General features: G+C 70.3%; 38 protein-coding genes. 14 read left to right on the top strand and 24 right to left on the bottom strand.

The window, feature by feature from the left end:
- Window positions 1-26 precede the first annotated feature (26 nt).
- Window positions 27-2,396, bottom strand: a complete 2,370-nt coding sequence (locus ACJ8AN_RS37090) for a recombinase family protein (RefSeq protein ID WP_407760324.1) — start codon at window positions 2,394-2,396, stop codon at window positions 27-29.
- Window positions 2,393-2,818 carry a DUF5372 family protein gene (locus ACJ8AN_RS37085; RefSeq protein WP_407760323.1) on the bottom strand — a complete coding sequence of 142 codons (426 nt, stop codon included), beginning with the start codon at window positions 2,816-2,818 and terminating at the stop codon, window positions 2,393-2,395. The genes ACJ8AN_RS37090 and ACJ8AN_RS37085 overlap by 4 nt, the downstream gene beginning before the upstream one ends.
- Before the next feature lie 89 nt (window positions 2,819-2,907).
- On the opposite strand from ACJ8AN_RS37085, the gene ACJ8AN_RS37080 reads away from it, so the two are divergent.
- Window positions 2,908-3,300: a DUF4230 domain-containing protein gene (locus tag ACJ8AN_RS37080; RefSeq protein WP_407760325.1), complete on the top strand. Its 393-nt coding sequence runs from the start codon at window positions 2,908-2,910 to the stop codon at window positions 3,298-3,300.
- 3 nt (window positions 3,301-3,303) lie between these two features.
- Here ACJ8AN_RS37080 and ACJ8AN_RS37075 read toward each other — a convergent pair whose 3' ends face one another.
- From ACJ8AN_RS37075 to ACJ8AN_RS37055, 5 genes are all read right to left on the bottom strand, one after another.
- Window positions 3,304-4,563, bottom strand: a complete 1,260-nt coding sequence (locus ACJ8AN_RS37075; protein ID WP_407760322.1) for a tetratricopeptide repeat protein — start codon at window positions 4,561-4,563, stop codon at window positions 3,304-3,306.
- 30 nt (window positions 4,564-4,593) lie between these two features.
- Window positions 4,594-5,208, bottom strand: a complete 615-nt coding sequence (locus ACJ8AN_RS37070; RefSeq protein ID WP_407760321.1) for a TIGR02265 family protein — start codon at window positions 5,206-5,208, stop codon at window positions 4,594-4,596.
- 19 nt (window positions 5,209-5,227) lie between these two features.
- Window positions 5,228-5,779, bottom strand: a complete 552-nt coding sequence (locus tag ACJ8AN_RS37065) for a TIGR02265 family protein (protein WP_407760320.1) — start codon at window positions 5,777-5,779, stop codon at window positions 5,228-5,230.
- 365 nt (window positions 5,780-6,144) lie between these two features.
- On the bottom strand, window positions 6,145-6,828 hold the full coding sequence (locus ACJ8AN_RS37060; RefSeq protein WP_407760319.1) for an HAD family hydrolase: 684 nt from the start codon (window positions 6,826-6,828) through the stop codon (window positions 6,145-6,147).
- Between the two features lie 82 nt (window positions 6,829-6,910).
- On the bottom strand, window positions 6,911-7,540 hold the full coding sequence (locus ACJ8AN_RS37055) for a TIGR02265 family protein (RefSeq protein ID WP_407760318.1): 630 nt from the start codon (window positions 7,538-7,540) through the stop codon (window positions 6,911-6,913).
- A 179-nt stretch (window positions 7,541-7,719) separates the two neighbouring features.
- Between ACJ8AN_RS37055 and ACJ8AN_RS37050 the strand changes: the two genes are divergently transcribed.
- The gene (locus tag ACJ8AN_RS37050) at window positions 7,720-8,688 is read left to right on the top strand and encodes a DUF5996 family protein (RefSeq protein WP_407760317.1); all 969 of its coding nucleotides are present in this window, start codon (window positions 7,720-7,722) and stop codon (window positions 8,686-8,688) included.
- A 10-nt stretch (window positions 8,689-8,698) separates the two neighbouring features.
- On the opposite strand, the gene ACJ8AN_RS37045 is transcribed toward ACJ8AN_RS37050, so the two are convergent.
- Together ACJ8AN_RS37045 and ACJ8AN_RS37040 are read right to left on the bottom strand one after the other, a co-directional pair.
- Window positions 8,699-9,118 carry a response regulator gene (locus ACJ8AN_RS37045; RefSeq protein ID WP_407760316.1) on the bottom strand — a complete coding sequence of 140 codons (420 nt, stop codon included), beginning with the start codon at window positions 9,116-9,118 and terminating at the stop codon, window positions 8,699-8,701.
- Window positions 9,079-10,785, bottom strand: a complete 1,707-nt coding sequence (locus tag ACJ8AN_RS37040; protein WP_407760315.1) for an ATP-binding protein — start codon at window positions 10,783-10,785, stop codon at window positions 9,079-9,081. Before ACJ8AN_RS37040 ends, ACJ8AN_RS37045 begins: the two co-directional genes overlap by 40 nt.
- A gap of 74 nt (window positions 10,786-10,859) precedes the next feature.
- Between ACJ8AN_RS37040 and ACJ8AN_RS37035 the strand changes: the two genes are divergently transcribed.
- Together ACJ8AN_RS37035 and ACJ8AN_RS37030 are read left to right on the top strand one after the other, a co-directional pair.
- Window positions 10,860-11,687 (top strand): DUF2270 domain-containing protein, encoded by an 828-nt coding sequence (locus ACJ8AN_RS37035; RefSeq protein ID WP_407760314.1) that lies wholly within the window; start codon window positions 10,860-10,862, stop codon window positions 11,685-11,687.
- Between the two features lie 65 nt (window positions 11,688-11,752).
- The gene (locus ACJ8AN_RS37030; RefSeq protein ID WP_407760313.1) at window positions 11,753-12,757 is read left to right on the top strand and encodes an isocitrate/isopropylmalate dehydrogenase family protein; all 1,005 of its coding nucleotides are present in this window, start codon (window positions 11,753-11,755) and stop codon (window positions 12,755-12,757) included.
- A gap of 19 nt (window positions 12,758-12,776) precedes the next feature.
- On the opposite strand, the gene ACJ8AN_RS37025 is transcribed toward ACJ8AN_RS37030, so the two are convergent.
- From ACJ8AN_RS37025 to ACJ8AN_RS37000, 6 genes are all read right to left on the bottom strand, one after another.
- Window positions 12,777-14,603 carry a cupredoxin gene (locus ACJ8AN_RS37025; protein WP_407760312.1) on the bottom strand — a complete coding sequence of 609 codons (1,827 nt, stop codon included), beginning with the start codon at window positions 14,601-14,603 and terminating at the stop codon, window positions 12,777-12,779.
- A 3-nt stretch (window positions 14,604-14,606) separates the two neighbouring features.
- Complete coding sequence (locus tag ACJ8AN_RS37020) at window positions 14,607-15,503, bottom strand: c-type cytochrome (protein WP_407760311.1); 897 nt, start codon at window positions 15,501-15,503, stop codon at window positions 14,607-14,609.
- Window positions 15,500-16,579 (bottom strand): SCO family protein, encoded by a 1,080-nt coding sequence (locus tag ACJ8AN_RS37015; protein ID WP_407760310.1) that lies wholly within the window; start codon window positions 16,577-16,579, stop codon window positions 15,500-15,502. Before ACJ8AN_RS37015 ends, ACJ8AN_RS37020 begins: the two co-directional genes overlap by 4 nt.
- A 105-nt stretch (window positions 16,580-16,684) precedes the next feature.
- Window positions 16,685-17,065 (bottom strand): translation initiation factor, encoded by a 381-nt coding sequence (locus tag ACJ8AN_RS37010; RefSeq protein WP_407760309.1) that lies wholly within the window; start codon window positions 17,063-17,065, stop codon window positions 16,685-16,687.
- A gap of 12 nt (window positions 17,066-17,077) precedes the next feature.
- On the bottom strand, window positions 17,078-18,415 hold the full coding sequence (locus ACJ8AN_RS37005) for a thioredoxin domain-containing protein (RefSeq protein WP_407760308.1): 1,338 nt from the start codon (window positions 18,413-18,415) through the stop codon (window positions 17,078-17,080).
- The gene (locus tag ACJ8AN_RS37000) at window positions 18,412-18,738 is read right to left on the bottom strand and encodes a cupin domain-containing protein (RefSeq protein ID WP_407760307.1); all 327 of its coding nucleotides are present in this window, start codon (window positions 18,736-18,738) and stop codon (window positions 18,412-18,414) included. Before ACJ8AN_RS37000 ends, ACJ8AN_RS37005 begins: the two co-directional genes overlap by 4 nt.
- Window positions 18,739-18,776: 38 nt before the next feature.
- Here ACJ8AN_RS37000 and ACJ8AN_RS36995 point away from each other — a divergent pair, with 38 nt between their 5' ends.
- Window positions 18,777-19,844 carry a YgfZ/GcvT domain-containing protein gene (locus tag ACJ8AN_RS36995; RefSeq protein WP_407760306.1) on the top strand — a complete coding sequence of 356 codons (1,068 nt, stop codon included), beginning with the start codon at window positions 18,777-18,779 and terminating at the stop codon, window positions 19,842-19,844.
- Window positions 19,845-20,042: 198 nt separating this feature from the next.
- On the opposite strand, the gene ACJ8AN_RS36990 is transcribed toward ACJ8AN_RS36995, so the two are convergent.
- Genes ACJ8AN_RS36990 through ACJ8AN_RS36975 form a run of 4 tightly spaced genes read right to left on the bottom strand, consistent with a single transcriptional unit; the run spans window position 20,043 to window position 24,051 of the window.
- Window positions 20,043-21,203 carry a homogentisate 1,2-dioxygenase gene (locus ACJ8AN_RS36990; protein ID WP_407760305.1) on the bottom strand — a complete coding sequence of 387 codons (1,161 nt, stop codon included), beginning with the start codon at window positions 21,201-21,203 and terminating at the stop codon, window positions 20,043-20,045.
- Between the two features lie 3 nt (window positions 21,204-21,206).
- The gene (locus ACJ8AN_RS36985; protein ID WP_407760304.1) at window positions 21,207-22,370 is read right to left on the bottom strand and encodes a 4-hydroxyphenylpyruvate dioxygenase family protein; all 1,164 of its coding nucleotides are present in this window, start codon (window positions 22,368-22,370) and stop codon (window positions 21,207-21,209) included.
- A gap of 59 nt (window positions 22,371-22,429) precedes the next feature.
- On the bottom strand, window positions 22,430-23,077 hold the full coding sequence (maiA, locus tag ACJ8AN_RS36980) for a maleylacetoacetate isomerase (RefSeq protein WP_407760303.1): 648 nt from the start codon (window positions 23,075-23,077) through the stop codon (window positions 22,430-22,432).
- Window positions 23,074-24,051 carry a fumarylacetoacetate hydrolase family protein gene (locus ACJ8AN_RS36975; protein WP_407760302.1) on the bottom strand — a complete coding sequence of 326 codons (978 nt, stop codon included), beginning with the start codon at window positions 24,049-24,051 and terminating at the stop codon, window positions 23,074-23,076. The genes maiA and ACJ8AN_RS36975 overlap by 4 nt, the downstream gene beginning before the upstream one ends.
- A 222-nt stretch (window positions 24,052-24,273) precedes the next feature.
- On the opposite strand from ACJ8AN_RS36975, the gene ACJ8AN_RS36970 reads away from it, so the two are divergent.
- A complete protein-coding gene (locus ACJ8AN_RS36970; RefSeq protein ID WP_407760301.1) occupies window positions 24,274-24,855 on the top strand; it encodes a TIGR02265 family protein in 582 nt (193 codons plus the stop codon).
- 3 nt (window positions 24,856-24,858) lie between these two features.
- On the opposite strand, the gene ACJ8AN_RS36965 is transcribed toward ACJ8AN_RS36970, so the two are convergent.
- A complete protein-coding gene (locus ACJ8AN_RS36965; RefSeq protein ID WP_407760300.1) occupies window positions 24,859-25,899 on the bottom strand; it encodes a 3-hydroxyacyl-ACP dehydratase FabZ family protein in 1,041 nt (346 codons plus the stop codon).
- A 209-nt stretch (window positions 25,900-26,108) separates the two neighbouring features.
- On the bottom strand, window positions 26,109-28,445 hold the full coding sequence (locus ACJ8AN_RS36960; protein WP_407760299.1) for an FG-GAP-like repeat-containing protein: 2,337 nt from the start codon (window positions 28,443-28,445) through the stop codon (window positions 26,109-26,111).
- Between the two features lie 326 nt (window positions 28,446-28,771).
- On the opposite strand from ACJ8AN_RS36960, the gene ACJ8AN_RS36955 reads away from it, so the two are divergent.
- From ACJ8AN_RS36955 to ACJ8AN_RS36925, 7 genes are all read left to right on the top strand, one after another.
- Window positions 28,772-29,503 (top strand): response regulator transcription factor, encoded by a 732-nt coding sequence (locus tag ACJ8AN_RS36955; RefSeq protein ID WP_407760298.1) that lies wholly within the window; start codon window positions 28,772-28,774, stop codon window positions 29,501-29,503.
- Entirely contained in the window at window positions 29,500-30,915 is a 1,416-nt protein-coding gene (locus tag ACJ8AN_RS36950; RefSeq protein ID WP_407760297.1) for a sensor histidine kinase, read from the top strand. The genes ACJ8AN_RS36955 and ACJ8AN_RS36950 overlap by 4 nt, the downstream gene beginning before the upstream one ends.
- Window positions 30,916-30,961: 46 nt before the next feature.
- Complete coding sequence (locus tag ACJ8AN_RS36945) at window positions 30,962-32,392, top strand: efflux RND transporter periplasmic adaptor subunit (protein WP_407760296.1); 1,431 nt, start codon at window positions 30,962-30,964, stop codon at window positions 32,390-32,392.
- An 18-nt stretch (window positions 32,393-32,410) separates the two neighbouring features.
- Window positions 32,411-33,157 (top strand): ABC transporter ATP-binding protein, encoded by a 747-nt coding sequence (locus ACJ8AN_RS36940; protein WP_407760295.1) that lies wholly within the window; start codon window positions 32,411-32,413, stop codon window positions 33,155-33,157.
- On the top strand, window positions 33,154-34,386 hold the full coding sequence (locus tag ACJ8AN_RS36935) for an ABC transporter permease (protein ID WP_407760294.1): 1,233 nt from the start codon (window positions 33,154-33,156) through the stop codon (window positions 34,384-34,386). The genes ACJ8AN_RS36940 and ACJ8AN_RS36935 overlap by 4 nt, the downstream gene beginning before the upstream one ends.
- Window positions 34,383-35,699: a TolC family protein gene (locus ACJ8AN_RS36930; protein WP_407760293.1), complete on the top strand. Its 1,317-nt coding sequence runs from the start codon at window positions 34,383-34,385 to the stop codon at window positions 35,697-35,699. Before ACJ8AN_RS36935 ends, ACJ8AN_RS36930 begins: the two co-directional genes overlap by 4 nt.
- Before the next feature lie 125 nt (window positions 35,700-35,824).
- Entirely contained in the window at window positions 35,825-36,709 is an 885-nt protein-coding gene (locus tag ACJ8AN_RS36925; protein ID WP_407760292.1) for a hypothetical protein, read from the top strand.
- Between the two features lie 111 nt (window positions 36,710-36,820).
- Here ACJ8AN_RS36925 and ACJ8AN_RS36920 read toward each other — a convergent pair whose 3' ends face one another.
- The 3 genes from ACJ8AN_RS36920 to ACJ8AN_RS36910 form a co-directional block, all read right to left on the bottom strand.
- Window positions 36,821-37,591, bottom strand: a complete 771-nt coding sequence (locus ACJ8AN_RS36920) for a 3-hydroxybutyrate dehydrogenase (protein ID WP_407760291.1) — start codon at window positions 37,589-37,591, stop codon at window positions 36,821-36,823.
- An 11-nt stretch (window positions 37,592-37,602) separates the two neighbouring features.
- Entirely contained in the window at window positions 37,603-39,012 is a 1,410-nt protein-coding gene (locus ACJ8AN_RS36915) for a hypothetical protein (RefSeq protein WP_407760290.1), read from the bottom strand.
- Between the two features lie 95 nt (window positions 39,013-39,107).
- A complete protein-coding gene (locus ACJ8AN_RS36910) occupies window positions 39,108-40,538 on the bottom strand; it encodes an esterase/lipase family protein (protein ID WP_407760289.1) in 1,431 nt (476 codons plus the stop codon).
- Window positions 40,539-40,905: 367 nt separating this feature from the next.
- Between ACJ8AN_RS36910 and ACJ8AN_RS36905 the strand changes: the two genes are divergently transcribed.
- Window positions 40,906-43,207 (top strand): PHB depolymerase family esterase (locus tag ACJ8AN_RS36905; RefSeq protein ID WP_407760288.1); only part of this gene is annotated, 2,302 nt, incomplete at its 3' end.

The following is a 43,207-nucleotide window of genomic DNA, read 5'->3' as shown; positions in this document are numbered from 1 at the left end:
CCGGAACCTGCATCAGGACACCTGTGTTAGCGGGAATGGAGGTGATGATGGTGGTGCTGCGTGGGACGGCGTGACGTCCGTTTTCGAGCAAGGGCGGCCTGGATGAGCTGCTCCACCTCGTGGGTCAGCTGGAAGCAGAAATTGCTCTTCGGTAGAGCACGCTCGGGCGTGAGGATGCCCTTCTTTATCCAGTACCGCACGGTGTCCCAGGTTACTCCGTACTTCTCGACGAGCCCGCGCGTGGAGTAGCGGCCGTCCGGCAGACGAGCCGGCGGGCGCGGATGGCCACTGTGACCGCGGTGATGCGGCGGCTTGCCCGGTGCGTAGCCCTGCTCGCGCGCCCTGGCCAGGAGCGCCTCCAATTCGGGCGTCATCTCGAACCAGAAGGTCTCCTTTTTCCATTTGTGTATGGGCGTGCGGCTGTGCACGGGCGTTATCAGGCCGCGGTTGACCCAGTAGTGGACCATGGGGGCCGTCACTCCGAAATGCGCGATCAGACCGCGGATGGAATAGAGCCCTTGCTCGTCGCGCTCGGGCGCCCGGATGCTGAATCCTCCAGCAGTTCGTCCAGCACGAATGCCCTGTCGCTTGCGAATGCCCGCCACCAGGCGGTTGGTGAAGGTATGCCGCAGGCCGCTCTTCAAGCCACGCCGGTCGAGCTCCTCTGCTATCTGCGAATCGCAGTAATGCTTCCTGGCGAGCTTGCGAATCTCGGCGATGACCTGGAGTGGCGTCCTTCTGGATTCGGAAAACGTGGGCCGAGGCGTCTGCAACTCGGTGATGGCTCCCGTCTTCCAGAGGATTCGGATGCGGGTGGCCCGCTTCGGCACGTCCACCGGCGAGAGCACTACCTCCTGGATGAGCAGCCGCAGTATCCGCTTCTTGTCCGAGTTGGTCGTGGTCGGCGCGTTCCACAGCCCGGGCAGGTCGCCCGCCAGCGCCAGTATCTTCTTCTTGTCCTTGTCCGAGAGCTCCAGTGGACTGGTGCTCCTGGCCTGCTCGTACTCATGCTCGACCCGCGCGAGCTCCTCGAGCTTCTGATTCCAGCGCGACTCCAGCGTGCGGGCCACCACGCGATTCTCCGGCTCCACGGCGTTGTACTGGCGCTCGGCGCGCTGGGCCTCGTAGCGCACCCGCTCCAGGCGCAGCTTCCACTGGCGGTTGACCTCCTCGGCCTGCCGCTCCACCTCCTTGAGGACGGCCAGCGACAGGTCCAATTCGGGCGGGGCGAAAGCTGTCAGCAGGGTCTCGACTATCTTGTCGTCAATGCGGCGTGCGACCGTGGACCAGCAGTTGCCCTCGCCGTAGATGCGCCGGCTGCACTGGTAGCTGGGGTCGTCGGCGACGGAGTAGACCGGGTGCATCCGCCGGCCACACTTGCCGCACAGCACCAGCCCCTGGAGCAGCGCCGGACCTCCGCGTGGCGCACCTCGGCCAAGCACATGCGCCCCTCTGACGGCATTGTCTTCGAGGCGCTTCAAGTTCTCCAGGTACTGCTCCCAGGAGATGTAGGCGGGGTGCGCATCGCGCAGGAACGCATGCCACTGCTCTGGCTCCTGGAGCGTCTCGTGCTTGCGTCGCACCGCGCCTTCGACGAGGACGCGCCGGTCGCGATTGCGGCCCCAGGCGTAGGCTCCGGCGTACACCGGATTGCGCAGGATGGACACGGCACGCGGGACGTCCAGCGCGTGCCAGCGAATTTCCGCCGGAGCGCCCCGGTGCGCATGGCGTGAGGGGAAGAGCAGTTTGTTTCGGGTGAAATAGCGCACGGCGCCGCTGACACTGCCTTCCAGGCGGAAGCGCTCGAAGAGGAGACGGATGGCCTTCTGCACCTGCTCGTCGGGGTCGAAGACGAGCGCACCGTCCTCGAAGACGTAGCCGGTGGGAGGGGGATAGACGAGCTCGCCCTTCTTCGCCTTGTGCAGGATGCCGCCTTGCAGGCGCAGGCGCATGGAGTGGCGCTCGGCATCACTCATGGTGCCCTTCATGCCCAGCACCAGCCGGTCATTGAAGTCGTTGGCGTCGTAGACACCATCGTCATCGATGATGAGCGTGTCGGAGAGCGCGCACAAATCCAGCAGCCGGTGCCAATCGGACGAGGAGCGCGCCAGGCGTGACACCTCCAGCGACAAGACGGCGCCTACCTTGCCGAGGCTGACCTCGGCCGTCAGCCGCTGGAAGCCCTTGCGCCGGGCGGAGCTGGCCCCGCTCTGACCCAGGTCCTCATCGATGACCTCCACCTGGGTGGCGTCCCAGCCGAGCTTCTTGGCCAGCTCCACCAAGGCGTACTGGCGTTCAGTCGATTCGCGGTGCTCGTGGACCTGCAACAGGGTGGACTGGCGGATGTACACCAGCGCGGGTCTGGCCAGGTGCTCTGACCGAATCTTGGTGGTCATCTCTTGCCTCGTGTTCGGCGGGAGCCTTGGTGAGGGCCTTGAGCAACACGTCGGCCAGCACGCCCAGCAGCTCGTGCCGGGCCGCCGCGGGGAGTGCGGCGTAGAGCGCGCCCGGCGATGACCGGCCGTGGGCGCTTCTCGTCTGACGCACTACCTTCCTGGTCATGGCGCGGAGACCTATGCCGCAAGTCATCGAGAAGGGCACTCAGCTCGCGGAGCGATTCAGGGTGCAGCTTCGGACATTTCCCTCGGAACTCGAGCGGTGGGGGCCTGGGCCGCAGGTCCGTCCAATCCTCGGGGACCTTCGCGAGACGGCCGTCGGGAAACAGCAGCACGACGCTGGGGCGGCCGAGGTAGCGCAGTCGCTGCTGCACGGGGAATGCGCGACCCACGAACGGATGAATCGGGTGGGTGATGACCACCAAATCTCGCGACGGCTGCGTCTTTAAGGGGGTGCGTCGTTGGGGGCTTTCCGGAGCCCCAGGCCGCCAACTCCCTCTGGAAGGACGTCATCAACTGGGCGGCCTATTCGATTCACACCCCGCGCGGTCGCGCCATCGTCTTCGCCGACGTGCGCCTCGGCTACGACTTCGGGCGGCTCGAGGGCTCCTCCCTGCGCATCCAGGGCTCGCACGTGGACGTGGCCCTCCCGCCGCTGGAGGTGAAGGTGGAGCTCAAGCCCGGCGAGACGGAAATCATCGGCTCCAACCTCGACAGCGCGCAGACGACGCTCCTGCTGGAGAAGGCCCGCGAGGCCTTCGAGCGCGAGGTGAAGGGCGATGCGCGCCTGAAGGAGCGGGCCCGGCGCTCGGCGGAGAACACGCTGCGCGTGCTGTTCCTCTCGGCGGGCTTCCGCGAGGTGAACGTGGTGGACGTGCTGCCGCCCCCGGCCACCGCGGGGTGAAGCTCAGACGCGCTCGAGCCCGCCGTCTCCGAGGCGGAACAGCCCCTCGATCCCATCCGGCGCGGGGCCCAGGCGGGCCAAGGACCCACACGCGGCCGCGTCCGACTCGCGGCACACCAGCGCGAACTCCCGCCGGCCCAGGTGGATGCGCAAGGGGCCTTCGCCCGCGTGCAGCACGAGCCGCCGCCGCTGCTCCTCCGTGAGCAGCCTCGCCGCGTCGTACCCATCGCCCCCGGCCACCGCCCACAGGCCGCTGAAGCTCTCGGCGAGCACCACCTGCCCCTCGTCCAACACCACCGGCCGCACCGGCGCGGGGAGCACCTCGAGGTTGCTCCAGGCCCTCGCGTCCACCGCCTCGGCGGAGAGCCCGAGCTGTCCGAGCGCTGCCTCGGGCACGTAGTGCACGAGCTCCGGATCCTCCAGGACGTAGAAGACCTCGAGCCCCGCGGGCCCCGGCCGGTGCAGCGCGCCCACCGCCTGCGCCTCGAAGCCGCCGGGCCGCAGCACCGGACGCACCCGCCGCTCCACCGCGCCCGCCTCCAGGGTGAGCCCGGACAGGCCCCGCAGCCGCTCCACCAGCCCCGCCACGTACGCGGACAGCTCCTGCGTCCCATCGCGGTAGGCCGCGTAGAGCGAGCCCACGTCCACCCGCCCCACCTCGCCCGAGGCCAGCTTCACCAGCAAATCCCTTCCCTGCCGCCGGCACACCACCCCGGCCCGGTGCAGCGCGGCCAGCAGCGCGGCGGTGAATTCCGGACGCAGCGCCTGCACCTGGGGCGGGGGCGCGGACGGAGGCGGAGGCGGCATGTCCACACCCTCCAGCTCCGCCTGAAGCAGCCGCGCCTCCGAGTCGAACGGGTCCTTCTGGAGGATGTCGGCCACGTACGCACGCGCCCGGGCGAGCTCCCCGCGCCGCAGGGCCAGCACCGCGAGCACCTTGAGGGCCTCGGGGTCTCCCGGGTTGAGGACGAGCGCCTCGTACAGCGCCGCCTCCGCGTCCCCGGTGCGCTCCAGGCCGAGCAGCGCGCGCGCCAGCCCCAGCCGCACCTGCACGTCCCGGGGGAAGTCGCGCCGCAGGGCCTCCAGCAGACGCAGGGCCTCGCGTTCCGCGCCCGCGTTCACCAGCGCGTGGGCCACGGCGAGCCGCAGCGTGGGGCCTGGCGTGTCCCGCGCCGCGTCGCTCAGCGCCTCCAGCTCCGCATCACTCAGGGGCTCGCCGGCCTCCACCTTGCGGCGGAGGGCTTCCAGGAAGGTTGGCTCCACGGGGCGCAGTGTAACCGCCCGGCGCGGGGCTCACTGCCAGGAGATGTCGTACTCGCCGTCGAGCACGTCCACTTGCCGACCGACCACCTTCACCCGGGCGGCGTCCATGCGCTCGAGCATGGCCGTCAGCATGCCCTCGTGGAAGGAGGCGGGCATGAAGTCGCGCTTCATGGTGAAGCGGCAGCACTGCGGCCCCAGCCACTTCACCCAGCGCTCCCCATTCACCGACACCTGGTACGTCGAGGGCAGGTTGTTCACCAGCCGCTTGGCCTCGCCGCGCACCAGCACCTGCATCGTCCGGCCGGCCTCGGACTCCAGGAAGTCCATGGCCACGCAGTGCCCCATGAGCCAGAGGGCCTGCTCGGCGTCTCCGTGGCGCTCGGCCAGCGCGGGCATCGCCGCGGACAGCATCTGCAGGTGCAGGCGGAGGGGGTAGTTGAAGAAGGGGAAGAAGCGGCCCTGCCCACACGTGGCGATGCAGCGCTGCTCCAGGGCCTCGTCCCCGAGCGCCCGCACGGCCCGCAGCGTGCTCTGCAGGAACAGCCCCCGGGCCATGTCCTCCGAGTCCGCCAGCGCCATGCGCTGCCCCCAGAACTGCCCACCATCCCGAGGCGTCACACTCCACGCCATGGCCGCGTCCATCATTCCCCTGACCCCCCTTGAATCATTGCCAGCAGAAATCACACTCACTGTCCAACCCCCCTGTCTGACGCCCGCTCACCGTCACCGCGCGCGCTCCCCACAGTTCCAGGGACGTCTGCATGACGCCCTCGTGGAAGGGGTGGGGCATGAAGTCCCGCTGAAGGGTGAAGCGGCCACTGCGCGGGCCCGTCCACCGCAGCGCATACTGGCCGAAACTCACCGCCAAGCGGTACGCCGTGGGCAGCGTGTACAGCAACTGACGGGGGCTGCGTTGTGACAGCGACAACATCACCTTGCCCGCGCCCACCCGGAGGAAACGGTCCGCCACCTTGCGCCCCAACTGCCGCAGCCCCTCCTCCGAGCCCCCATACTCCTCGGCCAGCACCGGCAGGGCGGTGAACACCATCTGACAGTGCTTCTGGACGGGGTAGCTGAAAAAGTCCAGGAACCGCGTCTCGCCGCTCTCCTCGACGCAGCGCTTCATGAGGGACTCGTCGCCCAGGGCCTGGAGGACCTCCAGCGTCCCGTTGAAGAGCATGCCGCGGATGGTGTCCTCCGAGGTCGCCAGACACATCCGTCGCTCCAACTCCTGCTCCCAGGCGTCTGCCTTTACCCACCTGGAGCGCGCGCTGCTACTCACGGCCATGTGTGCCCCCTTGGCAGGAATCAGCGACGGCTGAGAAAGGCCATCCTAAAGCTTTCAGGACGGCCTGTCAGCAGCACGCGGCCCTTTCGCGCGGATTTTCCGAGGGGAGAACACCGGCGGAGCGCCGCTCCATCCACCCGCGTTGTGGCTTTGCACCCGGGGCGAACGGGCACCCCTTGTTTGTGAAAGCTTTCAACGCTGCAAAGCTTTCCACGATTACGGTGAGGTGGGATTCGGACAGCCCCGCCACAGAATGACGCGGCGGGTAGGACAGAAGGCTCGACCCACGGGGCTCAGCGCACGCCGAAGAGGACGCGCTCGAGCGCCTCCGGGAGCGAGGCGTAGTCCCCGAGGATGTGGTGGGCCCCGGCCTCGCGCAGCACCTCTGCGGGGGTGAGGGTGGTGAGGCCCACCGCGAGCATGCCCGCGGCACGCGCGGCGCGGATGCCATTGACGGCGTCCTCGAAGACGACGCACGCGGCGGGGTCCACCTCGAGCGCCTTCGCGGCGGCGAGGAAGGCGTCCGGCGCCGGCTTGCCCCGCTTCACGTCCTCGGCGCCCACCACCTGGGAGAAGAAGGGGCGCAGGTGCAGCCCGTCGAGCACGAAGGCCCGGTTGGCGTGGGGCGCGGCCGAGGCCACCGCGAGCAGTACCCCGGCCCCGCGCAGGCGCTCGAGCAGCTCCCGCGTGCCGCGCACGGGCGCGAGGTGGGGTCCGAAGAGCTCGCGGTAGTGCGACTCCTTGAGCTCCGCCAGCCGCACCAGCTCCTCGGGCGGCACGGGCCGGCCGAGCAGCGCGGGAAATATCTCCTCGTTGCGCTGGCCGTTGAACTCCCGCTCCACGCGCTCCACGGACAGCGTCAGACCGAGGCTGCGCGCCATGGCCACCCAGGCCTGGACGTGGAAGCGCATGTTGTCGACGAGGGTGCCATCCAGGTCGAAGATGGCGGCCGCGAGTGGACGGGGCGAGAGACTCATTGCCCTCCCCTATCAGCGCCCGGTGGAGGGGGCCACTTCGCTCCAGCGGCGTCCGCTCGCCTGGAGGCCCGGCCCCGCCGGCTCACGCCTCCCAGGAGACGTCATAGTCGCTCTCGAGCGTGGAGAGCTGGTACCCGTGCACCCGCGCGCCCCGCGCCCTGGCCTTGCCCAGCACCCCCATCAACAGCCCCTCGTGGAAGGCGGAGGGCATGAACTCGTGGCGCATGCAGAGCTGGCCGCGCGTGGGCCCCGTCCACAGCACCGAGCGCTCCCCGAAGTTCACCGTGGCCCGGTACGCCGAGGGCAGGTTGGCCAACAACCGCTTCGCGTCTCCCCCGGCCAGCAGCTGGAGCATCAACCCCGACGCGGACGCCAGGAAGCTCTGCGCCGCCTTGGACCCCAGGGCCCGGAGCGCCTCGTTGAAGCCGCCGGAGCGCGCCTCCAACATCCGCGCCGCGGCGAACACCATCCGCAGGTGCGCGGTGACGGGGTAGATGAAGAAATCCACCAGCTTCTCCTCGCCGCTCGCGCGCAGGCAGCCGCGCACCGCCTCCTCCTCCCCGAGGACGCGCACCGCTTCCAGCGTGGCGCGCAGGAACATGCCCCGCGTCGTGTCCGACGGCGACGCCATGGCCAGGCGCCGCGCCAGGTCCTCGTTCGACCCCGATGGCGCCAGCGACCAGCCGCCCCCCTCTTCGCCCATGTGGTGCATGCGTACCCCCATCCTCGTTGAGGCACCGAGCATGCGGGCACTGTATCCACTCCGCCCTCCGCCGTCAGGCGAGGCAGCCCTCACCCATCCGAGGCAATTCCTACCCATCCCCGTCTGTCATTGAAGGTGAAGAAATACATCGCCATTGTGCTTTGCCGCTTCGCCGCGGGGAGGAAACCATGGACGCCTGGCCGGAAGTGCCGTGGGAGGCCTGGAAGGACACACTCGCCACCCTCCACCGCTACACGCAAATCATCGGCAAGGTACGGCTGGAGCTGGCGCCGATGCTGAACCACTGGTGGCAGGTGGCGCTGTACCTCACGGCACGCGGGCTCACCACCTCGCCCATCCCCCACGGGCAGGGCGTCCTCCAAATCGACTTCGACTTCATCGACCACGAGCTCCTCCTGCGCACCAGCGAGGGCCAGGAGCGGGTGCTCGCCCTCGAGGCCCGCCCCGTGGCCGAGTTCTACCGGGACGTCATGGCCACGCTGCGCTCGCTGGGCGTGGAAGTGGCCATCAACGAGACGCCCCAGGAGATTCCCGAGGACACCACCCCCTTCGGCGAGGACAGGCACCACGCCTCGTACGACCCCGAATACGCGCACCGCTGGTGGCTCGCGCTGGTGCAGGCGCATGGGGCGCTCGAGGCGTTCCGCGCCCGCTTCACCGGCAAGTGCAGCCCGGTGCATTTCTTCTGGGGCAGCTTCGATCTGGCGGTGACGCGCTTCTCGGGCCAGCCCGCGCCCGAGCGGCCCGGCGCGGACCGGGTGACGCGCGAGGCCTACTGCGAGGAGGTCATCAGCGCCGGCTTCTGGCCCGGGACGGAGCAGCTGGGAGGGCCGGCCTTCTACTGCTACGCCGCTCCGGAGCCCCCGGGCTTCGGCACCGCGGGCCTCCACCCGCGCGCCGCCTGGTACGACCCGGGCTTCAAGGAGTACCTCCTGAAGTACGACGACGTGCGCGCGGCCCCGAATCCGAGGCAGCTGCTGCTCGACTTCTTCCAGAGCACCTACGAGGCGGGCGCGACGCTCGGGGGCTGGGATAGGGCGCGGCTGGAGCGGCCGCTCATCACCTCCCACCGGGCCGCCGAGGACGCGAGCACCCGCAGCGCCACCCTGCCCGAGCAGCCCGCCCCGGCGCCGTGAGGCCCGCGGCTCAGTGATTCAGGGGGGTGGAGGAGTCGCTCCCGGCCGCGCCTCCGCCCCCCGCGCTCCCGCCCCCGCCCGACGAATGCAGCTCGGACTGGCCGAGGAAGTCGTCCAGCGCCCCCACGTCGATGGGCTTGCGGAACACGGCATCCACCAGCGCGAGGTTGGCGCGGTTCTGCCCGCGCACATCCATGCCCGTCACGATGGCCAGCAGGGCCTGCGGGGAGCGCTTGCGCAGCTCGCGCGCCACCTCCCAGCCCGACATGTCCGGCATCACCGCGTCCAGCAGGGCGGCATCGTAGCGGCGCTCGTCCCACATCTTCAGCGCCACGTCCCCGCTGTTGGCCATCTTCACGTCGTAGCCTTCCTCGCTGAGCACCTCCGCCATCATCCGCGCGTTGTCCGGGTCGTCATCCACCACCAGCACCCGGCGCGTCTGCTGGAAGCGCCTCGGGCTCGGCGGCCCCGGCCCGCGCCCGGCTGCTGCGCCGGCTCCTCCGAGGCGCGCGCCAGCGGCAGCCGCACCACGAAGGCCGCCCCGTCGCCCCCGGGCACGTTCTCCACCGTCAGCTCGCCGCCCCAGCGCTGCACCTGGCTGCGCGCCACCGCCAGCAGCAGCGAGAGCTGCGGCGCCCCCGCCAGGCGGTTGAGCGGATCGAACATGCGCGTCATGTCGTCCGTGTCGTACGGGGCGCCGTGGTCCTCCACCCGCAGCGACGCCCACCCGTCCCCCTCCGCCCGCGACTCCACCACCACCCGGCCGCCCTCGTCGCCCAGGCGCTCGCGCTCGGCCAGCAGCAGGTTCACCACCAGCTCGCGGAAGAAGCCCGGGTCCGCGCGCACCGCGCCCGGCTCCTCCAGGTGCAGCTCCACCGTCACCGGGTGCTCGCGCTGCTCCAGCTCCGCGCGCACCAGCTCCAACGCCTCGCGCACCGTCGCGTCCACGTGCACGTCGGCGATCTGCTCCTCGGTGCGCTGGACATTGAACTCCTGCAGCCGCGCCACCAGCTCGCCCACCTGCCCCACCGTCTTGTCCAGGGAGTCCAGGTGCTCGGGCTTGAACTCGCGCCGCAGGAGGGTGATGCGCAGCCGCAGCACGTTGAGGAAGTTGTTGAGCGCGTGCGCCGCCCCGCTCGCCAATTGCCCCAGCGCCTGCGTGCGCGTGCGCTGCAGCAGCCGCCCCTGCAACCGCCGCAGCTCGTCGTGGGCGATGGACAGCGCCTTCGTCTTGTTCGCCGCCTCGGTGCGGTCCGTGAAGGTCTGGATGGCACCGGCCAGCTCGCCGCCCTCTTCCCAGACGGGCGTGGCACTCAGCTCCAGCGTGGCCTCTCCGCCGCCGGGCCGCTCCACCACCACCATCACCCCGCGCACCGGCCCGCGCTCGTGCAGCGCCCGCATGAAGGGCAAATCATTCAGCTTGAAGGGCTCGCCGCCCGGGTGGCGCGCGTTCACCTGGGTGAGCACCGCCGACAGCGGCGACTGCGAGCGCGAGCCCACCACGGCCCGCATGGGCACGCCAATGAGGCGGCTCACCGGCGGCGTGGCGAAGGACACCGTGCCGTCCACCTCGGCCAGCAGAATCCCCACCTCCACGTGGTGCAGCACCGACTCCATCACCGCCGCCTCGCGGAAGCGCACCTCCTCCGTCTTCAGCACCCGCGCGAAGGAGGCCTGCGCCGAGGCGTGCGCCTCGCCCACCAGCTCCACGATGAAGGTGGCCACCTCCGGCTCCAGCCGGCCGTTGCGCCGCGCGTAGACGTAGAGGAGCACCTCCTCGAGCGCCTTGAACTCGCGCACCAGGTCCTCGGCGTCGAAGCGCTGGTCGTACCGCAGGGCCCCGTGCGAGCGCACCACCTCCGGCCAGAGGCGCAGGGCGTCCGTCCCCCGGTCCCTGAGCAGGCGGACGAGCTCGTTGATGAGCCGCCGCAGGGGAGCGCGCAGGTTGCGCCCGGGGATGTCCAGTTCATACGTCTCCGCCCGGATCCGCTTGGCCCACAGGCGCACCACCCGCTCCTCCTCCTCTTCCAGCAGCTGAAGCAGGGCGGCCACCGGGTCCACGGGCGGTGGGGTGTCTTGGAGGAAAGGGATGGCCATGGTTCCTCCGGCAGAGTGGGCACTGCGGGCCGGTCTGGCCACCCGCCCGCCTGGACGCCCTGGGGAGGGTGCGCATGGCCGTGGACGGCAACGAGCGGGACAAGAACGAGTACGAGGCGCCCACCATCTCGGACACCTCCATGGCCCAGCTGTTCCGCGGCGAGCTCAGCCGCTCGGACACCTGGCGCTCGCGCCTGGACAACACCACCAACTGGTCCCTCACCACCACCGCGGCCGTCGTCTCCTTCGGCTTCACCGCCAACGCCTCCCACGTCGTCTTCATCGTGGGCATCTGGATGGTGGTGTCCTTCCTGGGAATCGAAGCGCGCCGCTACCGCTACTACGACTTGTGGATGCGGCGGGTGCGGCTGCTGGAAGAGGGCTACTGGATTCCCATGCTGCGCCGCGAGCCGGTGGACCCGGACTCCCTGCGCGAGCTGGTGGGCCTCATGGAGCGGCCCCAGCTGCAGCTCTCGCTCTTCTCGGCCATCTCCACCCGCCTCAACCGCGCGTACGGGCCCATCCTGCTGGTGCTGACGCTCTCCTGGTTCGTCAAGCTGTACAGCCACCCGTCCGCCTCCGGCAGCCAACCGTCCGCCCCCAGCAGCTTCGGCGAGTTCGTGGACCGGGCGAGCGTGGGCCCCCTGCCCGGGGGCTTCGTCATGCTGTGCCTCTTCCTGCTGGTGCTGGTGTTCGCCTACCTCTTCGTGGCGTCCTTCTTCACCCGGGCCCCGCTCGGAGAGCTGCGCAGCCGGCCCGGGGGGCGCCGCGCCACGCTCTGGGAGTCCTTCTACCGGCCCTACGCCACCCTCGCCCCGCGCCGCCGCGGCCGCCGGACGTCCTCCTCGGGCCCCCGGGGGCCCCCCTCCACGCCTCCCATCCAGACTCCACCCATGCATTAGCCAGGCTGCGCCCGGAGCGTTTTCCTCCTTTCGGGGGCCTGTCTTTTGTGGTTGAAGCGCGAGCCATGGCGACTACGCGTACGGTCACGGTCATCAATGGCGACGGCATCGGCCCCGAAGTGATGGCGGCCACCATCCGCGTCCTCGAGGCGCTCAAGGCGCCCCTCGAGTTCGAGTTCAAGGACGCAGGCGCCGAGGTCATCGCCAAGTACGGCACCAACCTCCCCCACGAGACGGTGGAAGCGGTGCTGCGCAGCGGCGTGGCCCTCAAGGGCCCCACGGGCACGGTGGTGGGCGGTGGCATGGCGTCCGCCAACGTGGGCCTGCGCAAGCGCCTGGACCTGTACTCCTCGCTGCGCCCCGTCAAGAGCGTGCCCGGCGTGAAGACGCGCTACGAGAACGTGGACCTGATCGTGGTGCGCGAGAACACCGAGAGCCTCTACGCCGGCCTCGAGCACATCATCGTCCCGGGCGTGGTGGAGTCGCTCAAGATCATCACCGAGAAGGCCTCCACGCGCATTGCCCGCTTCGCCTTCGAGTACGCCAAGCGGCACGAGCGCAAGAAGGTGACGAGCGTCCACAAGGCCAACATCATGAAGCTGTCGGATGGCCTCTTCCTCGACTGCACCCGCAAGGTGGGCCGGGAGTACCCGGAGATTCAGTACGAGGAGGTCATCGTCGACAACATGTGCATGCAGCTGGTGAAGGACCCGACGCGCTACGACGTGCTGGTGATGGAGAACCTGTACGGGGACATCATCAGCGACCTGTGCGCGGGCCTGGTGGGCGGCCTGGGCCTGGTGCCGGGAGCCAACATCGGCGAGCGCACGGCGATGTTCGAGGCGGTGCACGGCACGGCGCCGGATATTGCTGGCAAGGGCCTGGCCAACCCCACCGCGCTGATGATGTCGGCGGTGATGATGCTGGACTGGATGGACATGCGGGACGAGGCGCGCAAGTTCGAGAACGCGCTGGGCAAGGTGCACGGCGAGGCCAAGGTGCGCACCGGCGACCTGGCCGGCAGCGCCACCACGCGAGAGTTCACCGACGCCGTCATCGCGGCGCTGTAGCCGCCTTCCGCGTCCTGGCTCAGGGGGCTCGCACCGGCAGCGGGGCGAGCCCGGGCTGGGGCGCGGAGAACACGTGCCAGGAGAGCCGCTCGCCTCCGGTGAAGTGGTTGGGCACGTGGCAGTGAACGAGGAAGTCCCCCGCCTTCTGGGGGAAGTCGCCGGGCCCGCCGAGGGAGAGGGTGAGTCCCCGCCCCGGACTCAGCAGCCGGGGCGTCTCGGCCGGAGTGCCCGGCGCCTCCCGGAGGAGTCCGCCCCGGAGCTCGCTCCCGCCGTGCAGGTGGTGCACGTGGAGCTCCGCGCTGCCCGCCTGCGCCACGCGCAGCTTCACCGGCTCGCCCAGGTACGAGCGCAGCGGCGGCGTCGCCAGCTCCCGGGTCCGCACGGCGCGAGGCTCGCCGTCCTCGTCCGAGGGCTCCTCCCGCTCGAAGCGCGGCTCGCTGCGGTAGTTGACGCCATGGGCGCCCGCCCGGAAGGGCCCCGCCATCTCGTCCAGCAGCGGCAGCGGGACGCCCTTCGCCGAGCGCACGTCCGCCACCTCCGGCGCACCCATGGCGTGGTAGAGCAGCACCAGCTCCCGGAAACCCTCGCCCGAGGGCGCCTCGATGAGGGCCTCCCAGCCCGTCCCGTGCCGCAGAGGCCCGCCCGTGGAGGCGTCGCGGTACACCGCTCCGGCCGGCTCCAGCACGAGCGCTCCGAAGAGCCCGCGCGCCTCTCGCCCCCCCCCCTCCTCCGAGTCGTGAAGGAGGTAGAGGCCCTCGGCCGACGCTGACTCGGGGAGGGAGAAGACGTAGGTGAGGCCCTGCCCCGGCGGCACGGAGGTGCCCGGGACGAAGCCCCGCGCCTGGCCCCGTGCGCTCACGGTGGCGGGCAGGCCCTCGATGCGCAGCGACGCGGACCCGGTGCCCAGGCGGTTGGTGAAGTGAACGCGGAGGCACTCGCCCAGGTTGGCCCGCAGCACGAGCGGCTGGATGGGCTCGTCGTGCAACCCACGCGCGGCACGCTCCGGCCAGGGCCTCCGCTCCTGCTCCCGGACGGCGGGCAGCTCCTCCTCGAGCACGTACATGAAGCCCTGGGGGACATGGTCTCCGTGGGCATTGAGCGGAAGGTCGACGGGAATGGCCGCCACCGCGTACGTCCGCACGGGCGCTCCGGGACGGCACCCTTCCAGTTCCTCCTGGAGGGGAGACTCGCGGGCGGAGGAGTGCCCTTCATCGGAGCCCCAGGCGAGGAGGAGCCCCAGGGGAAGGAGCACCGCGAGCACCGCGGTGGCCGCGCGCGCCGGGGCCACGGAGAACCTTGAACGGCGGCGTGACAGCACCCAGAGGGCCAGCGGGAAGACGGGAACCTGGAGCAGCAGCGCAGCTCGCGCGCCCGTCCCCGCCGTCGCCAGGAGCGAGCCGCTGTCCGGCCCGGAGTCGTTGGCGGACTCGTCCGCGCTCACCGCCGCACAGACGAAGCGGCCGTCGGCCTCCAGCGTGCGTGCCGTCGCGGAGGTGGGCCGGTCCTTCGTGGCTCCCGAGGAAGAGGCGGGCGGTGACAGGCGCTGGAAGACGGCTCGACCGGCGGCCACGGGGAGCAGCAGGACTCCGAAGCACAGGGACAGGGCGGCGGCCTTCTCCACCACCGTCCTGACTTCGCCCTCGCTCCGGGCTCCCGGGCGCGTGGCCCACAGCGCGAGAACCCAGAGGGGGAAGAGGAGCAGCGCGTCCCGGGCCAGACGGGGCGCCACCGTGCTCGCGCGCACCCCGAAGCCTCCCGAGAGCAGCTCCAGCAGGCACAGCTCCCAGCCCAGCAAGCCGAGTGTGAGGAGGACCGCGAGCCCCAGCCGTGCGCCCCATGCCCGCATGCTTCACCCTCCTCCCTGGAGGCCCACGAGGTAGCGGACGAGGTCCGCCATCTCCTGCTGCGTCACCGACTCGCCGTACAGGGGCATGACGCTGGGCCGCGCGCAGGGCACGCCCGCGACACACTCCGGGGCGATGAAGGCGTTCGGGTCGAGCAGGGACTCATAGGCGTACTGCGCCGCGCTCTTCCCCGCGACGCGGGTGGCGCCCACCCGGGAGAAGTCACCGAGGAACGGCGCGATGCGCGGGCCCTCCACTCGCGCCAGGCCGCCATGACAGGAAGCGCAGGCGAGCCGGCCATGGAAGAGGACCGAGCCCGCGCCCTCCCGGCCCGGAGGAAGCTCTTCCACGCGCAGGGGCCACCGGGACTGCGTCCGGGACACGCCGGGGGTGGGCGGCCGCCCGGTGGCGAGGAGGGTGGCGCGCTCCGAGCCACGCACCCACTCCAGCCGCACCGGCCCCGGAGTGGGCGGCACGTCGAAGCTCAACGTCACGGGCAGCATCCGGGCGGGCCCCACGGTGAACACGGCGGGGTCCGCCTCCACGGGAGTCCACTCCGTGCCTCGCGTGGCATCGGCGAGACGGAGCTCCCCGGGCGTGAAGTCCAACGGCGTGCCGCGCGGATTGAAGGCGGTGACCTCGACGACCAGACGGCGCTGTCCCGGCCCGGGTGCGCCCGCGGCACCAGGCAGGCGCGCCGCGTCTCCATGGTCCGTCGGCTCGTGCAACCAGACGGCCCGCTCCAGCCGCAACCGGAGCCCGCCCTGTTCCACCTCGCGGCGCGGCTGCTGGAGCCAGGCGCGGAGGACGAGCCCGCCTCCGGCGAGGGTGAGCAGCAGCGCGAGCCCCACGCGACTCCGCTTCCAGGAAGAACGGAGCAGGGTGGCGACTCCAGCGCTCACGGCCCATCCGCGCCCGGCGCCGAGGCGGGCACGGTGAGCCGCACGGTGCCCGCGCGCTCGAAACGCAGGGTGAGCACGAGGCTCGCGGGCGAGTCCCGGACGGAGAACAGCATGAGGTGCTTGCCTCCCGGCGCGAGCTCGACGCGGCCTCCCGCGGGGATGACGAAGCCCTCGGGCCTCGGGAGCATCCGCAGCACCTCGCCCTCGGCGACCACCTCGTGCAGCTCCACCCGCTCGGCGGCGGAGGACTCGGCGGCCACGAGCCGATCCTCCCGCCCGTCGGTATTCACCAGCGTGAGGTAGACGGCCCCGACCTTCGCGGGCGTCAGACGCGCGAGCGCCTTCTCCACGCGCATGCCGGGCACATCCGCGGAGGCGGGCACCACCGCGGGCACGGCCACGGCCTCACGCCCGTCCCCCACGTTCACCGGACCCTCCTCCGAGAGGAGCCGCTCGACCCGGGCCCGCAGCTGCGAGGCGGGAAGCGTGTAGGGGATGCGCTCGCGCAGCGCGCCCCGCTTGTCGATGAGGAAGTAGGCCCCGGTATGATCGACCGTGTAGGGGAGCTCTCCGGTGAAGCGGTGCTCGCGGTAGCGCGTGGCGTCCGGGTAGCGGCGGGACGCGGTGACGCGATAGCCGGACAGCACCGCCGCGAGTGCGTCTCCCTCCAGGCGCAGGCCCGTGAAACGGGGGCTGAAGGCATGCACGTACGTCTCGAGCCGCTCGGCGCTGTCGCGCTCGGGGTCCACGGAGACGAAGAGCACCTCCACGTCCCGGGCGGCGGCGCCCAGTTGCCGGTGGACCTCGCGCAGCTGCGCCAGGGTGGTGGGGCACACATCCGGGCAGGAGGTGTAGCCAAAGGAGAGGAGGACCACCTTGCCCCGCTGCTCGCTCAGCCGGAACGGCGCTCCCGAGGCCCGGGGCGCCTCCAGGGCCGGAGCGGGCTGTACGGGGACGACGGCGAAGCCCTCGGCCTCGTCTCTCCGGCAACCGGCGGCGAGCAGCAACACGGCCAGCACCGGGAGCAGCCGTCGCGCCACGCCACACGAGCCCGGCGCGCTTCTTCCTTCCGCCATGTCTCGAGCCTCTCCTGCCGCGCGGGTAGAGGCTGAGTTAAGGCGAGGGGGCCCGAGCGGCGAGGTGCCCCGGAGGACGAGGCACCTGTCGGGTTGTGGGCACCCCTATCCCACGGTGACGCGGCGCACGCCCCGGGCTTCCAGGAGGGCGGGCAGGCGCTCGCGCTGGTCCCCCTGCAGCACCAGGGTGTCGCCCTCCACGGTGCCGCCACAGCCGAGCGAGTTCTTGAGGGCCTTGAGCCACTTCTCCCGCTCGGCCTCCGGCAGCCCGAGCTGCTCCACCACCGTCACTTCCTTGCCGCCGCGGCCCTTGCGCTCCATGCGCACCACGGCGCGCGCGGGGCCCTTGGGCTCCTCGGCCTTCTTCACGGGCGCGGGAGCCGGCCCCGAGGGCAGCTCCTCGCGCTTGAGGCCGAGCGCGGCGAAGGGGTTGTTGAACGGTCCCGCCGCAGCGGGCGCCTCGGGCTTCTTGTCGCGCTTGCCCATGGCGTCCCGCCCTCAGTGCATCTCGTGCGCCTGAAGGTTCTCCGGCTGCGGCAGCACGCGGAAGGCCGCGGCGTCGGGGTCCCCGTCCGCCATGATGAGGGCGTAGAGGAAGGACGGGATGGGCATCGCCTCGCGGCCGTTGACGACCACCAGCGGCGTGCCGTGCAGGTCGTGCTGCTTGGCGTACATGACGTCCTCCACCAGCTTCTGGCTCGTCTCCGGCTTGGAGATGCAGGCCTCGAGCTGCGCGCGGGACACCGAGCCCGAGCCGAGGATGTTCAGCACCGCATCGCGGGTGGTGAGCGAGCGCTGGGCGTCGAAGAGCTTCTCGCGCAGCTCCCAGTAGTCCGGGGCGTCCTCGAGACAGATTTGAGCCTTGGCGGCCGTGCAGCGCGTGCCCGAGTGGTCCGAGGCCTGCGGGGGCATGAGCGGGTTGCACTCGCTGTCGAGCGGGAACTGGCGGGCCTCCAGGGCCAGCTTGCCCACGGGCAGGCGCTTCTTCATGAGCGAGAGCACCTCCACCAGGGCCTTGCAGTGCGGGCAGCGGCTGTCCGTCCACTCCACCATCTTCACCGGGGCGGTGGCCGGCCCGTAGAGGCGGCGCGCGGGCGCGGCGGCCGGCAGGGGCGAGTCCGCGCGGTAGCGGGCCAGCGCGTTGGCGACGGCCTGCTGCTCGTCCGGCTCCAGGTCGCGCAGGTACGCCTCGAGCGAGCCGGGGGCCGCGTCGGAGGACATGTGGGCGACCTTCTCGTCGGCGGCGGTGGCCTTGGGCGTCTCCGCGCCGAAGGCGAGCAGCGCCACGTACGCGGCCACGGCGAAGCCACCGGACCACTGGAGGGCCCGGCCCCACTCGCCCGTCTGGGGCATCAGCTCACCCGGCAGGCCCTTCCAGGCCACGGCGGCGAAGGCGAGCGTGAGGGCGTAGGTGGCCAGACACGTGGGGCACAGCGCTCCGACGCGCGCGCTGGCGGCGCCGAAGATGACCACGGCCACCACGCCGGCCGCGGCCGTCAGGCGCAGACCGTTGACGGCGGGCCGCACGGTGCGCCCGCCGCGCTTCCACGCCAGGTAGAGCGCCGAGAGCGCCACCGCGACCAGGCCCCACACCAGGCCGAGCCCGGCCACCGGCAGGCGCACCAGCTCGTGCACCGCGTTGGAGAAGGGCGAGTTCCACACCGTCTCGCAGTTGATGTGCTCGGAGACGCCGCACACGGTGGCGCCGCCGCTGCGCAGGGTGAGCAGCTGGCTCCACTGGAAGATGGCGAGCGCGCACTGGGCGAGGCCCAGGCCCAGCAGCGCCATGGCACCACGGACCGGTACGGGAGGGGGCGGATTGGCCTTCTTGCTCATGCGTGCTCCGGAGGGGGGGTCATCAGGACGAGGAGGCGGGCGTTGTCGGGGCCGTCATTGGTGACGCCGTGCTCGACGCCCGCGGGTGCGAAAAGGGCGGCGCCGGGACCATGAGAGGCCTCGTCCGCGCCGATGCGGAAACGGCACTGGCCCTCGAGGACGAGGTACACCTTGTCCGAGGTGGCGTGCCGGTGGGGCTTCTGCGACTGGCCGGGCGTGAGGCAGTACACGTCCAGGAAGAAGCGCTCGGACTTGAAGAGGTTGAGCTTCTGGAGCTTCTCGGCCGAGAAGCCGACGAAGTCCGACAGGTGTCTCACATCCATCGTGGCATTCACTCCAGGGCCTCTATATAGCGACGGTCATGGAACCGCTGTCTCTGCATTTTCTTCATGAGCAGGCAGGAGCCCACTTCCTGGACGTGAACGGCCGGGAGGGGGTGGCGGATTACGGGGACGTGGACGCCGAGTACCGGGCGGCCCGGGAAGCGGTGGCCCTCCATGATGCCACCTATCGCGAAGCGCTGCGGATAACCGGTGAGGACCGCGCGAGCTTCCTGCATGGCATGGTGACGCAGGAAATAAAGGGGCTGCCCGCCGGGGCGGCCACCTACGCGGCCATGATTACGGTGAAGGGGTCCATGGTGGCGGACGCCCGGGTGCTGCGCCGGGAGGCCGACCTGCTGCTGGACGTGGAGCCGGGGATGGGTGCCAAGGTCCGGGAGTTCCTGGAGAAATTCCTCATCTCCGAGGACGCGGAGCTCCACGACGCCACGGGCGAGCAGGGGGTGCTGCGGCTGCTGGGCCCCCGGACGGCCGAACTGCTGGGCGCCGCGCTGGGCAGCCCCTTCGCTCTCCTGCCCCAGGACGCCACCCGGGCCGCCACCCTGGCGGGCCAGGAGGTGCTGTTGGTAGGCGCCACCCGCTTGGAGCCGCATGGGGTGGACGTGCGAGTACCGCGGGCCGGGCTGGAGGCGGTGTGGAAGTCGCTGGAGGCGGCGGGGGCGGGGCTGGGGCTGAAGCGGCTCGGCTGGCGGGCGCTGGAGATGCTGCGGGTGGAGGCGGGCGAGCCGCGCTACGGCCAGGACATGGTGGACACCACCATCCCGCTGGAGGCGAACCTCGCGCACGCCATCTCGTACAACAAGGGCTGCTACATCGGGCAGGAGGTCATCGCGCGAGCCACCTTCCGGGGGCACATGAACCGCAAGCTGGCGGGCCTGCTACTCGGGGCCACCGAGGCGGCGCCCGGCACCGAGTTGAAGAAGGACGGCAAGAAGGTGGGCTGGGTGACCAGCGTGGTGCGCTCGCCTCGCAAGGGGCAGCACGTAGCGCTGGGCTACGTGCACCGCGATCACCTGGAGCCCGGCACGGTGCTGACGGTGGGCGAAGGCCCGGCCGAGGCGACCGTGGCGGCCCTCCCCCTCGCCTGAGCGAGGGGGTCCCATCCGGTTCCACACGTGTGGAAGTGAAACGGGAGGGGTCCCATCCGGTTCTACGCGCGTAGAAGTGAAACGGAGGGGGTCCATTCCGGTTCTACGCGCGTAGAAGTGAAACGGAGGGGGTCCATTCCGGTTCTACGCGCGTAGAAGTGAAGCGCGCCCCGGTCAGGCGCGACCCACCCCGTCAGCCTACGGAATGAAGCTCTTCTGGTAGTTCGGGTCCTCCACCGACACGGCCGCGGCGGTGGGGTACAGGGGCAGCGTGGTGTCGAGCATCACCGCCAGCTCGTTCGTCTCGCGGTGGCCGATGCTGCCCTCGTACGCGCCCGGGTGGGGCCCGTGCGCCACGCCCTTGGGGTGGAAGCTCACGCTGCCCGGCCCCACGCCGCGCCGGCTGGTGAAGTTGCCCCGGCAGTAGAAGAGGAACTCGTCGCAGTCCACCGACGAGTGCGGGTACGGGCACGGAATGGCCTCGGGGTGGAAGTCCACCACGCGCGGCACGAACGAGCAGATGAGCGCCCCGCGCGCCGCGAACGTCCCGTGCCACGTGGGCGGCAGGTGCACCAGGCCCGCGCGCGGCTGGAAGTTCAGGATGGGGAACACCCACGGGTACACCGTGCCGTCCCACCCCACCACGTCCAGCGGCGAGTGCTGGTACTCGAAGCCGTGGAAGCGGTCATCCCGCTTCACCACCAGGTCGCGAATCCCCTCGTCCTGCGGCCCGGTGAACTCCACCACCTTGAAGTCCCGGTGGCAGTAGGGCGCGTCCATGCGCAGCTGCCCCACGTCGTTGCGCCACTGACGGGGAACGTGCACCCCGCCCTTGCACTCCATGGACAGCCAGTACTGCGCCACGCCCGCGTCCGGGAGGATGCGGTGCACCAGCCCGCGCGGGATGAAGACGTAGTCCTCGGGGCCGAAGCGCAAATCCCCCAGCACCGAGCGCACCACGCCACTGCCCTGGTGCACGTAGAAGAGGTCGTCCGCGTCCGCGTTGCAGAAGTAGACGCTGTCCGCCTCGGTCGGGTGCAGCACGCCGAGCGTCACGTCCGCGTTGAACAGCAGGGGAACCCGGGCGTTGAGCGGCGCGCCGCCCTTGCGCGGCATCTCCTGCGTCTTGTAGTGCCGCTTGGCCAGCCGCTGCTCCGGCACGGCCTTCGGTGCCTCCCAGCCGCCCTTCGCCTCGCCCAGGCCCTGCGTGTGCGGAGCCTTCTGGTGGTAGGCGATGGTGTACGGGCCCTCGAAGCCGTCCCGCGTCAGGCACTCCTCGTACATCAGGGTGCCCTTCTCGTCCCGGAGCTGGATGTGGTGCTTGCGAGGCACCTTGCCCACGACGCGCCGCTCGAACATGACTTAAATCCGTCCTTCCGTCTTCTGCTGGCGCTCGATGCTCTCGAAGAGCGCGCGGAAGTTGCCGCCGCCGAAGCCCTGGTCCCCCTTGCGCTGGATGATTTCGTAGAAGAACGGGCCGGCGTGCGGGTCCTTGTAGAGCGACGCCGCGTCCTTCATGAAGATCTGGAGCATGTAGCTGTGCTCGGCGCCGCCATCCACCAGCACCTCCAGCTCGCGCAGGACGTTGATGTCCTCGTCGATCTTCTTGATGCCCAGCCGCTCGATGCGCTCGGGGAGCGCGTCGTAGTAGGTGCCGGGGGTGGGCATGAAGGAGATGCCCGCGTTCTCGCGCATCGCCTTCACCGAGGAGAGGATGTCCTTCACCACCAGCGCCAGGTGCTGCACGCCATCGCCCTTGTGGTCCTCGTTGAAGATGTTGATCTGCGAGGACTTGAAGAAGGGCTTGAGGGGCTCGTTGTTGGCGAACTTCACCCGGCTCACGGGATCCCAGATGACCTCGGAGCGCAGGCCCGAGCCGTGATCGCGCTTCTGCTTGGCGGCCACGTCCTCGGTGTGGAACTGGATCTCCCAGAACTTCTCGAAGCCCATCACGTGCTCCATCCACAGGAGCATGGGCCTCATGGTCTGGAAGTTGGACGTGATGTGGTCGATGTGCGTGAAGCCGTAGCGGTTGTGGCCGCCGCGGGGCTTCTCGTGCTGCACGAAGCCCGGGTAGAGCGGCTTGTAGCCGTCGCGCTGGATGAAGCGGAACGTGGTGTCACCGAAGGGCGTGGTGATGGAGAACTGGGCGAGCTTGCCGCCCTTCTCGTCGGTGAAGCGCTCGATGTCGGTGATGAAGGTGGCGCCGCGCTGCTCCAGCAGGCGGTAGGTCTTCTCGATGTCCTCCACCTGGTAGTTGAGCGTGCCCACCCCGTCCGGGTGCTTGCGCAGATAGCGCCAGGCACGGCCGCCCTCGCCCACCGGCTGGCTCACCACCAGCACCACGTTGCCCGCCTGGAAGACGGCGGACTTCTGCTTGCCCTTCTGAGCCAGCTCCGGGGACGAGACGCCCTGCTCCGCGAAGTCCAGCCCGTCCACGTAGAAGCGCCGGCTGCGCTCCAGGTCGTGCACGTACCAGTGAACGCTCTCCAACCCCTTGATGCCCAGCGACTCGAGCTTTGCCATGTGTGTCGACTCCTTGTGCTGCGATACCGCGAAAGTCCGTTGCTGCGTCGTAACGCGTTTCAGGCCGGTACGGCGTCGGGCTGCTGGTCCGGATGGGCCGCCAGGAAGGCCGGGAGGCTGGCGCACGCCGCCTCGATACGGGTGAGCAGCTCGAAGGGCTTCAGGTCTACCCCGAAACGCCGGGCCCCGTAGAGCTGGGGGACCAGGCAGATGTCCGCGAACGACACTGCGTGGCCCACGCAGTACGTGCCCGCCGTCTCCTGCGCGGCCGCCTGGAAGGCAATCAGGCCGCGTTCAATCCAATACGCGCACCACGCCTTGTCGTCGCCCTTGTACTCGCCCTTGATGCGCTGCAGCACGGCGAGGTTCTGCAGGGGCTGAATCCCCGAATTGACCATCTCGGACAACATCCGGGTGTGGGCGCGCAGGTAGGGCTCGGCCGGCAGCAGGGCGGGCGAGGGGTGGCGCTCCTCGAGGTACTCGAGGATGGCGAGCGACTGGGACAGCCGGCGCACCTGGCCGCCCTCGGTGAGCTCCAGCGTGGGCACGGTGCGCATGGGGTTGATGGCGCGGTAGGCGTCGCCGTGCTGCTCGCCCCCGTCCTTCACCAGGTGCACCGGCGCGTACTCGTACGCCAGGCCCTTGAGCTTGAGCGCGATGCGCACCCGCCACGAGCACGACGAGCGCCAGTAGCTGTAGAGCTTCACGGCTTGACCACCTTCTGGGAAATCCGCCCGAAGAGGCTCTGCCCCTCGGGGCCGAACATCTCGATGTCGATGGTGTCGCCCACCTTCATGAAGGGCGTCTTGGGGCCGCCCTCCTCGATGGTTTCAATCATCCGGCGCTCGGCGAGGCAGGAGATGCCGCGGGCGCGCTCCTCGTTGGACACGGTGCCGCTGCCGAGGATGGTGCCGGCGGTGAAGGCGCGCGTCTTGGAGATGTGCTGGATGAGGTCGAAGAAGGAGAAGTGCATCTCCGGGCCGGCGTCCGTGTCACCCACCACCTTGCCGTTGAGCGTGGAGCGCAGGCGCAGGTGCACGCGGCCGTCCTTCCACGCCGGGCCGAGCTCGTCCGGGGTGAGCGCGAAGGGGCTGAAGGCGCTGGAGGGCTTGCCCTGGAAGAAGCCGAAGCCCTTGGCCAGCTCGTTGGGGATGAGGTTGCGCAGGGTGACATCGTTGACGAGCATCACCAGCTTCACGTACCTGCCCGCGTCCTGGGCCTGGGTGCCCAGCGGCACGTCGCCGAGGATGACGGCCACCTCGGACTCGAAGTCCATGCCCCAGCCCTCGTCCACCATCACCAGGTCCTGCGTGGGCGCGAGGAAGGTACCCGAGCCGCCCTGGTACACGAGGGGGTCGCTCTTCATCGTCGGCGGGGGCTCGGCGTTGCGCGCCTTGCGCACGAGGATGACGTGGTTGAGGTAGGCGCTGCCGTCCACCCACTCGTAGGCGCGCGGCAGCGGCGAGAGCAGGGCGCTGACGTCCACGGGGCGGCTCTGCACGCGGCCGGCCTCGAGCTCCTCGGCCAGCGCGCGCAGCTTGGGCTCCAGCTCGTCCCACTTGTCGAGCGCGGCCTGCAGCGTGAGGGCCACGTTGGTGGCGAGCGCGTAGGCCGAGTTGTCCCGCTTGACCACGATGAGACGACCGTCGCGGGTACCGTCATTGAGGGTGGCGAGCTTCACGCGTCGGACTCCAGGCGGCCGAGGGGAGAACGGGGAGGCGGGCCGGCGCCTTGGACGGGGCTTTTCCGTGCCGGGACACGGGGTGTCAAGTGAAGCCTGCCGCCACGCGGCCCGCGGAGTTTCCCTCCCCCCAACCCCGCACCGCGTCATGGCGCGCCGCGCACGCCCGGTGAAGGTTGGGCGCGCCGTCCCTACCCGGGGTAAGCTGCGCGCCCAAGCCCCATGCCCTCCAACAAGAACGAGCTCGCCGCACGCATCGCAGTCACCCGGCCCAATGATGGGGTCCGGGGCCTCTTCTTCCGGGTGGTGTTCGACCTCGTGGAGAAGCGGGGAGGCCCCCAGGCCCTGCGCGAGCTGCGCACCGGGGGGCTGGCACGGGACATCCAGGATCTGCGCACCTACCCGGCCGCGGACTACCTCACCCTGCTCTACGGCGCGGCGGACGTGCTGGAGAAGGAGCTGGGCCCGGAGAACGCCGTCTTCAACGCCTGCGGCCGGGCGTGCGTGCAGCGCTTCTCCAGCGGACCGGGCCAGGTCGTCTTCGGGATTCTAGGCAAGGGAGACCCGCAGCGGCTCTTCGCCCAGACGCGCGTGGCCTTCAGCACCGTGGTGACGTACGGCAAGCGCGAGCACCGCCCCGCCGGCTCCCATGCGTGCATCATCTCCTACCGCGGAGACATGCAGCCGTCCGCCTACCACGTGGGCATCTTCGAGGGTGCGCTGGAGGCCCTCGGCTTCAAGGGCACCGTCACGGCGCAGGTGCTCGGCATCGACTCGGTGGACTACGAAATCGCCTGGGAGTGAGGCTCAGCCCACGCGGGTGAGCGTCAGCTCCATCACGCCCACCAGGCGCTCGCCCACCGAGGCCCAGCAGTAGAAGCGGTGATCGCTTCCCTCCACCCCGTGGAGGTGGGCGCCGAACGTCACCGTCTCCCCCGCGTAGGCGAGGCTCTCGGCGCGCACCTCGCCGTGCTTCACCAGGTAGCGCACGGACGCGTTGCCCACGAGCTCGCCCAGCAGCGTGCCCGCGAGCTGGGACAGCGCGCTCATCACCACCGCCACCGGCAGCACCGGGTGCATGGCGAAGTGGCCCTTGCACAGCTCCGCGCCCACGTTCAGCGTGGCCTTGAGGCACTCGCCATCCCGCACGGTGTCGCACAGCGGCGGCGGCTCGCGGTGGGGGTTCTGCCGCAGGGCCGCGAAGTCCCCTGACGTGCAACGCTCCTCGCGTCCGGCCCGGGGCTCGCTGCGCATGTCCTGGCGCGCGCCCTGGAAGAGCCGCATGAAGGCCGCCGCGGACAGCACGTTGTAGTCCACCTCCAGCGCGAAGAGCGGCTGGCCCTCCTCACTGGAGAGCAGCGTGTGCGCCGTCGCGGTGCGCCGCTCCTTGAAGTCCGCCTTCGCCGTGCCGCGCAGCAGCCCGGGGGCCCGGGGCAGCGGCCCCTCGTGCAGCCGCTCCAGCCGCGCGCGCCGGGCCAGGTAGTAGTGCTGCCCCTCCTTGGGGTTCACCAGCGACGCCGCGCACGAGCCGAGGATGGCCAGGTGCCGCCCCACCTCCGCGGCGTTGATGGGCGAGCACTCCCGCCCCGTCTCCTGCTCCACCGGCACGCCCGCCGTGACCTCGCCGTCACCCACCACCGTCACCGCGTGCAGCGCGAAGTAGGGGTCCCTCACGCAGATGCGCGCGTAGAGCTCCGGCCGTGGCAGCTCCTCGCCGAAACGCGCGCCCATGCCCCCGAAGGGTAGCCGGTCACCCCATAGGGTGGCCAGGGTGGGCGTCGCCAGGGCGGAGATGGAGGAGGGGGACTGCCTCGGGACGGCAAGGGGGGGTAGCAGTGCGTTGGCCATGCTTCTTCCCTCGTGTTGAGACACTGCGGGGGCAGGGTCTCTTACGACACAGAGAGGTGTCTGAACCGACACAGCGGGTGCATCCTAACCCACCCGCGTCCACTCAGGTAGGGGGGAACTTTGCCGTACGCACGAATCTCGTTGTGGCGAGGACACCCGGTCGGGAAAGCGGCTCGGCCCGCGGTTTCCCGACCTTGTGTCCTACGCGCTCAGGGCAGGGAGACGCCGAGGCTCACGCGAATCCCGAAATCACACGAGGCCGTGTTGCCGGACGCGTCCTTCGCGGTGCAGGTGACGCGGGTGAGGCCCGGCAGGAAGAGGCCGCCCGAGGGGTGTGAGCAGGTGACGGGCGCCGGGCCGCAGTTGTCCCGGGCCGACACGGCGTAGCGCACGACGACGCCCACGCCGCCGAGGTCCACCCGCGCATCGATGGAGAGCGGGCAGGAGAGGGTGGGCTTCGTGGCGTCCACCACGGTGACGATGCCCACGCATTGAGCGCTCGCCTCGCCGTCCGAGGCCGTCAGCGTGACGGCATGGCGGCCCGGGCCGAAGGACGCCTCGGGCGACTGGGAGACGGAGAGCGGCGACGGCCCGTTGTCCGGGTCATGGCTTCCGGCGTCCACGCTGGCGCGGCCCTGGCAGGAGGCATCCGCGTTGACGGTGACGTCGCGGCAGAGCGCCACCGGCGGCTGGTTGCTCTCGGGCACCTCGCAGGTGAGGTCCACCGTCGCGGAGGTGGTGTTGTTGTCCTCGACGCACTCGGTGTCGCGGCCCGAGCCCGTGCCGTCGTCGTCCACGGTGGCGAGCAGCGTGGCGGTGCCGGAGAAGGGCGAGGCCACGAAGAGCGAGACGGGAGCGCTGGCGCCCGGCGGCAGCGTGTCCGGGACGGTGGCCACGCCGAGCAGCGTGCCGCCCGAGGCCGGGTCCATGGAGAAGAAGGACACCTTCACCCCCGCGGCCACCGCGGCCTCGCCCTGGTTGCGCACGCGCGCGCCGAGCACGAGCGTGCCCGCCCCATCGCACGTGGCGGACAGCTCGGACACCACGAGGTCCGCGGCGGCATAGGGGCTGGTGCCCTCGCCGAAGTCGTTCGCCACGTTCGCGTGGAAGGTGTTGAGCTTCGGGTTGAGCCAGCCCGCCGCCGGGTGCGCGGGGATGGTGCCGTCGTCGTGGACGTTCGTCACCGAATAGGCGTGCTGGTTCCAGATGCGCCGCGTGCCGGCCCAGGCCTCGTTCCGGTCGTGGAACACGCGCACGCCGTGGCCGCCCGGGTACGCATGGTCATTGGAGACCACCACGAGCTCCGCGGCGTGGTCCCCGTCCACGTCCGCGATGACGGGGTTCTCGTGCGTGGTGGCCGAGCTGTTGGGCACCTCCCAGCGCACCGCGCCCGTGGCGGCGTCGTAGATGCGCAGCTTCAGCTCGTCGGCGAAGACGACCTCGAGCTTGCCGTCGTTCTCGAAGTCGAAGGTGGTGGAGCCCGTCCGGCCGGAGCTCTGGTCCTGGATGGGGCTCGACCACTTCACGCTCCCGTCGGCGCCGAGCACCGAGTACGCCCACTCGCCGGGCAGGCCGATCTCCAGCTGGCCGTCCCCGTCGAAGTCCGCGATGTTGGGCGGGCCACCGTGGCCTCCGCCGGGCACGTCGACGCTCCACACGAGCGAGCAATCGTCATCGAGCAGGCTCACCTTGCCCTGGCCCGACACCACGATTTCGCCGGCCGGGTCGGCGTCGAAGTTGGCCACGCCCGCGAAGCCGTGGGGAATCTCCGTGTTCGCGCACTTGAGCGTGCCATCGTGCCGGTAGACGGCGCGGTCGTTCACCACCTCCTGCAGGCCGTCCTGGTCGAGGTCCGCCGCGAAGGACACGGGGCCGGTGTACAGCGCGCCGCCCATGCCGTCAGCGCCCACCCACTCCAGCGCGCCCGTGCTGCTGTAGACGCGGTTGCCGTCGAGGATCTCCACCGTGCCATCCCCGTCCAGGTCCGCGAGCGAGGGGCCGCCCCACTCGTTGTAGTCGTACGCGTCCTCGGCCGAGCGGAACTTGAAGGTGCCATCGTTCTCCACGCAGAGGATGCCGCGGCCCGTCTCGGGGATGCCGCAGATCTCCACCTGGCCGTCCCCGTCGATGTCTCCGGCGGCGAGGCTCGCGGCGGGCTTCACCCGGGACGAGGGGTCCGTCGCGGCCCACAGCTCGTGCCCGTCATCGCCACTGACGGCCCGGAGCACTCCGTCCGAGCTGTAGTTGGCTCCCGCGAAGGTGCTGAAGACGACGTCCGGGACATGGTCCCCGTTCACGTCCACCACCACGGGCGTCATCATCACCTGGTGGTGCTCGGGCAACACCGCGCTGCCCGTCCACGCCCACTGCAGCTCCGGCTCGAGGGCGCCCGCGGGGGGAGGCAGCACCTCGCAGTGCTCGGAGAGGTGCTCCGTGCTCCGGACAGTCTTGTCCTCGGGTGCGGCCGTGGTGCCACACGCCGCCGCCGCGAGCACCCACCCCAGTGAGACGGCCAGCCGTCCATACCGCCCGTTTCTCGTCTTCATGTCCCGGCTCCTCCACGCGCGGGCCTCTCCAGACCCGCGGCCAACCCGAAGCCCCCCTGCCTGGTGGGGGCCCTGGTAGGAGATTGAGAGGAAAGCCGGGAATTGGATCTCCCGCCCCGAGCTACCGGCACGGCTGAAATATTTCGTCACACGGCCGAAGCGCGCCGGACATATGCGGGGGCCATCTTCTAGAGTGCGACCCGGGGGCAAGCGTCCGGCCGCTCATGGTGAAGCGCCAGGATATCGACCCCCTCCACTTGCCCCCGGGCCGTATCTTCATCGCTGTGACCCCAGCGGCGGTGGGGACGGCGAGAGGAGACACGCGAATGGAACCGACGACACCCTCCCCGACGGTCGAAGGCACCATCCAGGTGCTGCTGGTGGAGGACGACGAGCGCCTGGCGCGCCTCACCAGCCGCTACCTCCAGGAGCACGGCATCCTCGTCACCGTCGCCCGCACCGGCCCCGAGGGCCTGGCCGAGGCGAGCCGCCATGCCTACGACGTCATCCTCCTGGACCTCATGCTCCCGGGACGGGATGGGATGGAGGTGTGCCGCGAGCTGCGCATGCGCAGTGACATCCCCATCATCATGGTGACGGCCCGCGGCGAGGAGGCCGACCGGGTGCTCGGCCTGGAGACGGGCGCGGACGACTACCTGGCCAAGCCCTACTCCTCGCGCGAGCTGCTCGCGCGCATCCGCGCCCATGTGCGCCGGGCCCGCGGGCGCGCCGGGCCCTCCTCCCAGCCCATCCAGGCCGGCAAGCTGTCGATGGACCCTCGCAGCCTCCGGGCCACGTTGGACGGCAAGGAGCTGACGCTCACCACCTACGAGTTCGGCCTGTTGCGCGTGCTCGCCGAGCGGGCCGGGCGCGTGCTCAGCCGCGAGCAGTTGTTGGATCTCATCAAGGGCAACGCCGACGAGGTGTTCGACCGCTCCGTCGACGTGCACATCTTCCGCATCCGCCAGAAGATTGAAGAGGATCCCCGCAACCCGAAGCTGCTCAAGACGGTGCGCGGCGCGGGCTACATGCTCGCCACGGGCGGGGAGGAGATATGAGCCCCCGGCGTCCCCGGCTTCCCGGCCGGCTGCTGCTGCGCATCTACCTGGTGGGGCTGGCGCAGCTGCTGCTCATCTCCTTCGCGTTCAACCTGGCCCGGCGCTACGTCGCGGAGGGGCCCAAGCAGCGCTTCTTCGAGAGGAACGTGGGCTACTTCGTCTCCGAGTGGTCCCGCTTCCGGGACCAGCCGGAGGAGCTGCGGGGAGCCTTGGACCGGGCGGGCCAGCAGCTCCGGGTGCAGGTGACGATGCGCGCCGCCGATGGCCGGCTGCTCGCCTCCAATGTCTCGCCGCCCCGAGCGCCCCTGTCCGCCGAGGAGCTCCGCCAGCTCGAGGCGGAGCGCGTGGTGAGCAACCCCGAGCCGCCTCACACCCTGCGGGTGGCCATCCCGGAGACGGGCCCACTGCAGGCCTACGCCACCCTTCAGCTCCCCCCTCCCCCGGGGCCTCCGCCCGACTTCGGCATCATGCTCGCCGTGGTGCTCGGGTGCACGGCCATCACCTCCATCATCTTCGCCCGCTCCCTGGCCCTGCCCCTGCAGAAGCTGGCCACGGCGGCGCGGGCGTTCGGCTCGGGGACGCTGAGCGCGCGCACGGGCGTGCGCCGGCGCGACGAGCTGGGCCAGGTGGCCGAGGCCTTCGACGAGATGGCCGAGCGCCTCACCCACCTGCTGCGCTCGCAGAAGGAGCTGCTCGCCAACGTCTCGCACGAGCTGCGCACCCCGCTCTCGCGCATCCGCGTGGCCCTGGACCTCGCCAACGAAGGGGATGCCACGCTCGCGCGCGAGTCCCTGGCGGACATCGCCGAGGACCTGAGCGAGCTGGAGCGGCTGGTGTCGGACGTGCTCACCGCGGCCCGGTTGGACTTCGCCACGGAGCAGACGCCCGGTGCCACCCCGCCGCTGCGCCGGGAGCTCGTCGAGGCCGCCACGCTGGTGGACAAGGCCGCCGCGCGCTTCCGCTCGGCCCACCCACAGCACCGCCTGGAGGTGCGCATGGAGAGCGCGCTGCCCATGGTGGAGGCGGACCCGGTGCTGTTGCGGCGCGCGCTCGACAACCTGCTCGACAACGCGGGCAAGTACTCCGAGCCCCAGACGACGGTGCGGCTGCTCGCCCGCCCGCTCGAGCATGGCCTCCAGGTGGAGGTGCACGACGAGGGCATCGGCATCGACGCGAACGACCTGCCCCACCTCTTCACCCCCTTCTTCCGCAGTGACCGCAGCCGGGCGCGGAGGACGGGCGGAGTGGGGCTGGGGCTCGCGCTGGCGCGCCGCATCGTCGTGGCTCACGGCGGCACGCTCACGCTGGAGAGCCAGCCGGGCCAGGGCACCACGGCCCGTGTCATCCTGCCCTCCCTCCGTGAAGAGGAGCAGGCAGCCGAGAGGGCCGAGCGGGCCCGTCATATTTCGTAACGCGGCCGAGAATCACCGAAACATCACGGCGCATAGATCCAGGGCCATGAGGTCCACGACCGAATCGCCGCGCCACGAAGAGCAGTCCCCTCCCCTCGAGCCCACGCCCCTGCCGGTGGAGGAAACCCGGCGCCGGCGCCTGCCCGCCCGCTGGCCCCTGTGGCTGCTGGTGCTGGCCGTGGGGATCTCCGCGGGCGTGTGGCTGCTCAAGCCCAAGGCGAAGGACCCCGCGGCCAGCTTCGAGACGGCGGCGGTGCAGCGGCGCGACGTCGAGTCGCGCGTGACGGCGACGGGCACGGTGTCCGCCCTGGTGACGGTGCAGGTGGGCAGCCAGGTGTCGGGCCGCGTCCAGGAGATTCTGGTCGACTACAACTCGCCGGTGAAGAAGGGCCAGGTGATTGCCCGCATTGATCCGCAGCTGCTGCAGGCGGCGCTGGAGCGGGCCCAGGCCAACCTCACCGCCGCGAGGGCCAACGTGCAGAAAGCGCGCGTGGAGGCGGAGAACTCGCGCCGCCAGGCCGAGCGCTCCAAGACGCTGCGCGACCAGCAGTTCATCTCCCAGTCGGAGCTGGACACCGCCGAGTCCGGCGCCCAGTCGGCCGCGGCGCAGGTGACCTCGGCCGAGGCCGCGCTGGCCCAGGCGCAGGCGGCGCTCAACGAGGCGCAGGTGAACCTGCGCTACGCCACCATCGTGTCGCCCACCGACGGCATCGTCATCTCGCGCAGCGTGGACGTGGGCCAGACGGTGGCGGCCTCGCTGCAGGCGCCCACCCTGTTCACCATCGCCGAGGACCTGCGGAAGATGCAGGTGGACACCAGCGTGGCCGAGTCCGACGTGGGCCGGTTGGAGGATGGCATGCGCGCCACCTTCACCGTGGATGCCTGGCCCGGCGTCGCCTTCGAGGGCGTCATCCGGCAGATCCGCAACGCGGCCCAGACGGTGCAGAACGTCGTCACCTACGATGCCGTCATCGACGTGGCCAACCCGGACCTGAAGCTCAAGCCGGGCATGACGGCCAACGTCACCTTCATCACCGCGCACAGGGACAACGTGGTGACCGTGCCCAACGCGGCGCTGCGCTTCCGTCCCCCCGCTCCCCCCGAGGGCACGGGCTGGCTCGGCCAGGGTGGCTCGGGCGCTCAGGCAGCGCAGGCTGGCACGGGCGCTCCGCGGGGCACGAGCGCTCAGGGTGGCCCGGGAGCGTGGGAGAAGCCCGCGCCCGGCACCAAGAGGGTGTTCGTGCTGCGGGACGGCCGGCCCCACCCGGTGGGCGTGAAGCCCGGGGTGTCCGACGGCACGTACACGGAGGTGGAGGGCGACCTGCGCGAGGGCGATCAGATCATCACCGCCATGGCGGCGGGTGCGCAGGGCGGGCAGTCCTCGCAGGGCGCGAGCTCCGGCCAGCGGACGGGCGGCATGGGCGCAATGGGTGGTGGCGGCGGCAGGGGCGGCGTCCGTGCTCCGGGGCCGTTCTAGGTGAGCGGGAGGCACGTCATGAACGACCCTCGAGAGCAGCTGCCGCTCATCGCGCTACGGGGCGTGAGCAAAATCTATCGGACGGGCGACGTGGAGGTAGCGGCCCTGCGGGGCGTGGACTTCAGCGTGGAGTCGGGCGAGTTCGTGGCCATCATGGGCTCGAGCGGCTCGGGCAAGTCCACGCTGATGAACCTGCTCGGCTGCCTGGACCGGCCCACGGCGGGCCAGTACTTCCTGGACGGGCAGGACGTGTCGAGCCTGGACCGCAACGGCCTGGCCATCGTGCGCAACCGCACCCTGGGCTTCGTCTTCCAGAGCTTCAACCTGCTGGCGCGCACGAGCGCCCTGGAGAACGTGGAGCTGCCGCTGCTCTACGCTGGGATGCCCGCGCGCGAGCGGCGCAGGCGGGCGCGCGAGGCGCTCGAGCGGGTGGGCCTGGGCGCGCGCCTGGACCACCACCCGCGCCAGCTCTCCGGTGGCCAGCAGCAGCGTGTGGCCATCGCCCGGGCGCTGGTGGGCCAGCCCCGCGTCATCCTCGCCGACGAGCCCACGGGCAACCTGGACTCGCGCACCAGCGTGGAGGTGATGGCGCTCTTCCAGGAGCTGCGCCACGAGGGGATGACGCTCGTGCTGGTGACGCACGAGCCGGACATCGCCAACCATGCCGGGCGCGTGGTGGTGGTGAAGGACGGGCGCATCATCTCGGACCGGCGCCAGCAGCCGGTGCCCGCGGAAGTACCCCCGCTCGAGGAGGCCGTGTCATGAACGTGCTCGAGACGATGTGGCTGGCGGTGCACGCCCTGCTGCGCAGCAAGATGCGCTCCTTCCTCACCGCGCTGGGCATCATCATCGGCGTGGGCGCCGTCATCGCCATGGTGGCCATTGGCGATGGGGCCCGGGCCAGCGTGCAGAAGGTCTTCGACGCCATGGGCACCAACCTGCTCATCGTCATGCCCGGCTCCACCAACTCGGGCGGCGCACGGGGAGGCTTCGGCAGCCAGCCCACCCTCACCTGGGACGACCTGGAGGCCCTGCGCACGCAGCTGCCGAGCGTGCACGCCGTGGCCCCCGAGATGCGCACCAACACCCAGGTCTTCTCCGAGGACCAGAACTGGACCACGAGCGTGACGGGCACCACGCCCGACTTCTTCGACGTGCGCGGGTGGACCATCGCCACCGGCCGGCGCTTCACCGCGGCGGACGTGGAGGCCGGGGCCAAGGTGGCTGTCATCGGCCAGACGGTGGTGGAGAAGCTCTATGGCTCGGGGTTCGATCCCGTGGGCCAGGTCATCCGCATCAAGAAGACGCCCTTCACCATCGTCGGGATGACGGCGCGCAAGGGCCAGTCGCCCATGGGGCAGGACTACGACGACAGCATCCTCGTGCCCGCCACCACCTTCCAGCGCCAGCTCCAGTCGCAGAGCCTGGGCAAGTACATCACCGGCATCCTCTACGTGCAGGCGGATGCCACCGCCGGCACCCCGAAGGCCCAGCAGGACGTCATCGCCCTGCTGCGCGAGCGGCACCGGCTGGGCGAGGAGGCGCCCAACGACTTCGACGTGCGAGACCTGTCCGAGCTGGCCAACAGCCGCCAGCAGAGCACCGAGACGCTCAGCCTGTTGCTGGCCTCCATCGCCGCCGTGTCCCTGGTGGTGGGCGGCATCGGCATCATGAACATCATGCTGGTGAGCGTCACCGAGCGCACCCGGGAGATTGGCGTGCGCGTGGCGGTGGGCGCCCGGCCCCGGGACATCCTCCTCCAGTTCCTCATCGAGGCGCTGGTGCTGGCGCTGCTCGGAGGGCTCCTCGGCACGGGGTTGGGCGTGGGCGTGGCCCAGTTCCTCGCCGCCCAATTCCAATGGCCGCTGCTGTTGCGGCCGGATGTCATCTTCGTCGCGCTCGGCTTCAGCGCGCTGGTGGGCGTGGGCTTCGGCCTCTACCCCGCGCGCAAGGCGAGCCAGCTCGACCCCATCGATGCCCTGAGGTACGAATGATGCGCCTCCTCTTCCCGCTCCTCGGCCTGCTCGCCGCCTCGCCGGTATGGGCCCAGCAGCAACCGCGGCAGCGCGTCCTCACGCTCGCGGAGGCCCTGCGCACCGCGCGCGAGCGGCAGCCGCAGCTGCGCCAGGCCCAGGCCAGCACCTCCGCGGCCAACGCCCGCGCGGACCAGAACTTCGCCTCGCTGCTGCCCCAGGTGAGCGCCAGCGCCTCGTACCAGAAGTCGCTGCGCAGCGGCACCTCCACCACCACCCCGGGCACGACGACCCCCTCTGGCTTCATCAGCCGCGAGGGCCTCAACGTGGGCGCCTCGGTCAACCAGCTCCTCTGGGACTTCGGCCGCACCACGGGCCGGTGGCACTCGGCCCAGCAGTCCGCCGAGGCCCAGGAGGCCACCGAGGCCCAGACGTTGCTCAACGTGCTGTCCAATGTGCAGACGGCCTACTTCAACGCCCTGGCGCAGCAGGCGCTGGTGCGGGTGTCCCAGGAGACGCTGGAGAACGAGAAGGCGCACCTGGCCCAGGTGCAGGCCCAGGTGCAGGTGGGCACGCGGCCGGAAATCGACTTGCTGCAGCAGCGCACGGCGGTGGCCAACGCCCAGGTGCAGCTCATCCAGGCGCGCAACAACGCCGCCACCAGCAAGGCCCAGCTCAACCAGGCCATGGGCGTGGAGGGCACCACGCAGTTCGCCGTCCAGGAGGAGGCGGTGGCGCTCGTGCAGGGTGAGAACGAGCCCGTGGACACGCTGGTGGACGTGGCCTTCGAGGGCCGGCCGGACCTGCGCGCGAGCGAGCACCAGCTGCGCGCCCAGGAGCTGACCATCTCCGCCACGCGCGCCAACTACCTGCCGAGCTTCTCGGCTCAGGTGTCGGCGACGGACTCGGGCCCCAACCCGGCGAACCTGGACTGGGGCGTGACGGGGCAGGTGGGGCTGAGCTGGTCCATCTTCCAGGGCGGCCTCACCCGCGCCCAGGTGCGCGAGCAGCAGGCCAACCTCAACAACGTCCAGGCCCAGCGGGACGCACTGCGCCAGACGGTGCGCCTGGAGGTGGAACGCGCGCAGCTCGCCGTGACGGCCGCGCGGGAGAGCGAGTCCGCCGCCGAGGAAGCCCTCACCAATGCCCGCGAGCGGTTGCGCCTGGCCGAGGGCCGCTACCGTGCCGGCGTGGGCAACATCATCGAGCTGTCCGACGCGCAGCTGTCCGCCACCAACGCGGCCGTGCAGCGCGTGCAGGCCGCGTACAACCTGGCCACCGCGCGCACGGAATTGGCGCGCGCGCTCGGACGGGCGGCCGGCCCCACGGCGTGAGGCCCGGAGTCAATCTGTCGGGTTTTCGGGGTATGTCTATTCTGTGCGGGAAGTCCTGGTGGTAGGATATGCGCTTGTCCGCCCGGTCACCGGGCGGGCATGTCCCCCTTCCCCAGGAAACGCACATGAACAGCCCCATCCGTACGGCGGCCCTCGCGGCCACCGCTTTCGCCCTGCTCGCCGCGCCGGAGGCCTCGGCCACCAACTACTCGCTGTGGATCCACGGCAAGAACGGCGGCGGCACCCAGATTGGCAACTATGCCGACTTCTCCAACTGGGGCCCGAGCAGCGTCTCGGCCGGCGTGAACAAGAAGGCCGTCAACTGGAACGGCTCGCAGAGCATCGCCTCGCAGAACGGCTACATCCGCAACGCGCTCGACTGCTTCTGCACCGGCACCAACTGGTGCTACATCGCCGTGCACAGCGCCGGTGACATGCAGATCGGCTACACCCTGGCGCTCTACGGCAGCAGCGCGCGCAACATCAAGAACGCCACGCCCGGCGCCGGCGGCGTCTGTGGCGACGCGGGCGGCACCCAGACGGGCTGGAACATCAAGTGGGTGGACGTGGCCTCGGGCGCCGGCGGCGGCAGCGAGCTGGCCGACAACGGTGACTGGGCGGTGAGCGACCCCATCGTGACCGACCTGAAGACCGGCAACGCGCGCGCCAAGTACAACCACAACGTCACCGGCTCGAAGTGGTTCTACATGTTCGCCGCGTCCAAGGGCACGGCCTACTCCGGCATCCTCCCGGGCCAGGACGACGAGGCCGTGGCCTACCACTCCACCGGCGGCGTCTCCGTCAAGGGCAGCTTCTGCAACCCCGGCGACTGGTTCTGCGACGGCACCCTGAACACGGGCACCGCGGCCACCAGCAACGGCAAGGCCCTGTGGTCCTTCCACACGGTCAGCTTCCGTGACTCCAACGAGTCCTACAACCACTACCAGAACGGCAACTGGGAGAACATCGTGGGCGTGGTGCGCCAGGACATGGCCACCTACGCCTACTGAGCCGTCCTGAAGTGTCCTGACGCGGTGCCGAGGTGTCCCGAGCCGTCCCGGAGCTCAGGCCACCTCGTGCCTCTCGCCGCCTTCCGCGGCTCCCTCCGGGGAGCCGTGGGGTCAGCGGGCCGTCCAGCCGCAGTCCAACATCTGGGCGGCGCCGGTGATGCCGCCCGCGGCCTCCGAGCACAGGAAGGCCACGTAGGCGGCGACCTCCGAGGGCTCCAGCAGGCGCTTCACCGCCGCCGGGGCGAGCATGATGCGCTCGATGACCTCGGTCTCGGTGAGGCCGTGCACGCGGGCCTGGTCCGCTATCTGCTTCTCCACGAGCGGCGTGCGCACGTAGCTGGGGCAGAGGGCGTTGACCGTCACGCCCTTGTCCGCGGCCTCGAGCGCCACCGTCTTGGTCAGCCCCATCAGCCCGTGCTTGGCGGACACGTAGGCGGACTTGTACGGCGAGGCCACCACGCCGTGCAGCGAGGAGACGTTGATGATGCGGCCCCACTTGCGCGCGTACATCATCGGCAGGGCGTACTTCGTGAGGAGGAAGGGCCCCACCAGCATGATGCGGATCATCAACTCCCAGCGCTCCTCCGGGAACTCCTCCACCGGAGACACGTGCTGGAGGCCCGCGTTGTTCACCAGGATGTCGAGCCGGTCCCACTCCTTCTGGGCCCGGTCCACCAGCGCGCGGCAGTCCTCGCGCGAGGACACGTCTGCACGCTGCGCGAGGGCGCCCGGAATGCGCGACGCCACCTCCCGCGCGCCGGCCTCGTCGAGGTCCGACACCAGCACCCGGGCCCCACGAGCGCCCAGGTCCTCGGCCACCGCCCGGCCGATGCCACTCGCCGCGCCCGTGACGAGCGCCGTTCTTCCCGTCAGCTCTCCCATGGACGTGCCTCTCAGAGCGTCATGCGCAGGGTGAGGAAGGCGGACAGGTCGCGCTCGTTCAGGTCGGACTTGCCCTCGATGTCCTTGGTGTACGTGGCCACGCGGGCGCCCAGCGCCACCTGATCGAACATCCACCAGGTCGCGCCCACGTTGAGGTACGTGGTGGTGGTGTGGAGCACGGGCTCGCTGGAGGGGTTGCTGCCGGTGGGAGGGATGAAGGACGGCGTGTGGTCCGCCACGCGCGCGTAGTTGAAGCCGATGCCGGAGCGGCCGAAGAGGAACACGTCCAGGCCGCCCGAGAGCGTGAGCGCGTCGAAGGGCGTGCCCAGGAGCTGGTTGGCGTAGCCCGCGGCCGAGTTGACGACGTTGTTCTGCACGCGCGCCACGTTGAAGAAGGGCGTCACCTCGAAGGGCAGCGCCGGAATCATGCCCTTGAGCTTGAGCTTCACGTTGCCGCGCAGGTTGTAGCCCTGGATGGGCGGGTCGTCCGTCGTGCTCTCCTGGTAGTTGATGTTGAAGACCTGGGTCATGGCCTTCGCCTCGAGCCAGGGGCTGTCGTAGGAGAGCGAGGGGCTGACGACGCGGAAGTGGATGTCGTCATCCGGCTGGCCGTTGCGGAAGTTGGCCAGGGGCCGCTCCCAGAAGCGGCTGTTGCCGCCGAAGGAGCCACCCACCATGTAGGAAGCCGAGGAGCTCAGCGGGTTGGCCTCGGTGTAGCTCAGGCCCACGGTGAAGCCCCAGCGCGAGTAGCGCGCCTGCACGCCCTGGCCGCGGTTGAAGCCGCTGTAGAGCAGGGGGTCTCTCGTGTACTTGTCCGCGAGCAGCACGTCGCCCATGTGCGCGGAGAAGAAGTCCACGCTGGCGGGGTCCAACAGGATGCCCGCCTCCACCGTGGCGCCCCAGCGCTGCAGGCGCAGCACCTGATCTCTCACGGACATGGAGGCCGTGCCCTCCCAGATGCCCGAGCCGTGGCTGCGGAGGTTGCGCTCGAACTCGCTGCGGAAGGTGACGTAGGGGCCCAGACGGCCCTCGGCGCCGAAGCGGGCGATGGCCACTGTGGTGAGGCGGCTCTCCTTGCCGGGGTTGGGGTTGAGCAGGAGGTTCTCCGACTGGAGACCGCCGGCGATGGAGAGCACCGGGTTGATGAAGTACGTGTCACTGCCCAGGGCGAAGAGGGGCCGGGTGGCGGGCGTCGGAACGCCGAGCACCAGCGCCTCGGGCTCCTGCTTCCCGGCCGGGTCTGGCTTCGCGGGCGGGGCGGCGGGAGCGGGCGCGGCCTGCGCGGCCTGCGCGGCGGGGGCATCGGCGGGCGCGGCGGCGGGGGTCTCGGTGGCCTGCGCACGGGCCGGAGCCGACAGCAGGGCGGACGCCAGCGTGCACGCGAGCGCCAGGCGGGACGCGGAGGGGAACGAGGGATTCATGGGGGGAGAGCTCACGGTGCGGCTGCGGTGAAGAAGAGACCCGCCGCCCGCGGGCAACCACGGCCACGGGCGGCGGGGGGAGACTGCCACGGGGACTACTTCGCCAGGAAGTCCATGGCGAGCTTCAGGCCGGCGTCGGAGCGCAGCGAGCCGAAGTGGTTGGCGATGAAGCCCTTGTTGAAGTAGCCGCTGGTGTCGTAGTCGTTGAGCGTCGTCAGCTTGTTCTCCACGCACCCGGGCATGTTGATGCGCGAGGCCGCCTCGGACACGTAGTAGTCCTGGTAGTTGGCGCCCTGCTGGATGTCCGTCATGGTGATGGTGAGGTACTTCACCACGTTGCCGCCGCACTGGCCCGTCTTGCCGAAGGCGTAGTCACCGTCCGCGCACGGGGTGGCGAACAGGTCCTTGGGGCCGTTGAGCGGCTTGTGGAAGTACGTCTGCACGTAGTTGGAGCGGCTGCCCATCTCGCAGACGATGGTGCCACGCATGGTGAGGTTGGCGGTGCACAGGCCGGCGTCGAAGGTGGACACGCCGTGGTTGGCGCCCGAGCCGAGGATGACGTGGCTCAGCTGCGGGAAGGGGTTGACGGCGTCCGGCTTGCCGTCGGCGTACTCCACGTACATGCGGCGCAGGGCGTCACGCACCACCGTCACGCCCAGCGAGTGGCCAACGAGCGCCACCTTGCGGCCCGGGTTGTTCTTCATCACCGCCTTGACGAGCGACTGGAGGATGGGCGTGGACCAGCCGTGGTCGATGTTGCCCGCCGCGTTCTCCGTGCTGCTGTTGGCGGTGGGGTCCACGGCGGCGATCAGGTCCGTGCGCATGTCCACGGCGATGACGCGGTAGTGGTTCTCGATGAGCGCCTCGGCCAGCTGCACGCGCTGCGTGGCGTCCGGGTTGAACTGGACCTTCTCCACGGTGGCGTTGATGCCCGTGCCCGCCGGCAGGAGGAACTTCTCCCAGGTGTGCGGCCGGGTGGAGTTGCCGTGCACCAGGATGACGATGGGCTTGGTGGTGTCCTCGGCGTTCTGCGTGTACTCCTTGGCGGCGCAGGGGTAGCCCTCGATCCTGGCCTTGTCCCCGTCGAGGAAGCCCGTGGCGGCGTTGGGGCCGCCGAAGTCCGAGCGCCCGGTCCACTTGCCGTCGTTGTTGCCGTTGACGTAGGGCGTGGTGCCGCCGGTGTTGGACTTGTCGTAGTAGAGGTTCTCCACCGTGCAGCCGGGGTGGTTGGTCAGCGGGCGGTACTTGCCGTCGTACTGCTTGTAGGTGCTGGGCGTCTGCCGGTCGGCGAGCGCCGGCTCCACCATCTGCGCCGCGTCATGGATGGACCAGGAGGCCACGTCCACGCCCTCGGCCTTCAGCTCCTCCTGACGGGCGGAAATCTGGGCGCGGCACTTCTCCACCGTCACCTCGGCCTCCTCGGTCCCGCCACCACCGGGGGGGGGAGTGGGCTTGTCGCACGCGGACAGCGCACAGGCGGCGAGGCCGGTCGCGAAGAGGCGGAAGGTGAACTTGGACATCCTCATGTAGGGCTCCTGTCGGGAGAGACTGGGGTTGGAGTGACGGCCCCGCGCGTGGCGGGCGGCACCCCCGTGAAGGCCGGCCAGCGTCGGCGGCGGCGCCATCCTAGCGCGACTTGATGCCGGCTTCATGTCTGCATGATGCGTGATTCATGTTCGCGCGGGTTTGACATTGCGCGTCATGCTCCCACCCCGTACGAACCTGACGCCTGGTTCATGTCTGCATGATGCTAGCTTCATGTGACTTCCTCCCTCGGAAACCGTGGGTTTGACATTGCGCGTCATCGCCCGGCGAAATTCCTTACACGAATCCGTATAAGCAGTATTCAAAGGATTGTGGTAAGGCATTACCTTCCCTTTTCCGGGAGGACACATGCTGAAGAGACGTTTCGGAGGAGTTGTCGGGGCACTTCTCGCCGTTGCGGTCTTCGGGTGCGAGGCACTACCGCCCCCAGGAGAAGCACCCCCTCCCCTGGGCACGGTGCAGAGCCCGCTGACGCAGGTGACGAGCTTCGGCACCAACCCTGGCAACCTGAAGATGTGGAAGTACGTGCCGGCGGGCATCCCCGCCAACGCCCCGCTGGTGGTGGCGATGCACGGCTGTACCCAGACCGCGGACGCCTATACCAACACCGGGTGGAACGCGCTGGCGGACCAGCTCAAGTTCTACGTGGTGTACCCGGAGACGCAGAGCTCCAACAACCAGAACAGCTGCTTCAACTGGTTCGAGCCGGGTGACATCGCGCGCGGCCAGGGCGAGGCGCTCTCCATCAAGCAGATGGTCGACAAGATGAAGACCGACCATTCCATCGACGCCAGCCGCGTCTTCGTCACCGGCCTGTCGGCGGGCGCGGCGATGACGCACGTGATGGCGGCCGCCTACCCGGACGTCTTCGCGGGCGCCGCCATCATGGCCGGCATCCCCTACAAGTGCGCCCTGACGATGAACGACGCCTTCAGCTGCATGAGCCCGGGCACGGACAAGACGCCCCAGGCGTGGGGTGACCTGGTGCGCGGCGCCTTCAGCGGCTACACCGGCAGCTACCCGAAAATCTCCATCTGGCACGGCACGTCCGACTACACGGTGAAGAACACCAACCAGCAGGAAGCCCTCGAGCAGTGGACGAACGTGCACGGCATCGACCAGACGGCGGACGTGAGCGACACGGTCGCCGGCTACCCCCACAAGGTCTACAAGAACGCGGCGGGCACGGCGCTGGTGGAGACGTACGCCATCACCGGCATGGGCCACGGCACGGCCATCGACCCGGCGACCCGGTTCCCCGGCGGCGCGGCGTGCGGCACCGCGGGCGCCTACGTGCTCGACACGGACATCTGCTCCACCTGGTATGTGGCGAAGTTCTTCGGGCTCGACAACTCGGACACCGTCGCGCCCACCGTCGGCATCTCCGCACCCACCAACGGCTCGAGCGTGAGCGGCACGGTGAACGTGACCGCCAACGCCACCGACAACGTGGGCGTCGCCAAGGTGGAGTTCTCCATCGACAACACGCTGGTGGGCACCGACACGGCCTCGCCCTTCGCGTACAGCTGGAACACCGCTGCCGCCACCAACGGTACGCACACCCTGGTGGCCAAGGCCCATGACGCCGCGGGCAACACCGCCACCTCCAGCACCGTCTCCGTCACCGTGAGCGGCGGCATTTCCGACACCACCGCGCCCACCGTGGCCATCACCTTCCCCACCGCCGGTGCCACCGTGGCCGGCGCCATCGACATCGCCGCCACCGCGACGGACGACATCGGCGTCACCAAGGTCGAGTTCCTCATCGACGGCACCGTGGTGGGCCAGGGCGTGTCCTCGGCGCAGGCCGGGCCGTACGAGTTCAACTGGAACACCACCTCGCATGCCACGGGCACGCACTCCCTCCAGGCGCGGGCCTATGACGCCGCGGGCAACACCGCCACCTCCAGCGCGGTATCCGTGACGGTGGACCAGAACTCGGTGCGCTTCACCGAGCGCTTCTCCAACGCCGGCCCCGACAACGCGGGCTGGAGCCTCACCGAGTGGGCGCTCGACTCGAGCGACCAGACGGGCGTCACCGGCAGCCAGTCCATCCTCGGCTCGGCCCTGCCCGCCTTCAACACCGTCACCCGCACCGCCAGCGTCGCCGTGGCCCTCACCGCCAACCCGCGCCTCACCTACTGGCGCAAGCTGGACCTCTCCGGCGCCAACACCGCGGCCTCGGCGTCCTTCAAGGTCATCGTCAACGACGGCACCGACCACGTGGTGGACTCGGTGACCAAGAGCGGCGTGGGCACCCTCACCGAGTCCAGCTGGACGCAGCGCGCGGACATCGACCTGTCGGCGTACGCGAACAAGAACGTCACGCTGCGCTTCGTCGTCACCGGCACGGACACCGGCTCGAACATCACCCGCGCCAAGGCGTGGGTGGACAGCATCTCGGTGGGCCCGCCGAGCGCCTCCGCCGACACCACGCCGCCCACGGTGAACGTCTCCGCCCCGGCCAACGCCGCCACCGTCAGCGGTACGGTGGACGTGGCGGCGAGCGCCTCGGACGCGGTGGGCGTGACGAAGGTCGAGTTCTACGTCGATGGCGCGCTGGCCAGCACCGACACGGCCTCGCCCTTCGTCTTCACCTGGAACACGGCGGGCGTGTCCAACGGCAGCCACGCGCTCATGGCCAAGGCGT

This window comes from Archangium sp. (assembly GCF_045802675.1).
Lineage (GTDB): Bacteria > Myxococcota > Myxococcia > Myxococcales > Myxococcaceae > Archangium.
Note: the sequence above shows the minus strand (reverse complement) of the source record. Positions and strands in the feature narration are given on the sequence as shown.

What these genes read in the sequence shown, in the direction of transcription:
- ACJ8AN_RS37090 (WP_407760324.1), bottom strand. Translation starts at nt 2,396, where the DNA reads ATGACCACCAAGATTCGGTCAGAGCACCTGGCCAGACCCGCGCTGGTG.
- ACJ8AN_RS37070 (WP_407760321.1), bottom strand. Translation starts at nt 5,208, where the DNA reads ATGATGGACGCGGCCATGGCGTGGAGTGTGACGCCTCGGGATGGTGGG.
- ACJ8AN_RS37065 (WP_407760320.1), bottom strand. Translation starts at nt 5,779, where the DNA reads ATGTGTCTGGCGACCTCGGAGGACACCATCCGCGGCATGCTCTTCAAC.
- ACJ8AN_RS37060 (WP_407760319.1), bottom strand. Translation starts at nt 6,828, where the DNA reads ATGAGTCTCTCGCCCCGTCCACTCGCGGCCGCCATCTTCGACCTGGAT.
- ACJ8AN_RS37055 (WP_407760318.1), bottom strand. Translation starts at nt 7,540, where the DNA reads ATGCACCACATGGGCGAAGAGGGGGGCGGCTGGTCGCTGGCGCCATCG.
- ACJ8AN_RS37050 (WP_407760317.1), top strand. Translation starts at nt 7,720, where the DNA reads ATGGACGCCTGGCCGGAAGTGCCGTGGGAGGCCTGGAAGGACACACTC.
- ACJ8AN_RS37040 (WP_407760315.1), bottom strand. Translation starts at nt 10,785, where the DNA reads ATGGCCATCCCTTTCCTCCAAGACACCCCACCGCCCGTGGACCCGGTG.
- ACJ8AN_RS37035 (WP_407760314.1), top strand. Translation starts at nt 10,860, where the DNA reads ATGGCCGTGGACGGCAACGAGCGGGACAAGAACGAGTACGAGGCGCCC.
- ACJ8AN_RS37030 (WP_407760313.1), top strand. Translation starts at nt 11,753, where the DNA reads ATGGCGACTACGCGTACGGTCACGGTCATCAATGGCGACGGCATCGGC.
- ACJ8AN_RS37025 (WP_407760312.1), bottom strand. Translation starts at nt 14,603, where the DNA reads ATGCGGGCATGGGGCGCACGGCTGGGGCTCGCGGTCCTCCTCACACTC.
- ACJ8AN_RS37015 (WP_407760310.1), bottom strand. Translation starts at nt 16,579, where the DNA reads ATGGCGGAAGGAAGAAGCGCGCCGGGCTCGTGTGGCGTGGCGCGACGG.
- ACJ8AN_RS37010 (WP_407760309.1), bottom strand. Translation starts at nt 17,065, where the DNA reads ATGGGCAAGCGCGACAAGAAGCCCGAGGCGCCCGCTGCGGCGGGACCG.
- ACJ8AN_RS37005 (WP_407760308.1), bottom strand. Translation starts at nt 18,415, where the DNA reads ATGAGCAAGAAGGCCAATCCGCCCCCTCCCGTACCGGTCCGTGGTGCC.
- ACJ8AN_RS37000 (WP_407760307.1), bottom strand. Translation starts at nt 18,738, where the DNA reads ATGGATGTGAGACACCTGTCGGACTTCGTCGGCTTCTCGGCCGAGAAG.
- ACJ8AN_RS36995 (WP_407760306.1), top strand. Translation starts at nt 18,777, where the DNA reads ATGGAACCGCTGTCTCTGCATTTTCTTCATGAGCAGGCAGGAGCCCAC.
- ACJ8AN_RS36990 (WP_407760305.1), bottom strand. Translation starts at nt 21,203, where the DNA reads ATGTTCGAGCGGCGCGTCGTGGGCAAGGTGCCTCGCAAGCACCACATC.
- ACJ8AN_RS36985 (WP_407760304.1), bottom strand. Translation starts at nt 22,370, where the DNA reads ATGGCAAAGCTCGAGTCGCTGGGCATCAAGGGGTTGGAGAGCGTTCAC.
- ACJ8AN_RS36970 (WP_407760301.1), top strand. Translation starts at nt 24,274, where the DNA reads ATGCCCTCCAACAAGAACGAGCTCGCCGCACGCATCGCAGTCACCCGG.
- ACJ8AN_RS36965 (WP_407760300.1), bottom strand. Translation starts at nt 25,899, where the DNA reads ATGGCCAACGCACTGCTACCCCCCCTTGCCGTCCCGAGGCAGTCCCCC.
- ACJ8AN_RS36960 (WP_407760299.1), bottom strand. Translation starts at nt 28,445, where the DNA reads ATGAAGACGAGAAACGGGCGGTATGGACGGCTGGCCGTCTCACTGGGG.
- ACJ8AN_RS36955 (WP_407760298.1), top strand. Translation starts at nt 28,772, where the DNA reads ATGGAACCGACGACACCCTCCCCGACGGTCGAAGGCACCATCCAGGTG.
- ACJ8AN_RS36950 (WP_407760297.1), top strand. Translation starts at nt 29,500, where the DNA reads ATGAGCCCCCGGCGTCCCCGGCTTCCCGGCCGGCTGCTGCTGCGCATC.
- ACJ8AN_RS36945 (WP_407760296.1), top strand. Translation starts at nt 30,962, where the DNA reads ATGAGGTCCACGACCGAATCGCCGCGCCACGAAGAGCAGTCCCCTCCC.
- ACJ8AN_RS36940 (WP_407760295.1), top strand. Translation starts at nt 32,411, where the DNA reads ATGAACGACCCTCGAGAGCAGCTGCCGCTCATCGCGCTACGGGGCGTG.
- ACJ8AN_RS36935 (WP_407760294.1), top strand. Translation starts at nt 33,154, where the DNA reads ATGAACGTGCTCGAGACGATGTGGCTGGCGGTGCACGCCCTGCTGCGC.
- ACJ8AN_RS36930 (WP_407760293.1), top strand. Translation starts at nt 34,383, where the DNA reads ATGATGCGCCTCCTCTTCCCGCTCCTCGGCCTGCTCGCCGCCTCGCCG.
- ACJ8AN_RS36925 (WP_407760292.1), top strand. Translation starts at nt 35,825, where the DNA reads ATGAACAGCCCCATCCGTACGGCGGCCCTCGCGGCCACCGCTTTCGCC.
- ACJ8AN_RS36920 (WP_407760291.1), bottom strand. Translation starts at nt 37,591, where the DNA reads ATGGGAGAGCTGACGGGAAGAACGGCGCTCGTCACGGGCGCGGCGAGT.
- ACJ8AN_RS36915 (WP_407760290.1), bottom strand. Translation starts at nt 39,012, where the DNA reads ATGAATCCCTCGTTCCCCTCCGCGTCCCGCCTGGCGCTCGCGTGCACG.
- ACJ8AN_RS36910 (WP_407760289.1), bottom strand. Translation starts at nt 40,538, where the DNA reads ATGAGGATGTCCAAGTTCACCTTCCGCCTCTTCGCGACCGGCCTCGCC.